The following is a 57,671-nucleotide window of genomic DNA, read 5'->3' as shown; positions in this document are numbered from 1 at the left end:
GGGGGGCGATATCCGATAATACCATCCAATGGACCTCGAAATACGGAAGCGTGGTGACCGCCGGGTATGATATCGGTACGTGCGACGGCATGAACGAGAAGGGACTTGTAGCCAACCTATTGTTCCTCACCGAGTCATCTTATTTCCGACCGGACGATAACCGCCCGGTTATGGGGCTTAGCATCTGGACGCAGTATGTACTCGATAATTTCGCCACGGTAGATGAGGCGGTTGCCGAGTTAAGCAAGGAGGTCTTCCGCATCGACGATCCGGATCTCCCGAACGGGGCGAAATCGACCTTGCATCTCTCGATCTCGGACGCTTCAGGAAATAGCGCTATCTTCGAATACCTGAACGGGAACTTGGTTATCCACGAGGGACGGGAATGCCAAGTCATGACGAATTCCCCTACATACGATAAGCAACTAACCTTAAACGATTACTGGCAACAGATAGGCGGCTTAGTCATGTTGCCGGGTACGAACCGAGCTTCCGATCGTTTCGTGCGTGCCTCTTTCTATATCCACGCCATCCCGCAGACAAGTAATTTCCGGGAAGCGGTAGCCGGGGTATTCAGCGTAATGCGTAACGTATCGGTACCTCTGGGAATCACGACCCCGGATCAACCGAATATCTCCTCTACCCGCTGGCGTACGGTAGCCGACCAGAAGAATAAGGTATATTACTTCGAGTCTACTTTAAGCCCGGATATCTTTTGGGTAGATTTCAAGAGCTTGGACTTCAAGGCAGGTACACCTATCAAGAAACTAACGCTCACAGACGGCGAGATTTACGCCGGAAACACCGCCAAAGATTTCAAGGACAGCAAACCGTTACCGTTCTTGTTCGGGATCTGAAGGGCCGATATCAACATCCCTGCCGGATGCTGTCCACGGGATTCGTGCTGGCAGCCCGGTAGTTCTGGATCGTAACCGTGAGCAACGTGATGATCGTAATGGCAAGGAAAGCCAAGAGGAAAATCCACCAATGGAGCGGAGCCTTCAAGGCGAAATTCTCTTGCCAGCGCTCAATGCCGTACCAAGCGATCGGCGAGGCGATCACGAAACAGATCATGACGATCCATAGATACGATAGGTTATGCTTCCGCAACAAGTCCATCACGGTAGCGCCAAATACCTTCCGGATACCGATCTCTTTCCGTTTATATTCGCTCTCAAACAAGACAACACCAAATACGCCTACCAAAGACACAAATACGGCAATCAAGCTGAAGAACAAGATTTGTTTGCCAAGTAGCAGCTCTTTCTGGTACAAGTTCTCTTGGATATTGTTGAACAAATGGATATCAAGGGGATAATCAGGATCTAGTTCCCGCAAGGAGCTCTCTATGTCTAGCGAGAGTTGACGGTAGTCCGTCCCCGGGCGAACAAGGATCATCAGGTTCGTCAAGGTCCCAGCCATAATATCTTTTCCGACAAAGATGGCGAACGGCTCCAGCTTATCCCGGAACGAGTTATATTTCAGGTCAGGCACGAAACCGGCGATCTTCTCCCTACGATGTAAATCTCCCCAGTCCAACCGGATTGGATCTCCCGCTTTCAGCCCATAGGTCCGTTTCGCTTCCTCATTGAACAAATAAGTGCCATCGCTCAACTGGTCTTCCGGCAGGAATCCCCGAGCCTCCAGAATAGGAAGGGCCAATACCCGCTCAATCTCCGAGTCTGCCTGCACCACCTTGAATTGGATATCCTCATCCACGTAGGTACGTCCCCAGCCGGAGTAATTATCCTCAGCGCCAAGCACTCTTGAGGTAAACGACAAGGCCTCGACAGAGGAGAGTTGCCCCAACCGCTGACGCACGCTCTCCGGTTGCCTGCTCAGATTACGGTTTAGCTTTACGGTGACAATCCGCTCGCTATCGAATCCAAGCGGCGTATGAAGCATATTGTAATTCTGCCACGTGATAAACAAAGCCGCTATAACCAAAATAAAAGAGGCCACGAACTGAAATCCTACTAACACATTGCGGAACGAGCGCCCCTTGGGAGATAAGCCAAAATTTCCTTTCAGCACCAGTGCCGGAGAGAAAGAGGTGATATACCAAGCCGGCCAGCAACCAGCGATAAGTCCGATCAGCAACACAAAGCCTCCACAGGCGATCAACAAGGGCATCTGCCCCTCCAAGGAAATGCCTCCACTGACCAAATCCACAAACCCGGTCTTCGACAACAGGCGAACCAGCAGCAAAGCGATCAGGTAAGACAACAGGCACATCCCCACCGCCTCCGAGGCCACGGCCATCCGGAGCGCCGATACCGGACTCCCCAATACCTTCCTCGTGTTGATGCCCCGCAAACGGACCGGCACCAAAGCATTGCTGAAGTTCATGAAATTAATGACCGCTATCAATACGATCAAGATAGCGATAGCAGATAGCGCTTGAAGCTGGGCATAGCTCCCCTTTTGCTTCTGTGAATCGTAGCTCGTGTCAGTCTTAAAATAGATATCCGGCAGAGAAGTCAAGCGCAATTGTCTCGTTTTCCAATTCCATTCGTCGTGGCGGAAATTTTTCTCGAAACCAGCCAAGACATCCGGAGCGGAGGCCGGATTATCCAGACGGAGATAACACTCAAAATTATTTTGCATCCAAGCGCCTGCGCCTTCCTTGTCCGATATGCGCCGATAGACCGCATTACTGACGATCGAGTTGGAGGGAAAGTCCCGGTAGACACCTCCCACCTCGGACGTCCACCCCTCTCCGATCAAGACTTGCCCGACCGCCGGATGATTGCCGAAGAAACGATGAGCCATACTTGCCGGTATCAATACCCGGCCCTTCTCCTCCAACGCCGCCGCTTCACCTTCCACCATATCAAAGTTGAAAACACGGGCATAGGAGGGATAGCAGGCATAGAGCTCCTCATGGAAAGTCATCCGCTCACCATCCCGATCCACCGTGATATACTTCTTATCGCCCCACCGATTGATTAGCGCCCCCTCCTCAATATGTGGAGAGGAGGCCAAGAACCGATCGATAAGCGGGCGGTTCAATACGACTTGCGCCCCTTTATTATTGTGAACGATCTCCAAGCGATACAACCGGTCGGCATGCTTATGGAAACGATCGTATCCCCACTCGTAACGAACTTGCATGAACAAGATCAAGAAAGCTGTGAAAGCCACAGATAATCCTGCTACATTCAAGAAACTAGCCATTTTAAAACGACTGATCACAAAAACGAAATTTCGTACGATTGAGTTCATGATATTTCCTTTTAAAAGTTACTAAAGCCTATGCCTAAAGCTATCCACCGGATTCGATGTGGCAGCCCGGTAGCTCTGGAAAAAGACAGAGACAAACGAGATCACGAGGCAGAATAAGCCGGCAGCGATAAATATCAGCGGGCTTAAACCGATACGATACGAATAGTCGGACAGCCAATCTTTCATAAAGTACATAATAATAGGTATGGCAATCACGAAAGCGATCAGCACATAGTTCAAGAACGTGAATACGAGCTTAACCAATATCTGCCGGTTGCTGGAACCAAATACCTTTCGTACGGATACTTCTTGCAAACGCTGTTGGATAAAATAAGTGGACATCGCCAATAAGCCTAGCAAAGAAATAAGGATGGCGATTATCGAGAATACGATTACGATCTTTGCCAAACGGATTTGCGAGTCGAATGAGTTTTGTAAACTCTCATCCATGAAGAAAGCCTCAAACTCAAGTCCGGTCACTTTCTCATATACTTTACCGATAGCCTCCTTTGCGGCGAAAGGATCACCTTGTGTCTCGATCAAAATCATCCAAGGAGCTTCATTATCTTTCAAGAAACGGAACATGACAGGGTTCATCCCTGTCGTCACATTTCCAAAGCAATAGAAATCCCGGACGATACCCGCTATCGCTATCGGCCTTTCGTGCCTATCCAACATAAAAGAGGTCGCATCCTCCGATAAGTTCATCTCACGCATCGCTTGCTCGTTTAGGAACCAGCCCTCTGTCGTTAAATGGTTATCACGCAAAATCTCCAATCCCAGCATATCGTAACAATCCTTATCCATAACGAATTGCTGAAAAGATATATTTTGCCCCTGATAAGTAGAAGTCCAATTATTACTACCGAATAAAGGCAATCCTTGAGTCTTCCCGACCCTATCTACGCATGACAAACCTTTCAACTCACCGACAAAAGCGGATAACTGCCTTTCATCCACCGATCGCATAGCCAATAAATTCTTCGTTTTATATCCGACAGGAGCGTTGATCATATGAACGATCTGGCAAACCATCGTGATAGAGGCGGCGATCATCGTGATCGTGATCACATTTTGGAATACGATAAAGAACTTACTGAATACCATTTTCGTCTTAGCCCGGAACGTACCCCTTACCACCTCGATCGGTTTAGAAGAAGAAATAATGATAGCAGGCAGTAAGCCGGATAAAACTCCCACGACAACCGTTAATGAAACCAAAGCCAATAGCCAGACAGGTCTACCCAATACATTCATATCGACACGTGTCTGCAATAAATCATTGACAAACGGCACGACCGCCAAAGCAAGGAGAACCCCAATAACCAAAGAAATAAACGTAAGCAAAGTAGACTCCAGCATCAAGCGCATGAATAACTCGCCCCGTGAAGAACCCAAAAGGCGCCGGGTAGCCATCTCCTTCGCCCTGAAACCCGCTTGGGCGACCGTCAAGTTAATATAATTAATGACCGCAAAAATCAAGATAAGGAAACCTACGGACATCAGCACGATCACGAAACGCCAATCTCCCTTTCGCAAAGAAGAGTAAGAAGCGGCTTTCGCAAAATACTGCTCACTAAGCGGCAATATGCGTACCTCCTTTGCCGTCCCATATTGATACGGCCAATAAAACTCCTTGAACCAATGGGCCATATCCTCCGCACGAGAAGGGAAATCACTACCCTCACGCACCAAGACAAAAGCCGATGTACTTCCGGCATTCCTCAACTGATCCGGGGCTAAGCTGGGGTTAAAACAGCTAACCTGCTCCCAACGCACGATCACATCCGCTTCGGGAATAGAGGAATGAAGTAAATCCTCCACCACCCCGTTTATAGTAGCCGATATGGTATCTCCCACCACTAACTGCCGTCCCATCGGATCATCCGTTCCGAACATCTTACGGGCGAACGAAGAAGAGACCACCGCATAGTTCCCGGCGGCCAACGCTTGCTCACGAGTGCCTTGTAACAGCCGGAAATCAAAGAAATCGAAGAACGTGGAGTCCGCAAACATCACGTTCGCCTTTAGTTTCCGATCACCGGAAACTACAACTATATTGCTTGAATTATCTGCCACTACCGGGCAAACTTTCTCTACCTCCGGATAGCGTTCCTTTATCTTATAAGGAATGGCGGCTCCGGTGGCCATCCAATTTTCATTCCCGACCAGATAGATACGATCCGCCTTGGTATGGAATTTATCTGTAGACATCTCCTGTACCGTATAGACCGCTATCAATAACACAAACATCAACGATACAGACAGACCAAACACGTCTATCAGCGTATAAGCCTTATTCCTTCCAAGGAACTTTAAAAAGGACTTAAAGTTCAATAAATTATTCATGAATTATGAATTATCAATTTTCTATTATCTATTTTCAATCACTCAGATTTTAAGCAATTCACCGGATTATCATTAGCCGTCTTACGGGCATCCAGACAAACCACGGAATATATAATCAATAATACACATACGCCGCAACCCAAGAATATGTACCATGACAAAGGAACCTTCTCCGTGAATTGCTCTTGCCACTTTTGCAAGACAAAGTATGCTATACCACCGCCTAATATGACCGCATAGATACAGATATATCCGATATCCTTTATGAACAACCTCAATATATCCCATAAGGTAGCCCCATTCACCCGGCGAACCGCTATCTCCTTACGACGACGGCTCACCTCATCATTCGTATAGCCTATAAGTCCTATCAACGTAACAAGAAGCGTGACCAAACCTCCGATCATCACGGAATCACGGAATTGACGGGAGTCCTTATATAGTTCCATGATCTCGGAACGGAAAGAGATAGCGTTCAGTTCACGATCCGGAAATGTCTCGGATATCTTCTGCTGTAAACGAGCCATACTATCGTTGTTCAGCTCATGGAACTTCACCTGCAAGGTATACATGGGCTTATGCGCATAGAATAATACGGAAGGCCGCATATCTTGGTTCGAGATTCCTCCCAGACGGATATTCTCATAAACACCGCAAATCGTGAATGGCTCCTCATTCCATTTGCTATGCTCGGTGACGCAGATATCCTTCCCGATCACATCATCCGTCCAGCCCGCTACCAATTTCATTTTCTCCACGAAACGGCGGTCTACCATCACCTCTCTTGAATTGGTCACATTTTCCGTGAACGAGCGGCCTTGGATCACGGGAATCTCCATCATGTCCAAATATCCGTTACCTACCCAATAGAGATCGGCGATATTAAAAAGCTCTTGAGTCTCACCCGGTAAAAGAATATTATTACCGGAAGCATGCTCGAAAGGCAATTGATAGACGGTGGTAGCCGCAATGACCCCCGGAAGCCGCATCACCTCATCCAGAATCTTGGCACGAGAGGTAGAGTCCACGCCAGCTAACCCGCAGTAGGCAAGGTTCTCATAGGCATATCCCGGACGATCGTTCACCATAAACGTATATTGACGGGCAACGAAAACAAGCATCGTCACCAAAAAGCCCGTGGCTACAAACTGGACAAGCAACAAGGCTTTCTTCCAGATACGCTTATTCTCCCGGTAATTACGGAAAGCGGAGGCCACCGGAATCCGGGCGTATAATGATCCCGGCATAAAACCAGATACGAAAAACACCAAGATACATATCCCTAGCAAGACCAAGCTACCATTAGACAAGAGCAAGGAATCTAACGAAGTCGCCAACAACTCCTCTACCGTACCTCTAAACGCAAGGATCAACAATAAGGCCAAGATCAGTGAAAGCACTATATGTACCAACGCCTCACCAAACATCATACCATGAATATTATTCTCGCTTGCCCCATAACATTTATGGACAGCCACCTCCTTCGAGCGATTTACGATAGAGGATATCACGATCAAGATATAGTTCATCACCGCCGTAAAGATCAAAGCGAAGGCCAGTAAGGAAAGTATCCACGTCATTCGCTTGACTTGCGGCAACTCCTTGTGTAGATTATCTAGCTTATGAAATGAGAAATCAATGCTTAACCCGACCTTTTGCTGTTCCTCCGGAGGGAAATAAGAATTCACAAACGTACGCACCTGTTCCTCCAAAGCTAAAGGATTCACCCCCTTGTGCAACTTCACATAGCTTATGTAACGATCGTTTCCCAACATATTAGTAGGCGAACCCTCCCACATGAACCGACCCGCCGAAGCCATGGAAACAATTACATCGTAACGGGAATGAGAATTTTCCGGAACTTCCTCAAAAACGCCACCAATAGTCATAGTACGTCCCGGCGAATTGTCTACCGTGAAGTTTTTCCCGATAACATCGCCTCCGATATTTTTCGCTATACGACTTGATATCAACACGTACATCGGGGTGGAAAGAACCTCTTTCGCATTTCCGATCAACATAGGACGAGGAAGAATATCAAAGAAACAACTATCCGCTATGATACAACGACCGGAGTATTTCATCTTGGTGTCGGTCATCGTAAAGGTCCAGTCTCCAAAACTCGTGTATCGGGTGACGGTCTCGATCTCGGGTATCTGTTGTTGCATAGTTGGAGCGATGCCACCGCTTGTTTGCGGATAATCCTTCAACTCCCCTCCATTTTGCTGGTATTTCGCCCAGACTTGATAGACCCGGTCTCTATCCGGATAAAAATCATCATACGATTGTTCGAAATAGACTTTAGCGATCAATACCAAGCCTACCGCTAAGCCGATTCCCAACGATACGATTTTCATCACGTTATGCCGCCCTTTCTTAAAAATGGAACGAATGGCGATTAGTATGTTTTTCATATTATATCGATTTTATTCCAGCACCAGCACTTCATTATCCTTATAACTCTCATAACTGGACACAATCACCTTCTCACCGGCTTCCAGACCTTCAAGAACCTCATAATATTGCGGGTTCTGACGGCCGATCTTGATAGAACGCCTGTAAGCTTTCTTTCCATCCGGATCAAGAACAAATATCCAGCTTCCGCCCGTGCTCTGGAAGAAAGTTCCCTTCGGGATAATGATACTCTCGGTAGGTTGCCCCAGCTCCAAGTTGATATAGTAGGTCTGTCCACTACGGATATTATCCGGACGCTCACCCGTGAAAACGAAATCCGTACGGAACTTACCATCACGAACCTCGGGATAAACTTTGCGCACCGTTAAGTCGAAAGACGAGCCTTGACGCTCGAAAGCGGCGCTTAAGCCCGGTTTCACGCGGTCTATATAATGCTCGTCGATCATGGCCTCTATCTTATAATCGGAAAGGTCGTTAATCTGGCCGATCTTTTGTCCGGGATTGATGCTTTGCCCCAATACGACATCCAACAGTCCCAACTCACCGTCAATCTGGGAACGGACATTCAAGTTTTCCTTACGTTCGCGGATCAACAGGATATTCTTCCGCATGTTCGCCAAGCTGGCCTCCATCTCATCCATCTGGATCGTGCGGGAGATAGAGTCTTGGCGCAAGCGCTCGGTAATCAAGGCGTGCTTTTGAGAGGCTAACTCGAAGTCCTCCTTCGCTTTCAGATAATCCTCCTTGGCGATCAAGTTCTCTTTATACAACTGCTCTTGTTGGTTGAACGAGCGGCGGGCCCGGTTCATGTCCATATCGTATTGAAGTTTCTCCATCTGATTGGTCAGCTTATCCTGCTCCATGGTAACCTGCGTATTACGAAGGAAGTTCTGCTTCTCCGCCAACTCGGCCTCAGCGTTCAAGATCTGCAAATCCAGATTTGAGTTGCTCAGACGAACAATGATATCGCCTTTCTTCACTTGGGCGCCCTCTTCCACGACTTTCTCCTGTACGATACCGCCCTCCTCGGGGCTAAGCTGCACGACCGTGATAGGTTGCACCTGACCATCCATACGAAAGAAGTCATTGAATTGCTCACGGGTCACATTACCGATGCTAATTCCTCTCGCATCCACTTTCAACGTAGAAGCATGATCACCAAAGATAATCCATCCCAACAAGATAACGAACAACACGCCACCCGCTACATAAGGAATATGCTTCTTCTGAAGACCTTTCTTTTTCTCTAATTGTATATCCATCGTATTCTATATTTTTTATTATCATCTAAATTCTATGTTCTCAATTCTTATTCATTGATAAGAGGCTTGCCCTTATAATAATCCACCAGCTTGCTTTTCAATAAGTACATCAATCGCTTTTGAAGCAGATTGGCCTTGGACTCCAACAGCGTATTCGCGCTTGTCTGTACATCCAGCGTGCTCATCAGGCCTTCCTCGTACTTCCGTAGGGTAACACGATAAGCCAACTCATCCGATCTCACCTTCTTATCCATCTGTATGGCCTCTTTAGCGTATCCCTCACGATCCAAGACGGATTGCTCTACCGCTGTCTGCAACTGGCGAAAGACCTCTGTTCTTGTCTCCCGTGCGATCCGCATATTGTTACGGTAACGACGAGCGTTCGTTAATCTGCTCAAACCATCGAATAAGGGGAAACTAAGGCTAAAAGAGACATATTCACCACGGTTATTCTTAAACTGATCCTTGAAAACTTCCGGGGCCTTATCAGACTTCAGGTTCTCGAAATAACTCGTAGAGATTCCGGCATTCAAATAAATACTCGGCAACAACTTTCCTTTATAAATACGATATTGGTATTTACTTTGCGTTAATTGATACTCGGCTTGCAAGGCGGTAGGGTTATTCCCGGACGCATAAGCGAAAATCTCCGCCACGTTCTCTACTTCCGGAACATAATTGATATCCGGTAATAAAGTATCCACCTCCAGTTCTAAATCAGATGGATAATTCATACATTCCCTCAAGGTAAGCAAGGCCGTATTGAAAAGATTCTGCTGGTGGGTCAATGTATAATCATCGGCCGCTACTTGAGCCTCGAATTGAGCTACATCCGCTTTCCCTTTCAAACCCAGCTCTTCTTGCCGGCGAGTCTTATATAAGGTACGGTTACTCTCCTCCAATTTCTCGGCCGCCATACGAATCGTTCCTTTATAATATACCACATCCATATAAGCCTGCATGGTTTTCATCGCTAAATCATCTTTCGCTTTCTGGATGTCATTAACTCCCATACGGCGATTGGATTTTGCCATCAACCATTGATTGATCAGCTGTCCGCCCGTAAAAATAGGAATAGAAGCGTCGAGGCCATAGTTATTATTAAACGTAGAAGTATTCTCATAGGTATTGGTCGCAGGGTCAATCGAACGGCCAAAACTATATTGCGCTCCGACCTTAGCCGATGCCGCCGGGAAAAAAGAAGCTACAGCGGCATTCCGTTCCGCCTTATACGTATCTGATGTATAAACTTGCTTTTTAACCGATGGGCTGTTTTCCACGGCATAGCGCATACATTCATCCAAAGTCCAAAGTTTCTCTTGGGCCACCGTCGCGGTAGCGAAACTGAGAGAAAGAACTGTTGTAAGTAATATTTGTTTCATTGCTCTATTATTTTCTACTTAAAATAATAGCAAAGAACGTGCCAAAACACATAAACAACTAAACAACAACCAGATAACAAAAAGCTATTCTTTTAGAACTGTCCAATATTTTGACAACGCTGTCTAATTGTTTGACACTATTCCCACTTTGACACGTAAGAGCGTCTCCTCTTCTCCATAAGCAAAAAACGCTCCGCTCCTATATGAATTCTTGCTCGATAGCCTATGAATTCTTATGCGCATACTGTATAATTCTACAAACCACGACGTGGTCTGTACAGATCAAGACGTGGAATATACAAATCACGACGTGGTCTATATATTCCACGGCGATAATCTGGAAATAGATGAGATAGTAATTATATTTGTATATAGTAAGAAGAATGTTTTTTACTTGAAGATACGAACAATTGTTTTGATTACAATCGTTGACTATCCTTTAGATTTAAGGGCAGGACACAAAAAAAGGGAAACAGTTGAATACCAACCATTTCCCTTTTTCTAAGTCGGGGTACCAAGACCCTTTTGTGTAAACGCTTAGCATCTATTTATCTGTTTATCAAAATATCACAAATATCACTATAATACTATTTTGTCCTAAAACAGTCCCGGTACAAATTACTTCTCATAATAAAAAGAAGCATCTTCCGGAATATGAAGAAGCTCATTAATTGCATGCCGTTTTTCTAGATCAAGCATGTAAGTCTGTACGACTTTATAGAGATCAAATCCCCCTACAGATCCAGCAGCCATGTGCAAGTTTTCCACGACCTGTTTCATTTCTTTTTGGATATCTGATTGCCTTAGCAAGTGATACTCATTACTGTGAATAAGCTTTTTGTTTTCCATAATACTATTTATTTAGTTGTTGTTTTAAAAGTGCAATCATTTCATCTTTATCTTTTATACGCTCTTCCTTCTCCTTAATGAGTAATCTGAGCTTCTCAAGTTCATTTTTACATTCACTTAGAGTAATATCTCCAGAAACCTTATTCCCATTTCCATTTACATGATGACCGATTGAGTTATCTACATTTATGTCTCTATCGAAAAAGTAATCAATGGGTAGTTTGAAAAAATCTGCTATTCGTTCAAGTTTACTTGAACCAAGATCTGCTCCTTTCAAAATATTGTCCAATCCTTGTACAGATATGGATACTTTTTCACAAAAAGACTTCTTTGTCAATTTGTTATCAATAATAAGCTGTTCTATTTTACTTGGTATAAACATTCAAGTATTATTTGTAAACATTGTTAAACATATATAATCATGTGACAAATATCACACAAAACTTTGTGCAATATCAAAGTTTAGTTTACGTTTGCATTATAAATATAACACTAAAATATGTTTTACGTATGGAAAATGCAGAAAAGATTGAAAAAATGACATTTAAAGACTATTACCAGTCTTTGGATGAAGAAATGAAAAAAGAGGTTAGAAACAATTTTTTGGAAGGAAGCGGTATTTCATACCCTACATTCTACTCAAAGTTGACTAGAGAAAACTACTCTCTTCTGGAAAGAAAACTTTTAGAAACGATATGTCAAACAACATTTATCTGGTAAAATCATGAACACAAAAGAAATTTCAAAAGTATCTGTGGAGAAAGCCTTGGCTTTCATTGAATCCGGAATATACACGAAAAAAACTCTACACGGACAATCGCTGATCTGGTAGACTACTGGCATACACATAACTTAAAATAAATCAATACTATGGCAACATTAGAAGAACAAAAGGAGTACATTCGTACCAATTACAAAAAACTGACCGGCCAATTTATGGCCAAGATGTTGGGCATACGCCCGGAAAAGGTGTATGCGCTAGTAAAGGAACTTGGATTGAAAAAACAACTTCCTCCTCCCGTGATTAAACCGAAGGCTGATATGGGAAAGAATCCAACCCCTATCGTACCAAACGGTAACGATGAAGGAAAGATTCCTCTTCGGATAGATTGTCGAACGGTTATTCTCATTCCCAGCACCGCTGATCCTGAGGAGTACAGGAAGTCCTTCCTCCGGAAGACCAATAGCAAACATTCAAGTCTAATAAACTCTCTATAATAATCTAAAATAAAAGTGCATGAAAATACATTATTTCTACAAAAGAGAATACTCCCAAGGTTTCTACGACCTTGTAATTGAAGCTTGGCTGGAAGAAAAAGAGACATCCATGCAAGGTGTGGAGAGATTAAGTTTTACCAGATTGGAAAAACTAAGAATCTTTCTGTCAAAGGATGATCATTTCCATTGCTATGATTTTAAGCATGAATTTGGGAAAAATAGCTGTATAGGCCATTTTGCCCATACTCGCAAAAAACTAAAGGAAGATATGAATAAATGGAAGCTTAAACCTATTGACCGGCGTAATTATGAAAGATTCCGGAAAGTAGCCCTTACCCTTTATCGTAAACAATCCTTGATTGATTTCTCTGATTTCAAAGGAAGGCAAACATATGCGATTAGACAGATCATAGGAGATTAACGTAAAACTAACAAGATATGAACATGAAAAAGAAAAAAGTTACAGTGCTGGCGATTGAACATTCAAAAAGGGTGTGTGATCCGCAACCTGAATCAATAGACCGGATGGATGTCAGAAGGTTGGTTATGGATGCTTATAGGAGCGGTTATAATAAGGCTCATTCCGAGCATGTAAAGTGTATGAGCGATATTGTAAATATGAATTTGTCTGATATAGATTCTCCTGTGTTTACTCATACCAAAGAATTTAGAGAGCACTTCGACTACATAATGTCGGAAGTCAAGAAACTAACTACTTAAATAAGAATAATTGAATCTTATGGTGTATAGGTCAACCGTATAAAGAAATGACTGAATATGATAACTATTTCCAAGCTGCTGCAATTTTAGTAGTTCAAAGACAAATGTCTAACACGTCATTAATACAGCGCAAGTTCAGAATCGGGTATAATCGTGCAGGAAGGATAGTAAACCAATTGGAAGAAGCTGGTATCGTAGGTAAGTTTAAAGGTGCAGCTCCACGTGATGTACTGATTAAGGACATTGTCTCCCTAGAGGAACGCTTATCCGATATGGAGTTAGGCGAACAAAGATTATCTGATCCCTGCTGGGATAATAGAGAATGGATCTAATATAATAAAATATGAAACGACTGAATAAAAAGACCTACAAGGCAATCAAGCAAGCAAAGGCAGTGATTACCATCACGCAACATGGGGATGTGGTTAAATTGAATGTGGATTTTTTACCTCCCGCAAAAAACAAATCTCCCAAGCTATTCCAATATCTGGCCATCAAGATGTGTAATCATGCCATGGAAATTTTAGGAGGAAAGAAAAAAGATGAATGACAAGAATTATTTAGCGATGGCTGTAGCCACCGCCAAAAGAAAAAAGTTGGCGCATACTACTCCGCAGGAGTACGCTTTACCGATTTGGATGATGTTCATAGCGGCAGATATCCTAGAGAACTCCGCTATGGAAATCCAAGAGCTATTAATGCAGGACGAGCAATTTATCCAGTCCGATAAGATGCACATAAAAGCCATAATCAATCATGCCGGCAAATTCGTTCGTGATGTTGATCGGACATGTGAATACCAGTTCGCTTGCAAATTTGCGGACTATACAGAAGAATGTTCCACTTTACTTCGCAGCTACATGCAAAATAAGTTAGCCAAGATGGACAACATATGGGCACAGAGGAAGGAGGAATGATCATGTATATCGAAACGGATTCAAACGGCAAGATCATCATTCAGGATATCTCACAGGAAGAAGCTGTCATCCTAGATGATTGCTTATGTACTTACTTGGCGACGAAGCCTATCGATCAAAGATCAAGTGTCGATAGGATCGTAATGGATATGAAAAGACAATTAGAAAAGAATATACAATGAAAGCTAGAATCATATACGAAGTAGAATGCCCTCCCGTTAATTGCGACCGGGAGGATTTTTTGAAATGGCTGGAACTAAACCTATATGTTCCGGGAGCGTGCGTCACCTCCGATAATCCTCTTTTTGGAGAACCATTGGATTTTGACACCGCAGATTTTGACAATATTGAGGTAATCGATGGATAGTTACGCCCGGTATCGAATGACAGATTGGAACTGGATCGCCATCTATAAAGAGAAAATGGGAGTAGATCAATTCCGGGAGTATGTGAACAGCGTATATAATGAACTTCTAAATATGAAAGTAGATTGTTCATTCTCTCTCGAGGCTACGGTTAAGGAGGAAAACAGAGAACTCTTTATAAAAATAGTCTGTATGTTCATTCAAGAAGGAAACTATGACTATGATTTTAGTCAAGATTATAAATTCATAAGACGACATGAAAAGACAACGCTGGTCAGAAAGCCAAGAAAAAATATTGAAGGAGAATCTGGGGAAGATAACTCTCAAGGAAATAGGGAAGATTCTAGGAAAGACCGAGTTAGCCGTTAAACTATATATCCATAGGAACCATATCGTTTACCGTCCTTCCGTAAAACGGAACCTTGTGCTAGAATTGTTCCGGATTAAATTAATCAATCCGGAATATTTCAATGTAACAACAACTTTCTTGCATGCGGTAAATATCAACCAAGTACGGTTTTGGAAATTATACCGGGGGGAGGAAAGCCCCACAGATCAAGAGTATTTACGTCTAGCCACAACTCTAGGCGTATCCTTACAAGAGGCCTTCGAAGCCCGACAACTATATTTATTTAACGACAATAAAGAAGATGAAATATGATACCTCAAGACGTGATCGATAATATCATCAACACGGCCAATATAGTAGACGTGATAGGTGATTATGTTAAGCTAAAAAAAGCTGGAGTAAATTACAAGGGAGTTTGCCCATTCCATGGGGACAAGGACGCAAGCCTAGTCGTATCCCCCGCTAAGAATATCTGGAAATGTTTTGGATGTGGTAAAGGCGGGAACGTGATAACCTTCGTAAAAGAGCACGAAGGGATATCTTTCTTCGAGGCGGTAAAGCTAGTCGCCTCGAAATACAACATAACAGTACCCGAACGGGAACTAACCGACGATGAACGGAAGAAAACGAAAGAGCGGGAGGCCCTACAAATCTGCCTCACATTCGCCCAAGAAACGTTTACGGCTTTCCTCAAGAAGAAAGAGGCCGCTGAATATCTGGAAACACGAGGAATCACCCCGAATATCCTGTCTAAATATGGAGCGGGGTACTCTTCATCCATGTTTACCGCATTGACCGAGTTAGGCTCTCAAAAAGGTTATGACATGGCGGCTATGGAGAAGGCCGGTTTGATTACAAGGAAAGAGAACGGAAAGATTTTCGATCGATTTGTAAATAGGATCACATTCCCGTTTTATTCCTTATCAGGACTAGTGATCGGTTTCACGGGCCGTTCCTTGGAAAAGGATACCCAATGTAAATATCTAAACTCTCCGGAGACTCCCCTTTTTCATAAGGGAAAGACGTTATTCGGTATATACCAAGCTCGCCAAGAGATATCGAAATCCGATAAATGCTATTTGGTGGAAGGTCAATTTGACGTACTCTCTTTCGTTCAATCCGGTTATCCCAATACGGTCTGCGGTAGCGGTACCGCCCTTACACTAGATCAAGTCCGGATCATCAAGAAATTTACCCGAAACGTCACCGCTGTTTATGATGGAGACGCAGCCGGCATGAAAGCCTCCGTCCGGAACATGGATATCATGCTGGCCGAGGGCATGAACGTCCGTGCCGTTCTTCTTCCGGAAGGAGAAGATCCGGACAGTTTCGCCCGCAAGATGGGGACTGAGAAACTAGCCAAATTCTTGAAAAAGCAGGAGACCGACTTCATCTCCTTTATTTATAAAGCATTCGAAAGCGAGATGGATGATCCGATCCGGAAAACAGAGGTTCTCCGGATTATCGCCCAAAGTATCTCCGTCGTACCGGATAAATTACAAAGGCAAGCATATATCGTATCCCTCGCCGAACGATTTAACGCAGATGGGGAATTGATAACAAATCTAGTTGCCGAGCTACAAGCCGTAGGTAAGAAAAGCGTGCCAGCCCAACCTACCCAACCGGGATTAACCGGCGTGGAAGAAGCGGAGGAACTTGTAAAAACCGGGAACAAACAAGTCACCCTTACTTGGTCTGTCAATCGTTTCTCCGAGGGATGGGGAGTTTGTCCGGTCATCCTTATAACAGGTATCCCGGGTGTGTCCGAGGTACAAGAGCTTCGCCGGCTATCTCCCATCATCCGTTGCAGGGATAAATTCGAGGTAAAAGAAAACATGATCGAACCGGAAGAGCTCTCATTTCTACGTTCCTTGACAAGAACCGGCTTCACGGTCTCCATGAGCAAATATAAAAGAGAGCGGGAAAGTTATGTAGACGAGAAAGGTGAAGAACGTTATAAACTCGTAGACACAGAGAAAGAGATTGGATTCAATGAATACTATATCGGATTATACAGTACATTCCGGGAATCTCCCGAGAATATAAAGAAAATAGCCTTAGAAAGATGCTCTGAAGTGATATCCTACGCGGATGCTACCACCCGGGCTTTCCAAACTACAGATTATGCCCGGATGTTAGGGGTCACCAAAACAGCTCTGGAACATGTCTTGAAACCATATCTCGATATCCGTAAATCAGAGGCCCGGTTTAATTCAGACGCACTCCAAGTAGATGGAGCCTCACTCATGTTCGATCCTAGCCGACTCCCGGATTATGTAGACTCTGATCCAGCGATTAACCGGTTATGGCGTGCCTATCAGTTTTTCCCATATCTCGATAAGAATGGAAGAAAATTAGCATATATATTCGCTAATGGTAAAAAATCGTTTATGAGAGTAGGAAACTTCTATATTGAGCCACTATTACATGTTTACGATAAAGAAAGCCAAGCCAACAAACGTATCGTAGAACTCACTCAAGCAAACTATCCCTATCCGATTTATATGGAGTGGATCAGCGCAGAGATGCTCACACTCCCATCCTTTAAAAAACGCTTATGGGAAGAAGGTGATATCAATTTCTCCAATGGGACACAAAACCATCTCGATTTGATCATGGATAGTTGGGCGGGCAAGTTCAAGAAGTGTTTTGAGCTTCGTATGTTTGGCTGGTATGATGAAGGATTCTTCGCTTTCAGTAACGCTATAGTCCATGATATCGATGGAAAACAACAACTCCAATACGTATCAGATTTGGGATTAGTGGAACACAATAAACAATACTATTATATCCCGGCTTTCTCTAAAATTTACGCATCTGAGCGCCGGGATAGCGATCGCTACTATCTGGATCGCTTCATCAAGTACCGGGAACCCAAAGCGGGATGTTCTATCAATTTCCAAAAGTGGGCCTCACTGATGAACGAGGTATACAAGCTAAACAATAACGGTATGTGGGCGATCATATATTCGATCATGAGTGCCTTCCGTAGCGATATATACAATGTCAGGAGAACCTTTACGGCTTTATTCTTTATCGGTCCGACGGGTTCCGGAAAATCACAAATTGGTTATTCCATCCGCTCTCTATCGATGTCTCCGGACGCACCAGCATTCAACCTAAACTCCGGAACCCCCGCCGCTTTGTTCTCTTGGCTGGAGAGATACCGGAATATCCCGATCATGCTCGAAGAGTATAACGACACGCAAATAAACCCTGTGATTTTCCAAGCCTTGAAATCCGCTGTATATGATGGAGAAGGCAAGCAGAAACGTAAGGATGCGGTAAGTAAGGAGATCGATAGTAGCCAAGTGAACGCAGCTCTTGTTATCATGGGCCAAGAAAGCCCCCAACAGGATGACAACTCTCTCGCAAATCGATGTATCATTTGCGAGGTACCGAAACGTGACGATCGGTCTGAATTGGAAGAAGAAATCTTCAATGAGTTGAAAGGATACGAGGAATCCGGACTACATAGCGTCCTCCTTGAGATATTGGCGTGCAGAAATAGCATCTTGCAACATTATAAGAAAGTATACGACGAGGTCTTTAAATCCTTGAAAGACGAGGTACGGGTATCCGTTAAAAACACGGATGGCCTCTCTCGTATACTCGAGACGGTATCAATGTTCGTTTCCGTTTGTCGTATAGTGGAAGAACATACCTCATTGCAACTACCTTTTACCGCAGAACAGTTCTTCGAAATCGCAATAGCGAAAGTGATCAAACAAGTAGAATCGATTAGTTCCTCAAATAAGATGTTCAACTTCTTCAGTATACTCAACTTCTTGATCGATACAGGAAGCCTAGTTCAAGGTAGAGACTATAAGATCGAGGTACCGGGAAAGGTAACAATTAAGAAACAAGGCCGGGATACGGAAATAAAAAACCTAGAGCCCATAGATACCCGTGTTTTATATCTAAACATGACAAATATCTATCCTATGTATACCCAACAGCTAAAAGGTGAGGCGTTCTCTCTTCAATCCTTAAATACCTATTTCGAAAGTAACGAGGCCTATATTGGCAAAGTACGTTCCACTCGTTATCGATGGCAAGAGGTGAAAGAAGTCCCAAAAGGAGACATTCTAGCAAACCCGGCGGGAGAACCCACCATAGATAACAGCATGAAACGTATTATGGTGAACAAAGAGAGTAATACCTCGGCAGTTTGTTTCAATTACGATATTCTCAGAGACTTGCTCGATGTCGATTTCGAAAGAGACGTACAAAACTACGATCAGACTCCGGAGACTGAGCCGGGATTCCGCTTTTAACGACTGATAGTATTTTAAAATCGCATAGAACCGACTTTCTAGGATATAGCTTGGCTATTGGAGGCCATGGACAACAAGCACATCCGGGAAGCCGGTTCTATCTTTATTCATCTATTTCCCCCGGACCCCCTGAAATTAAAAAAAGAAATAAGCAAGTTTTGCGTGTTTTGAAACCCTATAAAGGATAGAAAAAGTGGTCAACAGACCAACAGACCAACAAAAGATGAAACATTTCAAAACAGATATAAGATAAATATATAATAATCAATAATATATATATTAATTAAATAGAAGTAGGCTGTTGTTTCCTGTTGGTCATCGTTTTCTTTTTGTTGGTCACTGTTGGCAATAATTCTAAATTCGGGGAAAAATGAAGCACTGTTGACGGTTGGTAGGGGTGACCAACAACCACTATTTTTGGTTGGTCGCATGTTTCTTAGTATTTTACCGATTATATCATTGAAATATAGTAAATTAGCATCATATTTTATATTTCCTGTTGGTCTGTTGACGTGTTGGTCGCAAAATATAACACATACACATAGGGAAAATAGAGTAAAAAAGCCTATAAGAAGAGAGAAAATCGATATGGTGACAGTAAAGATAAGCATAAAAAAGCATTTGGAGGAGTACATGCGTGGAAAATTCAATGATTGCCGGGAAGGAGTGATAACCCTTCCGGACAAGACAGATTTGTATCATACCCTGTTTGATCTGACATCCAAGCGCCCGGCCTCCTGCCCTTTGGAGCAAGGAACGCTGGAAATAGCTTTGCCGGACAGACGATGTGGAAAAGATCCGGCTTACTACAACTATCTTAGCGAACGCTCGCAGCGAATCCTTGAGCGACGGATAGAGTTGATGTTCTGGGCCGAGCTGCACGAATGGATAGATTATAACAAGCATATGTATGGGATACAGTATATCGAAAGTATTTTTTCCTTTATGCGCAAATTCGATATCAACGGGATCAGCGAGGATGCTCTAAAAAAGAACTACTATCGCTGGAGGGACCGAACTAGGAAGCAAAAAGAGAAACGTTCGTACAATAAAAGTTAAATACGAGTGTTTTTCACTCCGACCAAGCGTATCGATTTGTCCCTTTTGGGAGGAATAAAATTCCAAGTGTATCCATTACGATCAGATATTATTGATAAACAAATAAAAACTAAGGTTATGGCAGACAATATGGGAGGCATCTCCGATGCGTGGTTCGCTTTCTCGAGGCAAATAGCGAGCGTGTCTCAAGAGGCAGACAAAGTAAAAGTTGGACTCAAGTCCGGAGACTGGATCAACCTTCACCCGGGAAGATATGGAACCTCTATCAAGGTTGAGCCACAAGAAAGTGAATCAGGCACTCTATATAATGTATCTGGTTCCTTGCAAATACCCCGTCAATATATGACCGGCGATCTATGGCAAAAATGCGAACGATTGAACCACCTCACGGCGATCTTTAAGTATAAACACTTTAGTGGGGATACATTCGTGGTCGGATCGGATCGTTTTCCCCTAAAATGCAAATTCGAGGTGTTGCACCCCAGCGATCCTAGCGGTTTCTCGGGATACAAAATCTCGTTATCCGGAAAGCAATTGGTTCCGCAACTTCAACTGATCGATTGACCGAAGTCCTTTACCATACATATATATAAGTATATCCTTGCCATCAAAAAGGAAGATATGCTTTATCTACACAACATTCTGGGGGGAGTATGGTTCGTCGAGGAAAACTTCGCGGCGAATTATTTCCCCCTTATCGCATCTTTTCTTACCAAGCCGGAAACGATGTTCGGGAAACCCCGGAACGCTTCTTCCGAACAAGAGCCGACCGAGGATAACGCCTTGCTTTTCGCCTCCCTAAAAAATGGCGCATACCAGATCAGCGAGTATGGAGGATGGTCTCCACCCGAGGACGCACCCAAAAACTCCGTAGCCATAATGAACATCAACGGGGCGATCACGAAATACGACCAAGAATGCGGTCCATCCGGAATGCTTACCAAGGCGAATCTCCTAAACCGATGCTACAACGAGAATAATATCAAGGCGATCGTCTTGAATATCGATTCCGGCGGAGGCGAGGGAATGGGATGCCGGATCATGCAGGAAGCGATTAACAGCCGAAACAAACCTGTCGTAGCTTTCTGCAATGATTTCGTAGCGTCCGCAGCCTATGGCATCGCCTCCTGTTGCGACAAGATCGTAGCGAACTCCAATGTCTGTCGGATCGGAAGCGTGGGTACCTATATGACGATCGTTGATACCAGCGAGTATTATGCCAAGATGGGAATCAAGTTGATCGATATCTATGCCTCCAAATCCACGGACAAGAACCAAGAATTTCACAAGGCTCTGCAGGGAGATACGGAACCGCTAAAAAAAGTATGCGATACGTATAACGAGAATTTCATCTCCAGTATCGCTAACGCCCGGGTAGGCGTGATCAATGAGGATCAAGGTAAATGGGCCACCGGTAAGATGTTTTTCGCGCCGGAGGCCATGGACATCGGTATGATCGATGAGATAGATACTTTCGAGAATGTTCTTAATTATTTTAATACATAGTGATTTATGAAGTGGTTGAAAGATGATTCGTACAATGCGATGAAACAAGCGGCCGACAACTGGGACAAGCTTCTGAATAAGGTACTGGGTGATAACCCGGACATGAAAGCGGAAGACGTAACAGTGGATCAGCTGCTCGATTCGATCGAGAGCACCGGTAATACCTCCGACTTACAGGAGCAATTATCGACCGCCCAAGAAAAGTTGAAAGAGAAAGACACACTGATTGAGCAACTTCAATCAGACGTGGCAGAGCTAAAGGGAACACCGGCAGGCAAAAAGCCGGAAGCAAAAGTAAAGCAAGAGCCGACCGCAGAGACCGGAGATATCAAGGATTTCGCCGATAAGCATGAGGATGATACCCTCGCTATCATGGCCGAGGCTGAGAAAACAGGATTTTTTAAACACTAAGAACAATGGCAAAACAAGGCATTTTAGATATTGAGAAACTGAATCGTTACGCGAAGGATTACGATAACGTGTTGCGTACCCTTCCCTATTTCACGTTTCAGGAGTTCGCCGCGGCCATGAAGCTCAACGTGATCGAGATCGAGAATGAGGACGTGATCGTGAACGCTCGCCGCAAAGCCGGACACACCGGCCCATATAAAGCCGGGGCCGAGATTAAGTATCCCGATGAGATCGGTAAATTGGTAGAGATGTCCATCAAACCGGAACTTACCGTTTCTCGTTTGAAGGATAACATCTTAAATTATACGGAAAAACGTATTCTCTCCAACGCCGGAGAGAAGGTGGACCATACGGTAAAGAAACACCCCATGGAGAAATTCGTGGTGGATAATCACATCATCAGCCATTCGGAGGATATCACTTTCTCCGCTTTCTTCGCCGAGAGAAACGACAATGTGTATAGCCCGATGAGTTCTTTCACCGGATTTTTCCCTTGGATCGATCATTTCAAGACAACGAAGGATATCACCATGGCGAATCGTAACCTAGTACGTACCGGTACGTTTGGCGGTGGTGACGGTGTAGATGATTACGATCGTCTGGTCAACTTCTTACGTGCGGCACATCCTTTCTTACGCCGTAAAGCGATCCTGTATTATGCCAACGAGATCGAGTTGATCTGTAAGGAGGCTTACCGGCAAAAGACAAAAGCGTTCGCCCGCCCATCCACCGAGGAGTTTTGGAAGGCGGTCAAGGACGACGCCAAGTTCCCGGGACTGGAACCTGTCACCCATGAGGCATACGGAACAGGACAGGCCTTGATCTTAATCCGTCCCGGAATGCTGGATTTTGGCGTGAATACGAAGAAGGCGACCCGGTTCGTCCAGATCCGCGATATCTTCGAGGACCCGAACGAGGTTCAGTTCTGGCTACAAGCCGGGTACGGTACCCGCTTTCAGGATATCCATCCGAAGGTATTCCAGATTAACGAGTTCACCAATGAGGGCGTTGATTTAGCGGGCGACTACGTAACCGGTGCCGCCCTGACCGTCACGATCGAGAGCGACGAGGCCATAGAAGCCGGTGCCGCTTGGAAGGTGGGCGAGAACGGCGAATGGATGAGAAGCGGAGCTACCCTTTTAGGCATACCCAAAGGTGAGCAAACCGTATCCTTCAAGGATATCGCCGGTTATACCAAGCCGGCAGACGTGAAAGTCACGGTAGCCGATGGAGAGGACTTCACCGCTTCCGGTACTTATACCAAATCGTAAAACCAGTAAATAAATAAAACGATGAAAGATTTCAGAAAAGTTTTGTCCGTATTGTTTCTGCTAGCGGTGCTATCCGTCCTCTTCATGGGGGCGGACGTTCCGGCGGATTATGTGATGTGCGCCTCGTTTGGCCCTGTTTTATGGCCAGCTGGAGCGGACAATATGGGGGGTTATAAAGGTCGTATCGCCTTTATTCCGGAAACCTCAGTCTCTGTCGTCCCCACGCTCCCCAAAGAGGCCAAGGCCACAGCCGATTTCGTGACGGCGACAGGAGCTTTTACCTTTTTAGAGTCGGGAGGTAAACCGACACCTATTTACGCGACACGGGCAACTGTAGGATACAAAGCGGAGTCTCAAGGCGAGACAGATTGTAAAAGTTACAAGATCAGCGGCGAGTTCTTCCACCCCGGCAAGAAAGTGGAAGCCGCCGCTTTCGCCCGGCAGATCTGCAATACGCCCGGCTATTTGATCATCGAGGACAACGAGAGCCAGCAGCTTATCGGACAGCCCGGCTATCCTTGTACGGTTACCGCCTCTTTCGACGGCGGCAAGGCGGCGGCCGACAAAAGAGGTTGGTCCTTCACTTTCGAGGCCGATAGCCCCGCCCCTATGATTATCATGGGAACGCCTATCGATATAGACGCATTATTCACCGGGGTAGCTCCTACTCCACCGGAAGGAGGTTCTTAAATGATAACATTACAATACTGGTTAGCGGACCGTAAGCGTAAATACGCGGACGGTCTAGCGCTTTTTCAAGCTCTAGCTCCGGAGGAGATGAGAAAGAAGTATATCGCTTTCTTTAGCGAGGTAAAGGAGGTTCCGCAGTTCGATTCCCATTTCACCGTATTGGTGAATAAGTTGACAACCGTAGCGCGCCTATCGTCGGCCCAACCCCAGATAACAATCTCCGAACGGGGTTCGATACTCTTGAAAACAGCGGTCGCGGCAACAAAGGCGATCGAGAAAACAGCGGATCAGCAAAAAGGCGATAAAGTCTTAAAAGAAATCCTCGTGAAAGAATCCGAGCTATTCAAGCTACAAGACAAGATCACCGAGCTGGAGGAAGACAATGACGATAAATCCGGAGAGATCGATCAATTGCAAGCCGAGCTGGAGGAAGCGCAGGAAGAGTTGCAAGAACTGCAAGATCAATTCGCCCTGTTACGGCCCGGAGCGAAGATCGCCACATACTCCTCCCTTCCGGATAACATCCGTACGATCTTCGACGAGGTCCGCCAGATCACCCCCTTGTACGCCGCCTTATTCACGGAGATGCAGAACGAGGCCCTTACTCCGGAGCAACGCAAGCCGATCGCCGATCAGGTGCATGAGCTTTGGAGCCGCCGTACCAAGCTATGGGACCAGATCGACGCTTGGGCCGAGGGTAAGCAGATCCAGTTAAAAACCGAGGTTCAAAAAACCGAGGAGCTCCCGGCCGATCAATTGCTGAAAGGTATGCAGATCGCCAACCGGATCGAACGACTGAGGGAGAATATCCGGCGCACGGAAACCTCTATCGCCCAACATGAGAAAAACGGAAAGCTTAACCTCCGGCAAAAATCAGAACAACGCTTGGCTTATTACAAACGTGAGCTGGCGGAACTGGATAACTTGAAATAAATCTTGCTTCCATAATGAAGGGGAATAGACAATCCATAAGGTATTGGCTGTTCCCCTTTATCATAACCTATTTAGAAAGAATGAACAAGGAACTAACATCATACGACAAGATAGCCACGGTACTTTTCAAAGGGCATGAAGAAGCGGCAAGCCTTCTCTCCTGCCGGGAGCTTATGCAAAAAGATCGCTGGATGTTATGTGTTTCCAAGTTATTGGAAGACCCCATGACAGCTGACAAAGACCTGATCGCTTTCCTGATGGCCGGTTGCGACGGCAGTTGTGAGCCCGTATCACAAGCCACCGCTTACCGTGATCTGGCCGCTATCCGGAGACTCGTAGGAAATGTACAGTTAGCCGGCAAGAACTGGTATCGTTACATGGTGATCGAGGCCGCCAAGGAAGGTATCCGCATCGCCCGGGAAGCCAAAGACCCCAAAGGTATCGCCGCCAACGCGGACAAGATCGGTAAATACACCCGCTCCGATAAAGAAGACGATGACATTGATCGAAGCGCTTGGGAACCACCCTGCTTTGAGCCATCCGATGATGTCACGTTAATGGGAGATGATTTCAAGCCTATCCCTAATCTTGAAGAAGAAAGGAAATCATTCCGGGCATTGTTCAAGCAAGATCATGATATCGTAGATATTGAACCCATTACAGACGACTATGGCACTGATGACTGAACCTTTCACCCGTAAAGCGAAAGAGGCGCAACGCAAGTTTTTCAATAAGATGCAACGCATGGGAATGGCGATCGCCGCCCACGACGAGTATTGGGTGTGTAGCCGTGGTACCGGTAAATCCGAGGGTTTGGACGCACGCTTCATCATCCGGAATGTTTGGTCCATGCCGGGTTCTACCGGGGCTTTAATCTCTCCATCCTATGCCAAGGCTTGGGGTAATACGCTACCGGCGATTATTCACGCTCTCGCCGAATGGGGCTATATCGAGGGCATTCATTTCTTTGTTGGCCGCAAGGCACCCCTGTCCGCCAACTTCGGAAAGCCCAAGCGCCCGCCGCTTCAGACCGCATGGGGCAATTGCATTCATTTCTGGAATGGCACCGTATTGGTCGTACTCTCCTTCAGTCAAGGGATGTCAGCGAACTCCATGTCCTTAGATTGGGTAATCGGTCCGGAGGCGAAATTCCTAGACTACGATAAGATAAAATCCGAGGTTGATCCCGCCAATCGGGGAAATTTGCAAGATTTCAACCAATGCCCTTGGCATCATTCCGTTCTCTATTCCACGGATATGCCAACCTTAAAAGCCGGACGTTGGATATTGGATAAGATCAACGACATGAATCCGGTTCATATCAACTTGATCCGGAACCTATACCGGGAAATGAAATTAACCGAGCGCCTTCCGGAACAAACATCATACACCCAACGCAAATACAAAGAATTACGCCATGACTTAATGTTGGCCCGTAAGTATCAAGCACCTGTCAAACCTATGCGTGGCAAGACCCGGGAGTACACGGTATATTACGGAGAGTATGATATTTTCGATAACATGGAAGTCGTAGGCAAGGATTACATTTGGCAAATGTACCGCAACGTCCCTTCCCTTATATGGCGTACCGCGTTCATGAACGAACGCCTGTTCCGTGTCGCTAATGGCTTCTATTCGGCCTTGAACGATTACCATTTCTATACCCCCGGCGATACTCGCTACATGGGTAGCATGGGAGCGGACTGGAACCGGCTGCGACTGGCCGGATGCCTAGCCGATGGGGATCTGGATATGGACGCTCCCTTGCTAATCGGTTTCGATAGTAACTCCGCAATCAATACCGCATGTATCGGACAGGTACAAGGCCATCAATTACGTACCCTAAAGAGCTTCTTTGTCAAGACCCCCGATAAGCTGGATGAATTGGCTCGTCAGGTTTGCGAATACTACAAATACAAGCTCAAACGTGATATCATCTTCTTTTATGACCAGACCTTCACGTGGACTACCGGCAATAACTCCGAGTCCTATCAAGATACCATCATCCGGATCTTCAAGGAATATGGTTGGGATATCACCGATATCTATATCGGACAGGTAAGCCGCCACGACTGGAGGCACGAGCAAATAGACCGGGCCTTAAAGCATGATCCGACGCTCCTTTATCCTGTTTTCAATAAATACAACAACGAGTTCCTCAAACTCGCCATGGAGCAAACAGCGGTGAAAGTAGGCAAGAACGGATTCGAGAAAGACAAATCGCCGGAAGCTACAGAAGACAGCCCCGATAACCCGGATGAGTACAAGACACACATTACCGACGCATGGGACACATTGTTTGTCGGCGCGAATTTCTTTATGCCTGAACTCGCGTACGCGGAATCCGGAATCATCTTCCTTCATTAAAAATCGGTAGACGCATTTCATGCGTGATCTGTCTGAGGGAGGCAGCAGATAAGGTGAAAAATTGAACTTGCGCCCGCATTTTTTTTGTAGGGCGCTGCGGGGCGCTTTCGCACGCTTTGAGAAAAAAACGCTACTTGAGAGGTGCGCAACTATTAAGTATCAACAAATTAACATTTCAACAATGAGAAACCGTTGCGAAATATGCGGGGACAAAAAAAGAGCCTCTGTTATGGAGGCCCTAAATGCGCTGTTATGATTTGTACTTGCCGTGGCGTGAGTAAGCGTTGCCCGGAATGATACCCGGCTTCGGTAATCTCATAAAGTAACGCCTTGTTTAGATTAATCCATCTCTTTAGCTGGATCGAGGCCGAAGCGGGTGCGCTATTCGGGAAATATTGAATGCCTAGCTCCTGCAACCCGTAAGCCCTTATCTTAAAATTCTCATTGTCCATCCTTCTCTATTTATAAATTATCAAATATACTGAATACTAACCTCATAAAAAAAGGACGCACCCTCTTTTCCAAAACGATGCGCCCTTCTCCCTCAAACGATGCGTGCTTTTAGCCTAGATCTCGTCCGGACTCTCGGAGTCGTTTCCTCCCTCGCCTTTTTCCACGCTTACCTTCTCGAATCGCAATACCTTCGCTTGCGAGCGAAGCGCCTTACCCGGAGAGAAGGTGTACTTAGGACGACGAATCTTAGTAGCGTTGAAATCCTTCTCCACCTTCGTCCCCTCACTACCGAACGTGATACGGAAATTACCGAACTCACCCAGCTGTACGATCTTGCCGTCCGACATCTCCAGCTTCATCACGTAGATAAGCGAGTCCAGCACCGCTTTCACGTCTGCGCTGGATACGCAAGAACGCTCGCCAATCATGGAGCAAAGACGCTCCATATCACTAGTACCCGTAGATTTCGCCTGTGCGTAATAAAGCTTATCGCCTTCAGTCGCTCCCTTGTGCATGTCCCGTCGCTGCACTAATTTGTAAGTTGTAGCCATTGTTTGTTGATTGTTTTGAAGTGAATAATAGATAGTTGTGTCGTGATCACGGGGGTAAAGGTGGGATATGGTGATTATAGGATGTTAGGGATTACCTAGCAGTGTAAAGTTATATAAGGATATTACGATTTTTTCTTTGCCATCCCAAAAACTTTCACCATATTTGCGACATGGCAACCAAGAATGAATTAGAAAAAAGTAAAGTAAGAAAGGAAACTACCGCTAAGTTCTTTTTTGATATGGCAAAGTTGACATTTGCGGCTTTGGTGCTAGGGGTAGCGGCCTCTTTACTAAACCGGGAGATAGAGGATGAGATACCAAGTATGGCTAATTATCTTTTTGCGATGGGATTCATCGGTACGGTTGCCTTTGCGATGATTGGATATAGAATCTTAAAATAATAATAATATGCAGATAGCAGTTGTTTTTTTCACCGTTGTAGCTATTGTTGCCGTAGGCATATTAGCGTATACTTATACACCATCCGGAAAACGATGGATAGAGAACATGTGATAAATCCTTTTTGGAATATTCCCCAGCCGGCCCAATAAAAGCCGGCTTTTTCTTTGCCATCCCAAAAACTTTCACCATATTTGCAATGTCCTATTTCACGAAAGGCGGGTGACCGCCGAACATATTTGTATCGGCATTTTTTGTGTCCATACTAGTACGTATATATAATACAACGGTTTCGTACCCCCTTGATATGGCTTAATGGCCATAACTGCCTTTCGTGGTGTAGGACAAAGGGACAGGCGAGACCGTTTTTTGTTTTTCCTGCCCCAAACAAACAATGTTAGTTATGTCCAAACACGAAAACATTTGTTTGCCGGGGAATAATAGTACCCTACAATCAACGTCCACTCACGAAACGAGTTTCTTTTCTTGGATCACCGTCCAGAAGTTCTACAACTTGTTACCTCTTGGTATCACGCCCTGTAAATCCATTCACGAGGCAAAGATGTACACGGTAGCTTTATTAACAATGCTGTCTCCGGCGTTCTTACCGCTGATTGGAGTGGCTTGGTTCGTGTACTGCTCAGCGAAGAAAGGAGGCCGGTCATGAAAGCAAGCCCTTACATAGAACAAATACGGGTGAAATCCCCCGGCAAGAAAGAAGAAGTTCTTTATTGCATTGACTGTAATGAGTACCGCATGAGCGATATAACAGAAGAGCAACTTACGGATATATATAACTTGATCGGGGAGTTCCTCGGGAAAGGAGGTGAGCAATGAGAACTATTAAAACATTAGAGGAAGCCCACCGGATAATCGCTGAATTGGAAATGGAAATCAAAGAAACAAAAAGAAAACATGATGCCGCCTGTGAAAAAATAGGTTGGTTAAAAGGTAAGCTATCTGAGTGCGGAATACCTATTCGCATAGGAGATATGACCATTTTCACTATTATAAAAGGGGGTAAAGCCATATGACACTCCAAGAAGCCCTTCGCCTACTCGACATCGTGACCGATGTAAACGAGCAATACAGCAAACAAGAACGAATACGTGCCGCCATGCGGCTAGAAGAACTACTCCGGCTACTATTGCCGGAAGAATAATATCAATCAAGCCCCGCCCGGAGAAATCCTCGCGGGGCTTTTTCATGTCCTTTTCCGAAGGTATGATTACGAGCATCTTTGTGAAAAATGTTTGGAGATGATATCACAGGTATTTAGCCCGATCGTAGAGAGGATCTTGATAAAGCTCCAGATGGTATTGAACCATTCTTGGGGCTGGATAATAAGCGGAATGATATTCTTATTGAATTTTATCTCGCCCGTGAAATACGCTTTCGCCGCTATGGGCGTAGCTATTACGGCCGACTTGCTATTCGGGATGTTCTCGGCAAAGAAGCAAGGTAAATTCTTCCTATCACAAAGCGGAAGAGATACCCCCGCCAAGGTGATCGTCTATTTCAGTTTCATGCTCGTGGTATTCGTTACGGAACGGATATTCACTCAAGATAACGCCATAATCACCAAGGCCGGATGTACCCTAGCCTGTGTGTGCGAGCTGTGGAGCATGCTGGGTAGCGCATTGATTATCTGGCCGAACATGATGTTTCCAAAGCTGCTTAAACTACAGCTCAAAGGAGAGATCGAGTCTAAGCTAGGAAAGAATATTAGTAACCAATTAGATAAGGAGGATTGTAAAAATGACAACGACACCAAGGGGAATCCGAAACAACAACCCCGGTAATATCCGGAACTCGGAGCGGAACGACTGGGCCGGAGAAGTATCGAAAGCCGATAAAAAGGACAACGCTTTCGAGGAATTCAAGGATATACCGCATGGGATACGGGCCATGATGAAGCTCTTGCTAAAATACCAGCGATCGTATAACCTACATTCCATAAAGGAACTGATAGAACGATGGGCACCCCGCGATGAGAATGACACGGCGGCTTACGTACGATGGGTATGCCGGGAGATGCAAATGCCGGACTGTTGCCGGCTAGACCTGTCGGACAAGGGAACGATGTGCGCCCTAGTGGATGCCATGTGCTACATGGAGAACGGCGAGCGTATCCCTATGGAAGATATCGAGGCCGGCTGGGAACTGATGTGAGAGTGGTATTGTTTATGCGAACTCCCTTTTGGATAGCGAATCATGGAATATGGACTTTATAAGAGATTGTGTGTCTTGGCCGGAATGGTGGCTCTTTGCGCTAGCTGCTCCGTGCGTCGTAGCGCTTCTGATCATAGCCATTACAGAGATCAAGAGCGACAGGTATTGGAGAGCTTGGATACCTCTATGGATGTACGGCTTGCCAGTTCCAACACCGTGCGAGATCGGTGGAGAAACATCCGGATCATACGAAGGGAATTCGACCTTGAGCGGCAGCCGGACGAAAACGGCCGATACCCGGTCAAGGCGGAAACGACACTCGAAGGCGAGGAACATGAGAACGAGCGAAAAGAAGAAGCGGAAAGCCAAAAGAAAGAGGAGAACGAGAGCGTTTTCGCCCGGTCGGAAGCCAGCCATGAGGAAGAGCGGTCCGGAGATACCGAACTCAACTCCGATGTCGGCAAGAACGCCCTCGGGTGGTGGGCGCTCGGCGTAACGATGGTTCTGGCCTTGGTAATCTTTTTAAGATGGAGATATGGAAAAAAGGATAAAACAAAGTGATGTCTGGGCTGTCATGCAGCAAAAGGATGACCGGGGACGATACAAGATGTTCTCGTTCTCGTACGTGCGGTTGAATGAAAGCCGGGAGGGAAATGGCTCTCCCGGCTCGATCGAGAATTATGAGGTAGCCTACTTCAGCTCGATCCACGCCAAGGGAAGCACGGTAAACATCCGGATTCGGGGCGAACGGTTCCCACGGAAGTTCATCCGTTGCATGATCATCCGGATTAACGGTAAAAAAATATACGCATAATGGGACGCAAGAACGTATTTCTAATGGGTGACACCGCTTTCCTCCCCGGAGCGAAAGCGGCGGTGGTCATGACCGAGGACGTAGGTTTTCTGGAGGATAAAAAATTCACGGCCACGGTCATTACCCCGGCCAAAGGATCTTCCGTCAAGAAAGAGGTCAGGTTTGTCCCGTTCGGTCACCAAGACAAGTTGCCCGTAAGGATCATGAAAAAGATCGCCGACAACACCATCGTAGGCAGCAATATCGAGTTCAAGGCGAACATGGCCTACGGCGATGGGTTGATGGTCTGCCGGAGGGTGAAGAATCCGGAGACCCAAAAGATCGAGCTGGAGGAACTTACCCCGGAAGAGGCTCCGGAGATATTCCAGTTCATATCGGACAGCAACTACTTACGGGTAATGTCCGAGCTGGCCAACGATCTGGTCGTATTCTCCGACTCTTTCGTCTATCTGGCTTTTGGCAAACGGAAGGCCGGAGAGAAACCGAAGGTAGTCCAGATCTGGCACCGGGAGATGTGCTTTTCCCGGATCAGCGAGCAAGACGAGAAGACGAAACGCATCGAGTATCATGGTTATTCCTCGCAATGGGGAGAGGAGTCATTTCCGGACGACGTGATCGTAACGAGATTGCTAGACCGCCGAAGCCCGCTTTACGATCTCAAGGTTCGTACCGGGCTCGTACCCGATCCGGAGACCGGAGAGAAAAAGGACGAGGAAGAGAATGGCTATACGTTAAGCCTCAATATGCCGGTACCGGGGCGTTTTTATTACAACCGCCCTTATTGGTGGTCCATCTTCCTCGATTGGTACGAGTTCAGTTGCGCCATCCCGAAATTCAAGAAGGCGTTGCTGAAAAACCAGATGGTCTTGAAATATCACGTCTCCATCAACATGAAATTTTGGGACAAGCTTTACGACTCGGAAGGTATCCCCAAGGATGACAAGAAGAAACGGAACGAGCGCAAGAACGCTTTCCTACAACAACTGAACGACTTCCTTTCCGGAGAGGAGAACGCCGGCAAGAGCTTCGTATCCCATTTCCGGTATGATCAGATCAATAAATACGAGGAGAGCGATATCATCATCAAGCCCTTGGAATCATTTATCAAGGGCGGTGAGTATATCGAGGACTCGGAGGAAGCGACAAACGTGATCTGTAACACGATGGGCGTACATCCGTCCTTGAAAGGAGCGTCGCCCGGGAAATCGAAGAACATCAACGGTACCGAGGCCCGGGAGTTATTCATTATCGCCCAAGTACTGTTCAAGCCGCTCCGGGACATGATGGTTCTCCCGCTATACCTAGCCCGGGAGATCAACGGATGGGGAAAAGACATCGAGTTCGTGATACCCAATATCATGCTAACGACACTCGATAAGAACACGGGATCGGAAAAGAGTATCGGTAACGAAAAAGTATAATCATGACACAGCCATTCCTACAAACGATAGATGATTTGAGGCATACCGTCAAGGTAAACGCCTCATTTAAGTTCGAGATATTGGAGCCTTATCTTCAAGACGCTTTCGATCGATATATCGTCCCCTACCTCGGGGAAGCCTTGGTCGATCGGCTGTATCGAGAGCCGTTAACGGAAGATATCCTTACGATCAAGACGCTCGCCAGCCGGACACTGGGACCATTGGCCGTGGCGATAGCCAGTCCGGAGCTAGGGGTCTTGATCGGTGACAGCGGGCATACGGTAGGCCGGAACGATAAGTTCACCGTAGCCAGCGACCAAAAGATCGCCCGATCGGAAGAGAGCATGCAGGAACGGGGATGGAATAACTTGGATAAGCTACTGGAGCATCTCGGAAGCCACGAGAACGACTATCCGGAATGGAAAGAAAGCCGCTATTACAAGAACCAAGCCAACGACCACTACCTTAATTCCGCCCGGGAGTTTCAGGATTACGGTAAGGTGAATATCGATTATTCCCGGTTGACCTTCGAAAAGTTCCGTCCCCTACTCGATACACTGGAGATGAAGCTATGCCGCTGGATCGGGACCACTCTTGACAAGAGCTTAAAAGACACCTTAAGAACCGGCGTGGATGATCCGCTCCGGATCAAGCTGATTGATTATATCCGGGTATGGCTCGCCATGTACGTAGCCAAGCTCCATACCAGCCAAACCACCCGGGTACAACGTACGGCGGCCGGCCAGCTGGAGTTTAAACCCGTGATCTATCCGCTGTATTCCGATCCCACGGACAACGGTAATTTCTACGCCGAGCAGGTAACGTCGTTAGAAGCGGTAATCGAGGATTACATGAAAGTTTACGCCCCGGAACTAGGCCTCCCCGCTCCTATCAAGAACGACTTTAATTCCAAGGACAAACATATTTTCGTATTATGAGAAAAATAACGATCAAAGATATCGATTACCTCGTGCCCGGCACATGGGATGAGATGACAGCGGAACAGCTTTGCTTTCTCGCCAATATTTTGAACTCGAAAAGTACGGCCCAAGAAGCCAAGGTCAAGATGCTATTGTTTTGCCTGTCCGCGAGAATCCGGCGATACCAGAAAGCCAATGGAACCGGTTACGCCGTTTCCCTTCCCAAAGATCGTATATGGATCACGGCCGAGCAACTGGCGGCGTTGAGCACCATCTTTGATTTCTTATTCCAAGAGACAGAAAAAGGGATCGAGCTGGATATCCGCTTAACCCGTAACCCATTCCCCGTCTACAAAGACAAAGATATCGAGTTATACGGCCCGGAAGACGGCCTGACCAATATCAGCTACGGACAGTTCATCATGCTACAGACTTGGCAACAGCGGATGAGACAGGATTTATTCGAGGCATTGGATAACTTCCTATCCATAATCTGGAAAGACGGCTCATTCTCCATACGTGAGGACGGTGATCCGGCTTGGTTCCGGAATGTAGAGCCGATCGTAAAGACAGTCATGTTCTGGTACTACCTAGGTAGCATGAATTTCATACAAGCAAAGTTCTCCCGGGTATTCTCCTCCGGAGGGAATGAAGCCCCTTTGGATATATTCGACACGCAACAACGCATCGTGGATGAGATGGCCAGCGGAGACGTGACCAAGAAAGAACAGGTAAAACAATCCCTTTTATACGACGCTCTCTATACCCTAGAAGTAGCGATCGAAAAAGAGGAGAAAAAGAAACAAGATATGTAGTAATAGGTGTTTTTCATGGTATTAGATTTTTAGATTAGTAATGGACAGCCGCTTTGCCTGTGAAGGTGGAGCGGTTTTGTTATTATCTCCAATCCAGATACTATGATAATAAAAATATTACCAAACGTTTGCCATTGATAATATTTTTATTATCTTTGTGATGTCATTAAGACAAGAGCTCTATGCATAGTGACGATGGGCTAAAAGCCCGGATAGAAGAGGCAGAAAAAGATCTCCTTTTTTATCTCCGCAAGTATCATGAACTGACTTCGAGAAGCAAATTCATGAAAGCGGTGGTTGATAAAGAGATCAAGAGACTTGAGAAAGAACTTAAGGAACTTGGAAAGTATTATTGACCAGAAAGGTTCTCCCCCTCCAGGCCAGAGGGAGAGTTTCCCTTTCATGTGTAACTCAAAAAACAGAATAATATGGATAAAGTAAAGCGTTTTTTTGAACTAAAGGAACTTTGGAAAAAGTCCCCGGAGAATGACCGCCCTACCATAGACCGACAGATTACCGATTTGTTGGATAGTATGGATGAAAAGGAAACCGAACTGCTTACCGCAGGTGTGCAAAATGACTTTGAAAACATCCATAAAGAGATCGCGGACATCAAGGAGCAGCTAACTATTCGTGAACGACTGGGTCCCGTTTTACCATACCTGTCCGTCTCTAATCTAGCCAAAGATTATTTCGGGAAATCATCCTCTTGGTTCTACCAACGATTAAACGGGAATAGCGTGCACGGTAAAATTTGCAAATTCACACAGGAGGAACTGGCTATTTTGGATATGGCGCTGAAAGACATCAGCCGCCGGATTACTAAATTGAACTTGGTATGATACTTACGAAAACAATATAATACGATCGGGTTTCTTTGCCATCTCAAAAACTTTCACCATCTTTACAAAAAGATTAGATATCAAATATATCGAGGCCATGCGAGATATTTGAAAAAGATAAACTTCATTGAAGAAAGAGCCCGCAAAGTAGGATCATGGCCGGTCTGAAATGCGGGCTTTGTTGTTTATGGAACTAAAAGAATTTATTAAATCCGCTATAACCCAGCTTTCGGAAGCTGTTTATGAATTAGATGATGAATTGAAAGATAAAGGAGTAGTGGTAAATCCATGCTATGCAGAGAATACAAACTTTGAGACGATAGACAATAGTGAAGGTGTTATTGTTTCATCAGTAGAGTTTGATCTACAAGTCAGCACCTCTGAAATAAAGGAAAATAGCGGAAAGATCGGTGTATTAGCCAGTGTAGTAGGTATAGGCGCTTCAACCAAAGAAGGAAGCAATGGAAATGAGGCGAACCGAATAAGGTTCAAGTTACCTGTTGTTTTGCCTTATAAGAAACCTTATTGATGCCTTTTTCCTTGGGATGTCATACCGTCTTTTATATACAATTCAATGTCTTGGGCTGAATCGCTGACAGTAAAACCTTTATCCCGTCCTTCGTGGGCTTTAATGGCATACTTAACACAACGTTCACGAAGACGTTCCTCTTTACGTTTGCGAAAATAATTGATTATTGATTTCATAGGAATAACATTTTCCACAAAAATACGTGGAAAGCATTGTGTTACCAAAAACTTTCCCCATCTTTACGAAAAGATTAGAAACCGAGTAGAACCGAGTGCATGCGGTGACCTTCGGAAAAGATATGCCAATTGGTTTTTTAATGGCCTGTAGAGTATGAGGATGCACCCTCAGAAATACAGGCTATTCTCTTTTGATAATGTTTACAGAAAAACAATACGAGATAGCGGATAAGATACTTGCCACGGTGAAACAAAATGCTGGTCGCTGTAATATAGACCAATTTTATAATGGCCTTCCGGACTATGATAATCACACGATGGATTATGAGTATATGAAGGAGACGCTGATGAAGCGGTATCATGCGATCGAATATATGGGAAAGGATGAATATTGGCTGATACTAACCAATGAAGGAGAAAGTATTGCTACTATTGGATTGAAAAAACATCTGCAAAAGTCAGCAGATAAAGAAGAACTGGAAGATAAAAAATTAAAACTTGACGTGGCTAACGGCTGGGTCTCCTTGTTTAAATTCGCTTGGTGGGTCTTGGCCGCTATAACAGGTGCCGTAGTAGATAGTTTAGCAGGAAACCCGATAGGAAACCTAATACGTAGATTAATCGAGTAGGTCTGATTGCGTGTATCATATTTTCTATGCGAGTGATACGACGGCTTAACGACAGCTGCTCTTGTCTGATTTTATAGATATCGTAATCTGTTGTATTCATATCGCAATTCTTTTCCACAAAGATACTTGGTTTCTTTGCCATATCAAAAACTTTTCCCTACTTGCGATCCATAATAATCAATACAAAATTAAACATGAAACACCTAATCTGTATCTTATTTGTTACACTACTTAGCACAAACGCTTTTGCACAAGATTTCGAAATTGTAAGAAATCCTATGTCGCAAGAAGAATTTAAAGAATTTATCTACCAAAAATATTCAAACTTTGAAAAAAGGAAGATAGAAGATAAGAAGTTACCCAAATTAAAAAAGGAAGATATGATTGAAATATTGTCTTCAGTACCTTTTAATGATGATGGAAGTTTTACTATTTCTTACGTCAGACAAGTTGAAGGGCTTGGTAAAGGAACACTATACGACAATATCTATCAATCATTGGTTGATGTTTTCGTTAGTGCTAAAAATATTTTGCAAATGCAAGATAAAGAAACAGGTATCCTTGTTTGCAAAGGTATGACTGAAGGTTATTTAATTTTCAGTATGGGGTTAATGGGTAAATATGTAGGAAGTGTACCGATACATTTTACATTGAAAATCCAAGTACGAGATAATAGGTACAAAATAGATTTATATGATATTTATGTAGAGAAAGGAGATTTAAATGAAGCCGAAGCCCCTATAGAAACTTACTTGACTAGGGATTTTTATTTAACATCGTTTGTTTCCGATGGACTAGGACTTACTAAAAGTAAACGAACAGATGCCCATTACATAAATGTAAGAACACAAGTCCTACTAGAACAGCTATATAGGCTATATCAGATTGAAAATAACATATTCAATGGAGTGTCTCAGCTAAAAACAGAGGAGGAAGATTGGTAGATTTCTTTTAATTAGCATTGCCATCTCAAAAACTTTTACCATATTTGCATCAGCTAAAGTCACGAACGTTTGTCGTTCTCGTTGAGCATCGGTTATTGCTCGGACATATTTTTGATAGTCAGGGCTTTTTTATGCCTTACTTTGTTGTATAAAAATATTGGCGGTTGCCTTTCCTACAATTTTCGTACCTTCGGGAACGTAACGTTGTGACTTTAGCGAGTGGAAATGGCAGCCGCTTTTTTTCTGCCCATACGCTAAAGTCACAACGTTATGAAAACAAATTCATTAACCGTATCATCTTCCCGGAGCCGGGAACATGATCTCTTTTCTTGGACAACCGTCCAGAAGTTCTACAACCTGTTGCCTCTTGGTATCGCCTCCTGTAAATCCATTTACGAGGCTAAAATGTACACGGTAGCTTTATTGGCTATGCTGTCTCCAGTGTTCTTACCACTGGTCATCGTAGCTTGGTTCGTTTATAACTCAGCGAAGAAAGGAGGCCCAAATGATTAGACTGGAAGATATATGTATATCAAACCTAATGCTGGATGCGATCAGATATTGGCAGGAAAATGATAAAGGTGGGTTAGAAGAAGATGTTAAGGCCATTGACAGCGCTATCACTTTCATTGCATGCGAGCATGATGCCCCGGGTGTACTTTCTGAAAAAGAATCATTGTCGCTTATTGCGGCTCTAAGTTTTCTGAAAAAAAGATTATGTTTGTTTGAAGGAAAGGAGGAACCGAAATGAAACTCCAAGAAGCCCTGCGCCTACTCGACATCGTTACCGATGTAAACGGACAATATAGTAAAGAAGAACGAATGCATGCCGCCATGAGATTGGAGGAGCTGTTACGCTTGCTTCTTCCAAAAGAATGATTATATTTGCAGTATGCTGACATTTGTAGCTATATTAGGTTTTGTTATGCTGATCGGTGCGGCTCTGAATGAAGTGCGTCACAGCAAAAACCATATAAGCAAGGTTATAGCTGGTGTGTTGATTGTTTTGCTATTATTTATTTTGCTTTTTTAAATAGAAACTGATAATATTCAGCAGATAAAAATTGTTGTATATATGAATAATGTTCTTCAAAACATGGATAATACGAACATATATTTTAACTCTTTGAAAAGAGCGGATTGGCTGAGACAAATCGCTACTATCAGGAATGAATATAAAAAAGAAAATTATCAAAAACAAATAACTTTTGTTTTTAAGGATACATTGTCTCCTGAATTATTTCAGCCTATTCATGTTGTTACAATTGCATGTTTGATTGAATTTTTAGTTAATGTAGAAGAACATACTATACGGATATCAAATGAATCTATAGAGAAGCTGTTTTTTGAAGATCTTAAATTTAGAGAGTATTGGAATTACAGTAAAGATCATGTGGATTCTGAAAGTGATAATATATTTAATTTATGGCGTATAGTTGAGAATCAAAAAGACGCATATGCAATAGAGGTAGAACAATATTTTAAAAAGAATTTCTTTAGAGGTAAAGACTTAAGTATAATTTCGCTTAGCATAGTAGAAGCATTTTATAATGTTTTTGATCATGCTGATGCAAATGGTAATGCTTTTTCATTTATTAAATATGAAGGACAGGATGAAGTCTTGCGTGTAGCTATTTGTGATTTCGGGAAAGGTATATCAAAATCTGTCAGAAATTTTGATTCCACTATAATATCAGATAGCGATGCTTTGAAAAAGTCTATAGAGGTTGATTTTACAGTTGGATCTAAGGTTCATAATAAAGGAAAAGGCCTAGATAATATATTATCGTGCGCTGATGCAGTAAGAATAATTTGCAATACAGCTCGTTTATTAAAGAAGCATGAAGTTAAAATTGACAATATTGATTTTGATTTTAATGGGACGTTGATATATTTCGAATTATATTTAGGAAATTTGGAAGAAGAAGAAATTTTAGACGAGTTTGATTTTTAACTAAATAAAAAGAGGATACTATGTGTACAATTAAACTTTATGACGTGATGGAAGGAAAGGATTTTCCTATGGCAGGAAGTAGTCTCTATGATATAATCAGAGAGAATATGAATTCTTCGGACAAGATTACCATCGATATGGAAGGTGTGTCTTCTTTGCCTTCTATGTTTTTAAATGTTTCAATTGGTAAGTTTATAGATGAATTTGGTTTTGAGACACTTAAGAAGAAGATTTCATTTACAAAGATAACAAAATTGCAAGCTGAACGCTTGACTGATTATATCAGTAGGTATAAAAGGTGATTAGTAGTTTTCATATGTCCTTTAAAAGCTCCCTTCGGGGGGCTTTTTTTGTGTCTATAAATTGGATGTTATGGACATATACAATCACTTTGAGTATTCGGAATGGATCGCTAGGCATCTAGCCGCTATCGGTCATACGGACGGGGAATGTCATTTCCTCCGTAGCGACGAGGTAGAGGAAATCTCTGATCTGGAAGAACGTATCTCCTCTATCCGGGATCATGTATTAGTCGCCATCGACGGGCTTAACTCGGATTTCTCTTGGCTTAACAATGACAACCTCGTAAATATCCCACAATATTTTATCGCCCTATTAAAGCAATGCGAGGCCGGGAATATCGACGGGATTCACTTTGCGAAAGCGGAATGCAAGGATCTTCTCATGCAGATCGTCTGCCGGATGATGCTCGACTGGAACGAGGAACGTAACGGGCTTCAGTTCCTAGAGCTAAACAGCATGACCTTTCGGGGCATAGGTCCCATGGGAGATAATTTCTATGGGGTGATGTTAGGCTTCAACCTAAGAAAGCCTATCCCCTTCTCTATCGACCAATCAATGTGGGTATGATATGGGAGTCATGAAAAGATTGAGCGAGCAGATGCGCACGCCTAAACGCAAGAACTCCCTAATCGGAGCGAGGGAAGGATTACCCTTCGAGATCTCGCTAGAGTCAACCAGCCGGATCGCCCGGTATGAACGTAGGCAGGATAAGGAGAAATTGAGACAATTTAATTCTGAGGTAAAGGAATGGATGGGCTACATAATCCAAGACTTGAAAGGGAATATCGCCTTGCTTGTCCAGAAAGATGAGTTCCTATCGGACTCCCTAGAACCCAGAATTTACAAAAGTAAAGGAGAGACCGAACGAGTGGGATTCAGTTTCGCCCGTGAAGGTATCTATATCCATAGGGGAGCCGGACGGGGCCAAGGTGGTTTCCGGGGCGGCTCTAAATGGACGGACAAATACGGGAAGCTGAAAAAGACCAACCCGGATTCTTTCTACCTGATGGGAACCGGCAACCGCCACCCGATCCGTTGGTTCGATCCCATCATCGAAAAGAATCTTCCCAAACTGGCAGACATCGTAGCGGACTACGCCGCCGATATGCAAATCGACGCATCACGAATTTTCATAGATAAAGATTAGGATATGGCAGGAGATTTAAACAGGAGCATCAAGATATATCTGGATAACTCCGACGCAATGACTAGCGCATCGGAGTTAGAGACGAAAATCGGGGAACTGGAGAAAAAGCTACTCGATCTCCGAGCAGCGGGAGAAGGCAATAGTAAGGCGGCTAAGAAAATAGAACGTGAGTTGACTGCCCAAACCCAGAAGATGCAAAAGTATAAGCAAGAGGTCGCTGATACGGAAAGAGTATTGAAGAACCTAAGTGGAGCTACTTATAATGACTTAATAAAGACAAAGAATAAAATTTCAACGGAGCTGAAAAAAGTAACTCGTGGTACCGCTGAATATAACACTAAACTAGAAATGCTGAAACGCATCTCCAAAGAAACCGCACTAGCCCAACAAGAGATGCGTGTAGAGATCGGTTGCCAAGCCTCGGTCTGGGGACGTGCCACAGATTTCGTAAATAAATATATGGGAATCATTGGTACCGCAGTGGCAGCCATTACGGGTATTACTCTTACTTTCAACAAATTCCGTGAAGCCCGCAATAAACTGGAAGAAAGCAAGGCCGATGTAAAAGCTCTTACAGGCCTAGATGATGAAAGTATAGAGTGGCTTACAGATCAAGCAAAACGTCTTTCCACTACAGTTACCGAAGAAGGTATCCGCATACGCCAATCCGCTGATGAGATACTGGAAGCTTATAAATTAGTAGGTTCCGCTAAACCCGAATTGCTAGCAAATAAAGAGGCTTTAGCAGAAGTGACGGAGCAAACGCTCATCCTCGCCTCTGCCAGTGGCATGAAACTTACGGATGCGGTAGATGCCGTCACCTTGGCATTAAACCAGTATGGGGATGGAGCTGATCAAGCCGCTCGATATGTAAATGTACTTGCCGCCGGAAGTAAATTCGGTGCAGCAGCCGTAGAGAGCCAGACCAAAGCTATAAAGACAAGTGGTGTCGCAGCCGCTTCTGCAAAGATTCCGATCGAACAACTGGTTGGAACCATTGAAACTTTAGGTAAGAAAGGTATCAAGGATGAGATCGCCGGTACCGGACTCAAAAAGTTTTTCCTTACCCTGCAAACAGGAGCTGACGAGACTAACCCCAAAATAGTCGGGCTAAATACGGCTCTGGAAAATCTCCGCAAAAAACAAATGGACGCTACCGCTATCAAAAAGATGTTCGGGGAAGAAGGTTACAATGTTGCCTCTGTCCTTATCAATGAAGCGGATAAGGTAGAATATTATACGAAAGCCGTAACCGGCACATCCGTCGCTTTAGAGCAGGCCACGATAAAAAGCCAATCTGCCACGGCTAAAATGCAACAAGCAAAAAACAAACTTAACGATCTTGGCATTGAGTTAATGGAAAAGATCAATCCATCCATTATCAGCGTAATGAATCAAACCGTGAACTGGACTAAAAAACTAGTTCTGATGGCCGATTGGATCAGTAAAAATACAGGGCTGGTTATTACCTTAATATCGACATTAACTTTGTATACAGCCGCTATCAAGCTAAACACTTACTGGAAGATTGCGTCAAATGGAGCTACTCTAAAAGCTACAATTATAGAAAAGGCTCATTTAGTTGCGACCCGTTCTTCCATAGCCGCAGAATATGCATTAGCGGCAGCATCAGCTCTCAAGGCTAGAAATATCAAAGCTGCGACTATGGCTATGCGCAGTTTCTTAGTGACTCTGGGTCTCAATCCCATTATTGCGGCAGGTGTGGCAATTACGGCTTTAGCTGTAGGTATTTACAAGATATGGGATAATTCAACAAAAAGTGCCCGGGCCTTAAAAGAGATGAACAAGGAAATCGCCAACGAACGGGCAGAAGCTTATACCCTATTTGACGCTCTCCAACGAAGCAACGCCGGAACAAAGCAACGAAAAGAATTAATCGATGAGATCAATTCTCGATATGGAAAATATCTTGAAAACCAACTAACAGAACAAAGTACAACAGAGGATATCGCAAAAGCTTTAGAAATAGTTAATGAAAAGTTGCATGAAAACATAGTTTTAAAAACCATGCAGAAAGAGAAGGAGGATGTAACGACCACCGCCTTAAATAAACAAATTGATTTGATGGATCAAATGAGGGAAAAATCAAATCTGGGACAATTCGTTACCGACGCTATGCTTCGAGACGTAAAACGTATAACAGATGAAGGGATAAAGAACGGACGCTCATGGACAAAAACATATGATGATGTCATCTCTTACATTGACTACTACTATGGGGCCAGAGGTAAAGTCGATAAGGATTTCTGGGGAAGTTTACAGAGCTATATGACACAAACTTACCAATTAGCATCCAACCTCGATAAGATATCTCAGAAATACTCTCCTCTTCTGCCTAAAAAAACTGCAAACGAGTTGCCAGAAGTAGAAGTTATTGCCCCTAAAATAAAAAAAACGGATATAACCCCGGGACTGTCAGCGGAGCAAGAGAAAAAAATCACAGACGCAAAGCTGAAAGAGGTTGATCGTTATATCGCAACCAAGAAACTAAAATTGACACAAGATTATACCGAGGGCCTAAGATTATATGATGATTATCAAACAAAACTTCAAGCTTTAGAACTCGAAAAATTAAATAAACAATTAGCTATCTATAAAATAGGCAGTGACGAAAGAAAGAAAATAGAGCAATTAATACTAGATTATAAGATCAAATTATTAGACAAAGGGTATCAAGCCTATCTGGAAAATCTCCAAAAAGAAAAAGACATCAACAAAAAGAAGGAAAAACAGACAAAAGAACACTATGACAAATTGAATGAGTTGTTACAAGGATTCGTTAAAAAGGAAATGGACGAAAAAGAGAAGGCTAGAGAAGAAGAGGAAGAAAAGAAAAAAAAGCAATTCAACATAATGAAAGATTTTGGTAGTGAAGCAGGAATGATATTAGGTCAAGCTTTAACAGATACCGAAACGACATTTGCTGATGCTATGCATAATATTCTTCTTCTTACCTTAGATACATTAAGACAGATTGCAGTAATGGCTATCGCTGAAAGAACCATTAAAGATATAGGTAGCTTAGGTTTTCTAGGATTGGCAAAAGCAGCAGGTGAAATCGCACTTATTAACGTCGCTTTCGGTGCCTTGAAAGGTCTTATCAAGAAACCTAGTACATCTACCGCAAATGCAGGTCTTAATGACAGCACTACGCCGCAAACCGGACAACGGGTTGTATCAGACTCCACCGGTTGGTACAACGGAGGATTCACCGGCAACGGTGGTATACTTGAAGTGGCTGGTCCCGTACATCGAGAAGAATACGTTACACCGGCATGGCAATTACAAGATCCGGTTTCCATGAACCATATCCTAGCCTTGGATGCCATCCGAAGACAAAGAACAAGCACAAATCCTCTTCCCGTCAACGGATTCGCCAACGGTGGATACAATGGACGCTCGGATGAAGAAAATGTAATGGTTTCAAGTAATAATCCGGAATTACTCAAAGTACTCACACAGCTACTTATGCTATTTTCCGAACTAAGAGCAAAAGGCATGAGGGCCTATATCGTTTATAGCGATATCGAGGCCGCCCAGAAGACATTGGACAAATCCAAAAAGATAGGAGGCAAATAAGATGGACATCATTCACGAATCCGGCAAGGCTTACGACCTAGGAGACATCCAATTGACCTTATCCCGGATGAACCCGTTCTTTAACGATTACGGAGAGCAGAGCTTACCGGTAACACTCCCTCCCACGGACAGGAATAGGGAACTACTCATCTATCCGGATAACATGGCCGGGATCAGCAAGGCCTCGCAGCGGATCAACGCCATGATCCAACACGGGGTATTCTCCATTCCCTGCCGTCAAGCCATCCTGTCGGCGAACCGGAAGAGCGGGATCGAGACCAGTTTTTACTTGAATACCGGAGCGTTCTACGAGAAGATCAAGGATGTACCGTTATCCACGGTCTTTGAGGACAAGGTTCTCAAGTTCGCGTCTGTCAGCGAGGCGATATCCTTCTGCCGGAACCTGTTCATTACACATGACGACCGATTCGCCTTGTTCCCGGCCATCCTAGAGTCCGGTTCTTTAAACGCCACCGGTGATCCGGGACCGGACGGATATCCCCGTCTTTACAACGACGTGGAGCGGACGGAGGTAGTCGATGAGAAAACGATCCGGTTGGCTCCGGGATTCTACATATCCCCCTTCATCCGTGGATTGCATCTATTGGAGGAGATATTCGCCTATCTTGGCTACACCTTGGAGGACTCCTTCTTTTCCCGCACCACCCCATTCAAGGACATGGTTTTTTTGAACAACACGATCGATACGATCGTAAGGGGTGAGATCCGATACTCCCAGATCGTCCCGGACTGCATGATCAAGACGATACTGGACGTATACCGATATAAATTCTGCTGCGAGTTCATCCCGGACGAGACCCGCAAGACCATCCGTATCGTGCTATTCGATGAGAACCTGAACGAGACACCCTCCTGCGACCTCACGGATTGCGTAGCTGGTAAATACACAGTCAACCATCCCTCGAGCTTCAAGCAGTTAAAGCTTACCTATGACCGGCTCACGCCGCCGGAAGAGAAACAGGAGAGCGAGCGCCCGATGCCAACGACGGGAAGAGCCACGGGGAACGAGAACGAGGAGTTCAGTACCTTGGTAGACCTATTAAAGAAATACCCGGACGTGGAGTATAACCAGATATCGGGTGAGTTTGTCCGGAGAGGTTACAAGGGGATCACGCCGGTCACGCAACGGATCGGTCTGGTCACGATGGATTATTACGCCGGCGGGACACTGGAGACGGAGAGCAAGGAATCCCCGGACGTGCTACCGGCGATGGTCTATACACCTGCTTTTGGCAGCGGAGGAGCCGGGGCCATCCCGCATCTCGGGATTTATATAGGGACCGGAAGATCGTTGAACTCCTCCATCATCATGGATTCCGTGAATGACTCCACGTCTGAGGTGGTAGGCGAGGCGGAAGATAACGAGGAGTTGAAACCCATGCCGGCGTTCGTATTCCATGCCGGGAAACTGGACTACGGGACGATCCTCAATCATGACGCCGAGGGAAACAAGCTCTGGAACTATACGCTCGCCTACCACGGCCCGGACGGGCTTTTCGAACGGTTCTGGAGGAATTACGATTCCCTGCTCCGGAACTCTCTGCTCGAGATAAAAGCGAGCATGCTTCTCAGTGACATCCAAAAGGTATCGCTCTCCGAGTACAGGAAGGTGACGATCGAGGGACAGGAGTTGCTTCCCTCCGCCATACAATATAGCCCGGGTTCCCGGGAACCCTTGGAATCCACGTTCCTTACCACGAGGCTTTACGAGCCGGTATCCACGGCCATGGCCGAGGCAGAGCGGTTCGCCTCCCATGTATCCAAATATAAATGGAAGGTCAACTACTCCCGGTCCAACGCCAGTGACAGCGTGAAAAGGAGATGGGTGTTCAAGGAGGAGCCCGTGACCATATACTACGCCCCGCCCAGCGCATACCAATACGTGCAGGGCGGGAAATACCATCAAGCCACTTATCCCGTGCAATTCTATAGCCGTGGCTCCGCATCCGGGCCGACCGATCCGGAGGACGGTACCCTGACCGTGTGGCTCGAGCCCGTGACCCGGTAACTGTCCTTTATCGGACCATCCGACAGCCATACTTTTGGGGGTAAAATAATCGCAAATGGCAACGATCATAGATAAACCAGACGCTCTGAGCCTGTCCGGGAACATGAGGAAATTTGTATTGGGGGCACAAGAGGCCGTCTCTTTCATCTTGAAGAAAGGAACGGCCACCTTGCTCGAGCAAAGCTACGAGCCCGGGCCGGACAAGATGGTCACGATCGACGTGAGAGAGGTGGTGGAAAGCCAATTGAGCTATACTTTGGACACGGCCCAAGAGATCTATTCCCAAAATACCATATTCGCAGATTTCACGGCCACGATAGACGGGACCTCCCACTCGTTCCGGGCGATCCGGTGCGGGATAGCGGATCTGGCGGACACGCCGGGAAACTGGTTGAAGTCCCACTTCCTCACGTGGCAGCCAAAGGTCAAGGAGGTGACCTATTACTCACCGGAGTGGTTGACCTACTACGCCATATCGGACTGCACGGTGAAGGCCAAGGCCACGTTCCCGGACAAATCTTCGAGCATGACCTCCTTGAAGGGAATGACCGCCGGCGAGTGCGTGACACTCAATCTCCAATACGCAATCGTAGCCAAGCTATTCGGGAACAAGTACCCCAGCTATCTCGAGGTTTACGCCGAGGCCGGCGGAGCGAGACTGAGCGTATCGCAATTCTATAAATTCACGGATATCCATTCCGAGGACGAGCAATGGTTCCTTTTCGAGAACAGTCTGGGAGGTATGGACACCTTCCGTGCCCATGGGGTGAACCGTCTGCAGGCAGAGCATGGCCACCTGATAGCGGAACTGGACGAGAACCTGTCCGAGTATGACGTGGAGACCGATCGTAAGTTCGTTAAGAACACGGGATTCCTCGATGATTACTCCCGCCGTTGGTTGCTGGATTTTTTCCCCAGCCGGGCCAAGTATATATACGAGGCGTCCATGATCCGGAGAATAATCGTCACCGAGAGCGACGCCACCTACACCTCCAACGATCTCCCGAGCTCCTATACGTTCACGTACCGACTCTCGGAGATCTCGAGGTACCTGAACCTTATCCGTAACGAGAAAGAGCTTCCGGATAATCTAACGGTTCCAAACCTCTCCTCGCCGGATTTTATTTTTCCCCCTCGCTTAGCTGAGCTCCCACGGCAAGAGCTTGGCGAGGGGGTATTATTCCCGGCCTTTGATCCGCATAACCCGAAAGCATCCGTTACGTCTTTTGGTGTAATACATGACACGATAAGGAACGGCATCATAAGCGAACTTGGAGAGACATGGAGGGCTATCGTCAACGGAGCAGGAGGATCGGGTGGACCGGGAGACGATTTCTATCATATAAAATTAGATGATCTGACAGAGCCGTCCGATGAGAACGCTTTCACGGCTCTTAGAGTCTTGAAGGAGATACTAAAGCCTATATCCGCACTTGATGATCGCTTTTTAAGAAAAGATATAGATGATACGGCGCATGGTAACATCTCTTTCGAAAAAGACATAATCTTAAGCGGGCTGGAATCCTCCATCTACTCAGACCGTGACGCTGATAGTTTCAAGCACGAGAACGGTTTCCGTATCTTCGCCGACGGCACGGCATGGGTAAAGGACTTGAAGGTGAAGCATGACTCCATGTTCGCCGGTTCCCTTTCCTCTCCTACATTCGCCTCCGGTTTCCCGAACGGGACGGGATTCATGATAGCGCCTTACAAGGTGACGAACGCCGCCGGTGTGGAGGAGACTAAATACAAGCTGGAGATCGATTCGATCTCGGTACGTAACGAGCTTAAAGTATATACGTTCGTGGTCTCGCAACTGCTTGGCGAGAACGACAACCGCATCTTCGCCGGAATGATGGAGGTGGATCATTATGATCCGGAGACCGGTCGGATCTACTTGGATACCGACGGAGGCAGGTTGTACAACCCGTTCCGGGAAGGCGATATCCTCATGGTACAGCAGTTTCAAGGCGATCCTACCTTGCAGAACGACTACAAGATGACCAAGTCGTACGAGCTGAAGGTGGTGGAAGTGGCCGTAGGGGACCTCTCCGACGGCGAGAACCGTCTGGACTGGCTCCGTTTCACGAATTTCGTGGGAAATCTATCGGACATAGCCAAGAGGGATACCCTTTGTCGTGTGGACAATCCGGATAACTCCACCCGCAGCGGCATCATGAAGATCACCACGGTGGATGAGTTCGGCACGCCCTACATGGACGTGATCCGTGGGATGAAGACCGATCCGGAAAACTGCGTGAAGGTACGGGTGGGAAACATGAACGGTCTGGTAACGCCTTATTTCGGGAGGCTGGAGGGCGATGGTATATACGTGGAGAATCTTTACGCCCGTGGGCAGTTCATGCTCGATACGGGGGAGAACGTGAAGACCAAGTTCGAAATCGTGGAAGGAAGGCTATCCAGCGAGATGTCTTCCGTGCGCTACGAGCTATCGGAGAAGGATAATTGCCTCACGAACGCCTCTTTCTCCGCTGATACGGTAGGATGGGTACTCGGTAACGACGTGTCGCTATTCACGGTGAAGGAGCGTTTCATGGCCGTGAACGATTCCTTCTACGCTGAGAAGGATAAGGTTACAGGAATCGTGGAGGTATCCAGCCGCAAGGCCCTTTATATCAAGAACTCGGGAGTAAAGCAATTAAACTCCTACCTGAAGAACAAACCGGACGGCCAACTGGAGATGCCCGACGGGACGAAGGTATGGCCTAGCTATTACGTATCGTTCATGTACATGGTAAAGACCGCCGGTACGTTAACATCCGGATTCTCCGGACAGGGGCTTTACGTAAGCAAACCGTTGGCGATTACGGATACCTTCGTTCAAGAGGAATTTTCCGGCAAATGGAACGGAACAGGTGATTTCATCTTGAATTATACGGGGGAAATATATATCTACAACGTCCAGATGTCCACGCATCCCGTGGAGGACTTGCGGTTGGAAATGTCCACCAAGTTCTTGCAGACGGACGAGAAGATAGGCATGTACGCCCTGAAGATCGACACGTTGAGCGGGACGGTGACGGACATGGGGGTAGAATTGGATAATACGACCAGCACGTTATCCTTGTACGTGACGAAGACTGACAGCATAAACCAGACAGTGACAAGCCTAGGCTTAAAGCTGGACGGTGTGGATGAGAGCTTGACGCTGTACGCCAAGAAGACCGACGTATCCGGGCTAAAAACCGAGATGGAGGCGGCTATCAAGGTGAACGCTGACAATATTAATCTGAAGGTATCTAAGGATAGTATTATATCGAGCATCAACCAGACGGCGGAGACGATCAAGATAAACGCTAGCCGACTCAATTTGAACGGTTTCGTGACATTTTCCATGTTTGACCTAAGCACCCAGAATACGATCAAGAACAAGGTTAGCTCAGGTGATCTAGGATCGATGGCGTGGAAAGATGGTGTCTCTTCCGATGATCTGTCTTGGGCATTAAGTCAAGAAATATCGAACAAGGTCAATCTGACTACCTTAAACAACACTCTTTTAGGTTATACGAAAAGTGGGTCTATCACAAAAGAAGACCTGGCCAAAGCCCTTCAAGCGGAATTAACAGGGAAACTTACAGGTAGCGCCAGTGTGGGAGCGAACAAATTGGCGAGCGTGATAATAAACGGACAGACGCTTATAGCGGGAGGGTATATTCAAGCGGACTTGATAAATGCTGACGAGATAATTGCGAATGCAGCGAGTATTGGAGGGTTTCGTCTGGAAGCGAATGGATTGTTCAGCGAGTCGTATGCGACGGGTCTTAAAAATAACAAATTCTTTCTTTATTCAACGGGTACTGATGGATTCTTGGGATTCTCCGCAACTAATGTTTGGGCCGGGATCGGATTGAATGTGTTACCCGCCGTATCCGGAGAGAATAGATCCTTGTTACGTCTGGAGGATAGCGAGTCAAAGACCGGATCGAAGATTGCGGCAAGAATTAAGGCTCATGGGGCAAGTAAAAATTACGCTATTTTTTGCCAAGGAGGATTGAAGATAAACGGGACTGTATCGATGGCAAGGTATATAAGGCACGTCTATGATGTCAGTGATTGCATTGTGGATAATATAGGTTATATGGACACTTTCTTGTTCAGTCCATCTGGGTATAGAAATGTATACCTTCCTTGCGAGGGTACTATAGCTGAAAAAGTAGGTACTGTTTATTACGATAATGGGGAATCTTGGAGCAATGTCAATTTTAACAGTGCTATATTCATTAACGTAATCGTAGTCGCTCATGCCAGTAATGCCATATCGATCAAGGTGGAAAGCCACTCTGGGGATCAGACCATCATAGTTGACAATAACGGCAATAATGTGGATTCATTAGAAATGGGGAAAGGAGATTGCGCCACATTTATGTATAATAACAAACGATGGTATTTATTTAACTTTCGGCAATAACAATATTAACAATTTAAATATAAGCGAATATGAAAGTAGATTTCAGTAAAGTAAGTATTAACGCTACGGTAGAAGGCGATCCCGTAGTTATTGACTTGACGAAAGAGGTAGGAAACTTGGTCTATGGACGTACGGCGGATATCGCTGTCTCTGATTTCGGAAAGAAGATATACTACAGCAAGGAAGCTATCGATGTTCCGAGACCTATGGCTGAGTCCGTCAAGGATATCATCATGGGATCATCCTTTATCGCCCCCTTGAAAAATGCCATGAACGAGTTACTAACCCCTAAAACGAAAAAAGATGGAAACAACGACAATCAATAAGTCCTTGACGGAAGCCCTTTCTTCCACGGGTTTCGTAAAGATAGAGGCATCCCGTAAGGAAAGCGAGCCATTCCAACATATAGATGCCTACATATACGATGCCGGTACCCGTATCGGCTATGCTTCCGTAGACCGGGGGAAAAGGCTCTCTTTCTTTCAAGAATCCCCGGACAGCCTTACCGGAGAGGAATGGATAAGCGCGTATACGAAGGTGCAAAACGCTTTCGACAGGATATTTAACGAGACGGTAACCCTATAAGCAATCTTGATCCCATGGCATATACTCTCGAAGAAATTAAAGAACTGGTCGAGACTTTAACCCCGATCGTAAAGAACGCTATAGAGGCGGGTTCCCTTAGCGTAGAGGATCTCCGTGTAGCGGAGAGCATGGATTTCGTAAACTCTTTGCCGGCCTTGGAGGAGAAAGGTCTTAACGTCTCTTACGTGAAGGTCCGGCTGAAAGACTTGCTCGGTAAATTGGACGGGGATTATGCCAAGGAGCTGGAGGCGATCAAGAAATTGCTGGAAAAGAAGGTGGATAACGGCTACTCGAAAGACGGTAATCTGTATCTTACCTCCGGGGGCGTTGTCGTATCGGACGCTATCCCGGTAGGCTCCGGAAGCGGGGGCGGCGGCGGGGCTAGCTCGCTGGGCGAGCTTACCAACGTGGATGATATCGTAGACCAAGATCCGGACGAGTCCCGTGTGCTGGTGCAAGAGGCCGGTAGCTCGCTCTGGACGGTGAAGAACCTCTCCGAGATCGGAGGTGGAGGTGGTGGTGGCGGTGTGACCATGAAACTCGTGAGCGTCACCGATACGCTCATCACCACGGTAGAGGGGGCCGCCGTCACCGTGGGATACAATTTCACGAGCGTCTATCAGGATGACGGTTCCGAGACCGGGCCGGGAACGGCCACTTACACCGTGAACAGCCAGAAGGTAGGCATGGTATCCATCTCGCAGGGCAATAATTATTTCGATCCGACGGAACACTTGATCACCGGCTCCAACACGGTAAGGGTAACCGTGAAGGATAGCACGGGATCGTCACGTTCCCTATCCTATACGATTGAGGTGATATCCATGTCCATATCCTCCTCCATAGACCCGGCGCTCGTCTATTCTGGGGAGATCGTGTATCGCTATACGCCCGTGGGGGCCATCAACAAGACGGTGCATTTTGTACTGGACGGGAAGGAGTTGGGAACGGTGGAGACCAGCGCCTCGAACCGGCAATTGACCTACGTGATCCCTAGGCAGACGCACGGGGCGCACTTGCTTCAAGTCTACATGACGGCCCTTATCAACGAGGAGCTGATCCGGAGCAACACGCTTACCAACGACCTTATCTGTATCGTGGAGGGGGATAACACGCCTATCGTGGCCTCTTCTTTCGCCCAGACCGTCGCGCGGCAATACGACCGGCTCACGATCCCCTTCGTGGTCTATACGCCGGACTCCTCGCTATCGGAGGTTATGTTATCGGCCAACAACGCCACGGTATCCACGCAGAGCGTAGACCGCACCTTGCACGAGTGGAATTACCGTATTCCCCAGTCGGGAGATCTCTCCCTAAAGATATCCAGCGGGTCGGCCTCCCGGACCTTTACGCTCACCGTATCCCCCGCCGAGGTTATCGTGGAGCCGGAGAAGGCGAACCTGCAACTCTGGCTGACCTCTCAGAACCGGAGCAACAACGACAATAACCGTAACGAGTGGAAATACGGGGATATATCCGCGGATCTGACCGGCTTCAACTTCAAGACGAACGGCTGGATCTCGGAACGGGATAGCACCTCCCTCCGTGTCTCGGGTGACGCTCGTGTGCGTATCCCGCTGAAGATATTCAAGGATGACTTCCGGGCCACGGGTAAGACCATCGAGTTCGAGTTCTACACCCGTGACGTGACCGATTACGAGGCTATCGCTATCGAGTGTGTGAACGGGGGGATCGGCCTTCAGATATCTTCCCAGAAAGCGGTGTTCTCATCTGAGCAGACCACGATCGACACCCGGTTCAAGGAGGAGGAGAGGGTTCGCATCTCCCTCGTGGTTGAGAAACGCACGCTAAACCGTTTGATATACATCTATATCAACGGCATCATGTCCGGGGCGGCGCAATATCCGTCGGAGGATAATTTCCAGCAGAAGGTTCCGCAGGATATCATGATCGGTAGCGAGGGCTGTACGATCGACCTGTATAACATCCGTGTCTACGATAACGACTTGAACCAATACCAGATGCTCGATAACTTCATAGGCGATCTGGACGATTACGACAAGGCGCTGGCTATCTACAACCGGAACCAAGTATATAATGATTATGGGGATATCACCTATCAAAAGGTGTTGGAGCGATTGCCTTGCTTGATCTTCGAGGGGCCGTTGCCTACTTATAAAGGCGATAAGAAAACAAACAAGGTCTATTTTACGGACTTGCAAGAACCCGGGCGCTCTTTCTCTTGCGAGAACGTCCAGAATGACGTGCAAGGTACCTCCTCCCAATATTATCCGAGGAAGAACTGGAAGTTCAAGTTCAAGGCAGACATTACCTACACGGAGAGCGGAAGGACATCGCCGACATACGCGCTACGGGCGAATAGCATTCCCGTAAACGCCTTCTGTGTCAAGGCTGATTTCGCCGAGTCTTCCGGTACGCACAACACGGGTATGGCCAAGGTCATCAATTCCCTATTGATAGAAATGGGGCTTACCACCCCGCCCCAAAAGACGAACAAGGAGGTCCGCACCACGGTAGACGGCTATCCGATAGCCATCTTCCACCGTGAGACGGCAAGTGATACGCTGGAGTTCGTGGGTAAATATAATTTCAATAACGATAAGTCCACCGCCGACACCTTCGGTTTCTCCGAGGGTGACGAGAGCTGGGAGTTCTCGAACAATACCTCCGATCGTTGCCTCTTCAAGTCCGCCGATTTCTCCGGGACGGACTGGATGAACGACTTCGAGTCCCGCTATCCGGACGATGACGCTATCAACGCCGAGTACGAGGCGGGCACCCGCAAGCCGGAGAAGCTCATGGCCGTTACCTCATGGGTCGTATCTACCAAGGATAACTTGGAGAAATTCAAGAACGAGGTTCGAAATCATTTCAACCTCGATAACCTGATCGCCTACTACCTTATCACCGAGTTGTTCGGTATGGTGGACCAGCGGGCGAAGAACATGTTCCTTACCTATTTCCATGAGGAGGGGAAATGGATCTTCATCTTTTACGACAACGATACCTGTTTCGGCCTGAACAACGAGGGATTGATCGCTTTCGGATACAATATAGAGTATCACGACAAGATAGGCACGCTAAACGTCTGGAACGGTGAGAGTAGCGTGTTGTGGAACAACCTAGAGAAATGTTTCCCATCCGAGATCGAGGCGATGTACAAGGATATCCGTACCCGCGGATTGCTCTCGTACGACTTGATCATGTCCGTGCTGAACGGCGAGCAATCGGACAAATGGTGCGAGGCGATCTACAACGCCGACGGTCGTTTCAAGTATATCGACCCGCTGATAGAGGAGGGCAACGGCTCTTACCTGTACGCCGCCCAAGGCTCCCGTATCGAGAACCGTAAGTGGTGGACGTATAACCGCTTCCTTTATATAGACAGTAAGTATACGGCTGGCAGTTTCCTCTCGGATTTCGCGACCTTGCGTCTCTATACGCCCCGGGAATGGACGGGCGTGTCCCCGTCGGCCAACATGACGATCATCCCGTACGCCGATCAGTATACCCGTGTAAAGTACGGTTCCTACATGGTGGGGCAACGTACCTACAAGGACGTGCCGGTATTGATCGAGGCCCCCGACATCGTGTTCAATGACACCGAGACGATCATCTATGGGGCGAGCCGGGTAAAGTCACTGGGGGATATGTCGGGGTTGTACGCCGGTACGATCGACGTATCCAAGGCTACTCGCCTCTCAGAGTTGTTGATCGGTAGCGGCATGTCGGGCTATCAGAACACGAACCTTACCGTGCTCTCGATCGGCACGAACAACATGCTCCGCAAGCTGGACATCCGTAACTGCCCAAATTTGAGGCAGGCGGTGGATATCTCCGGATGCGAGAACATGGAGGAGGTCTATGCCCAAGGCACTTCCATCACCTCCGTGGTATTGCCGGCAGCCGGTATCCTGTCCAAGTTGTATCTCCCGGCTACCCTCACGGGCTTAACCCTCCGTAATCAATCCAAGCTTACGGACGCTTATTTCGATATAGCCGGGGTTACGAAACTGACTACGATCGTTTGCGAGGATACGGGGATAAACGTTCTTTACCTTGTGGAGCGCTGCTTAGGTATGAAGAATCCCGTGCTGAACCGTGTGCGCCTAATCAACATCAATGCCAATGCGAACAACTTGAATGATGTGTATAAATTGATCAAGGTGGGTGGTATCGATGAGAACGGGAACAATCTGACTAAGGCCGTAGTTACCGGCAAACTGCATGTCATTACCGCAACGGAGGATAAGCTAGCGAAATGCCGGGATGCCTTCCCGGAGTTGGTTATCACTTACACTAATCTTTTACCTCCCACGATTACGACCTTCGTGTTCCGTTCCTCCCAAGCAAAATCGATCACTAATGCTACGTTTGAATGTGACTTTGACTTCGAGAAAGTAAATGAGTACACCTACAAGGTCACGGCGGACGATGATAACGTGATCGACTTCAACTTCAAATGTGATAACCACCAAGACCTGTCGGATTCCTATCTGGTTGCCGGTACCCGTACGCAAACCTATACCATTACCTATATCCCGCTGCGCACGATCCGGGTAAAGGTATACGGGCAAAGCGTCTATCCTTCCGGCGCTTCCGTCATCATCGGCGATAAGCGATATGTAACGGACACTAACGGATATGTCTACATCCGGGGTGGGGAGGCTGTTTCCGGGACTGTGGAAGCTACGGGATATTCTCCGAATACATTCTCTTTTTCGGCGATAACCAATGATACCACCAATACGGTGGAGGTCTATGCGGCTGTTAGCGTAAAATTCGTAGTGGTGGATAAATTGGATACCTCTCTGTATATAGAGGGGGCTACGGTTGTTTGCGGAGGGAAGAGTGGCACCACGAACCGTTACGGAGAGTGTACGTTGCTTTTGTCCAAAGGTACCTTGGATTATTCGGTTACAGATCCAGATTATTACGAGTATAAAGGACAGGTGACAGTAGGCACATCCGCTATGACTGTCAATGTTCAAATGAACTTAAACCCTGAGAGAATAAAGCCGGAAGAGAATGGAAACATCCAGATGATGTTTACAGGAACGTCTTGCTCCATTAGTGTCTCTTCTCCTACCGCTAATTACGTTATTGATTGGGGTGACGATACGACAGAAAATGCTTCCGGTACGGGATACAAGTCCTATAGCCACACCTATGGGAATAGCGGGTTTCACCAGATGGAGGTAAGGGATTGCAGGGACATCACGTCTTGTAGGGGCTCTAGTTCTAACTTGATAGCCTATTGGAGCATTGGGGACAGTAAGATTTCTAATATTACTTTCAGTGGATGCTCTAAGTTAATTTACTTCGGAAAGGATGTGTTTAAGAATGATACGGATAGAACTGATGCTTCAAGCTTGCTGTATGGCTGCTCCAGCCTAACCTCCGTGGACTTGA

62 protein-coding genes (1 of these 62 running past the window's edge) are annotated in these 57,671 nt (G+C 45.8%); 52 read left to right on the top strand and 10 right to left on the bottom strand.

Annotation, left to right across the window (positions count from 1 at the left end; all coding sequences use genetic code 11):
- A protein-coding gene (locus tag DWX84_RS17735) for a linear amide C-N hydrolase (RefSeq protein ID WP_369799703.1) crosses the window boundary here: on the top strand, positions 1–857 show its 3' portion. 145 nt of this gene lie to the left of the window's left edge; only the last 857 of its 1,002 coding nucleotides appear in the window; its start codon lies beyond the left edge, outside the window; the stop codon is at positions 855–857.
- Between the two features lie 10 nt (positions 858–867).
- Here DWX84_RS17735 and DWX84_RS17730 read toward each other — a convergent pair whose 3' ends face one another.
- From DWX84_RS17730 to DWX84_RS21955, 7 genes are all read right to left on the bottom strand, one after another.
- On the bottom strand, positions 868–3,225 hold the full coding sequence (locus DWX84_RS17730; RefSeq protein ID WP_048928108.1) for an ABC transporter permease: 2,358 nt from the start codon (positions 3,223–3,225) through the stop codon (positions 868–870).
- Between the two features lie 21 nt (positions 3,226–3,246).
- Entirely contained in the window at positions 3,247–5,574 is a 2,328-nt protein-coding gene (locus tag DWX84_RS17725) for an ABC transporter permease (RefSeq protein WP_048928107.1), read from the bottom strand.
- A gap of 38 nt (positions 5,575–5,612) precedes the next feature.
- The gene (locus DWX84_RS17720) at positions 5,613–7,988 is read right to left on the bottom strand and encodes an ABC transporter permease (RefSeq protein WP_048928106.1); all 2,376 of its coding nucleotides are present in this window, start codon (positions 7,986–7,988) and stop codon (positions 5,613–5,615) included.
- Positions 7,989–8,000: 12 nt separating this feature from the next.
- The gene (locus DWX84_RS17715; protein WP_005861993.1) at positions 8,001–9,251 is read right to left on the bottom strand and encodes an efflux RND transporter periplasmic adaptor subunit; all 1,251 of its coding nucleotides are present in this window, start codon (positions 9,249–9,251) and stop codon (positions 8,001–8,003) included.
- A 47-nt stretch (positions 9,252–9,298) separates the two neighbouring features.
- Entirely contained in the window at positions 9,299–10,633 is a 1,335-nt protein-coding gene (locus tag DWX84_RS17710) for a TolC family protein (protein ID WP_005866082.1), read from the bottom strand.
- A 618-nt stretch (positions 10,634–11,251) separates the two neighbouring features.
- On the bottom strand, positions 11,252–11,482 hold the full coding sequence (locus tag DWX84_RS17700; protein ID WP_048928104.1) for a hypothetical protein: 231 nt from the start codon (positions 11,480–11,482) through the stop codon (positions 11,252–11,254).
- Between the two features lie 4 nt (positions 11,483–11,486).
- Positions 11,487–11,864 carry a helix-turn-helix transcriptional regulator gene (locus DWX84_RS21955; RefSeq protein WP_009018448.1) on the bottom strand — a complete coding sequence of 126 codons (378 nt, stop codon included), beginning with the start codon at positions 11,862–11,864 and terminating at the stop codon, positions 11,487–11,489.
- Between the two features lie 128 nt (positions 11,865–11,992).
- Here DWX84_RS21955 and DWX84_RS17690 point away from each other — a divergent pair, with 128 nt between their 5' ends.
- From DWX84_RS17690 to DWX84_RS17595, 20 genes are all read left to right on the top strand, one after another.
- Positions 11,993–12,202 (top strand): hypothetical protein, encoded by a 210-nt coding sequence (locus tag DWX84_RS17690; protein WP_048928103.1) that lies wholly within the window; start codon positions 11,993–11,995, stop codon positions 12,200–12,202.
- A gap of 150 nt (positions 12,203–12,352) precedes the next feature.
- Entirely contained in the window at positions 12,353–12,700 is a 348-nt protein-coding gene (locus DWX84_RS17685; RefSeq protein WP_048928102.1) for a hypothetical protein, read from the top strand.
- Between the two features lie 19 nt (positions 12,701–12,719).
- Positions 12,720–13,121, top strand: a complete 402-nt coding sequence (locus DWX84_RS17680) for a hypothetical protein (protein ID WP_048928101.1) — start codon at positions 12,720–12,722, stop codon at positions 13,119–13,121.
- A 23-nt stretch (positions 13,122–13,144) separates the two neighbouring features.
- Positions 13,145–13,420: a hypothetical protein gene (locus tag DWX84_RS17675; protein WP_048928100.1), complete on the top strand. Its 276-nt coding sequence runs from the start codon at positions 13,145–13,147 to the stop codon at positions 13,418–13,420.
- A 47-nt stretch (positions 13,421–13,467) separates the two neighbouring features.
- Positions 13,468–13,752 (top strand): DNA translocase FtsK, encoded by a 285-nt coding sequence (locus DWX84_RS17670; protein ID WP_048928099.1) that lies wholly within the window; start codon positions 13,468–13,470, stop codon positions 13,750–13,752.
- 11 nt (positions 13,753–13,763) lie between these two features.
- Positions 13,764–13,970 carry a hypothetical protein gene (locus DWX84_RS17665; RefSeq protein WP_022192468.1) on the top strand — a complete coding sequence of 69 codons (207 nt, stop codon included), beginning with the start codon at positions 13,764–13,766 and terminating at the stop codon, positions 13,968–13,970.
- Entirely contained in the window at positions 13,963–14,337 is a 375-nt protein-coding gene (locus DWX84_RS17660; protein ID WP_048928097.1) for a hypothetical protein, read from the top strand. Before DWX84_RS17665 ends, DWX84_RS17660 begins: the two co-directional genes overlap by 8 nt.
- Positions 14,313–14,519 carry a hypothetical protein gene (locus DWX84_RS17655; RefSeq protein ID WP_227713731.1) on the top strand — a complete coding sequence of 69 codons (207 nt, stop codon included), beginning with the start codon at positions 14,313–14,315 and terminating at the stop codon, positions 14,517–14,519. Before DWX84_RS17660 ends, DWX84_RS17655 begins: the two co-directional genes overlap by 25 nt.
- Positions 14,516–14,704 (top strand): hypothetical protein, encoded by a 189-nt coding sequence (locus tag DWX84_RS17650; protein ID WP_009018458.1) that lies wholly within the window; start codon positions 14,516–14,518, stop codon positions 14,702–14,704. The genes DWX84_RS17655 and DWX84_RS17650 overlap by 4 nt, the downstream gene beginning before the upstream one ends.
- 254 nt (positions 14,705–14,958) lie before the next feature.
- Complete coding sequence (locus DWX84_RS17645) at positions 14,959–15,363, top strand: hypothetical protein (RefSeq protein ID WP_009018459.1); 405 nt, start codon at positions 14,959–14,961, stop codon at positions 15,361–15,363.
- Positions 15,360–19,328 (top strand): DNA primase, encoded by a 3,969-nt coding sequence (dnaG, locus tag DWX84_RS17640; RefSeq protein ID WP_009018460.1) that lies wholly within the window; start codon positions 15,360–15,362, stop codon positions 19,326–19,328. Before DWX84_RS17645 ends, dnaG begins: the two co-directional genes overlap by 4 nt.
- A 588-nt stretch (positions 19,329–19,916) precedes the next feature.
- The gene (locus DWX84_RS17635; RefSeq protein WP_009018461.1) at positions 19,917–20,387 is read left to right on the top strand and encodes a hypothetical protein; all 471 of its coding nucleotides are present in this window, start codon (positions 19,917–19,919) and stop codon (positions 20,385–20,387) included.
- Between the two features lie 117 nt (positions 20,388–20,504).
- Positions 20,505–20,951, top strand: a complete 447-nt coding sequence (locus DWX84_RS17630) for a hypothetical protein (RefSeq protein ID WP_022192461.1) — start codon at positions 20,505–20,507, stop codon at positions 20,949–20,951.
- A 57-nt stretch (positions 20,952–21,008) separates the two neighbouring features.
- Positions 21,009–21,893 carry a S49 family peptidase gene (locus DWX84_RS17625; protein WP_009018463.1) on the top strand — a complete coding sequence of 295 codons (885 nt, stop codon included), beginning with the start codon at positions 21,009–21,011 and terminating at the stop codon, positions 21,891–21,893.
- A gap of 6 nt (positions 21,894–21,899) precedes the next feature.
- Positions 21,900–22,304 carry a peptidase S49 gene (locus tag DWX84_RS17620; protein ID WP_048928096.1) on the top strand — a complete coding sequence of 135 codons (405 nt, stop codon included), beginning with the start codon at positions 21,900–21,902 and terminating at the stop codon, positions 22,302–22,304.
- 5 nt (positions 22,305–22,309) lie between these two features.
- Positions 22,310–23,575: a hypothetical protein gene (locus DWX84_RS17615; RefSeq protein WP_009018465.1), complete on the top strand. Its 1,266-nt coding sequence runs from the start codon at positions 22,310–22,312 to the stop codon at positions 23,573–23,575.
- A gap of 21 nt (positions 23,576–23,596) precedes the next feature.
- Positions 23,597–24,265 (top strand): hypothetical protein, encoded by a 669-nt coding sequence (locus tag DWX84_RS17610; RefSeq protein WP_009018466.1) that lies wholly within the window; start codon positions 23,597–23,599, stop codon positions 24,263–24,265.
- A complete protein-coding gene (locus tag DWX84_RS17605) occupies positions 24,266–25,198 on the top strand; it encodes a hypothetical protein (RefSeq protein ID WP_048928095.1) in 933 nt (310 codons plus the stop codon). It abuts the gene before it with no gap.
- 80 nt (positions 25,199–25,278) lie between these two features.
- The gene (locus DWX84_RS17600; protein ID WP_048928121.1) at positions 25,279–25,884 is read left to right on the top strand and encodes a hypothetical protein; all 606 of its coding nucleotides are present in this window, start codon (positions 25,279–25,281) and stop codon (positions 25,882–25,884) included.
- A complete protein-coding gene (locus tag DWX84_RS17595; RefSeq protein WP_229103434.1) occupies positions 25,868–27,565 on the top strand; it encodes a hypothetical protein in 1,698 nt (565 codons plus the stop codon). Before DWX84_RS17600 ends, DWX84_RS17595 begins: the two co-directional genes overlap by 17 nt.
- A 227-nt stretch (positions 27,566–27,792) precedes the next feature.
- On the opposite strand, the gene DWX84_RS17590 is transcribed toward DWX84_RS17595, so the two are convergent.
- Positions 27,793–28,017, bottom strand: coding sequence for a DUF4248 domain-containing protein (locus DWX84_RS17590; RefSeq protein ID WP_009018470.1), 225 nt, complete (start codon positions 28,015–28,017; stop codon positions 27,793–27,795).
- A gap of 114 nt (positions 28,018–28,131) precedes the next feature.
- Positions 28,132–28,569: an HU family DNA-binding protein gene (locus DWX84_RS17585; RefSeq protein ID WP_022192455.1), complete on the bottom strand. Its 438-nt coding sequence runs from the start codon at positions 28,567–28,569 to the stop codon at positions 28,132–28,134.
- Between the two features lie 239 nt (positions 28,570–28,808).
- Here DWX84_RS17585 and DWX84_RS17580 point away from each other — a divergent pair, with 239 nt between their 5' ends.
- The 15 genes from DWX84_RS17580 to DWX84_RS17525 all read left to right on the top strand — a co-directional run bounded on the left by DWX84_RS17580 (position 28,809) and on the right by DWX84_RS17525 (position 36,481).
- Positions 28,809–28,970 (top strand): hypothetical protein, encoded by a 162-nt coding sequence (locus tag DWX84_RS17580; RefSeq protein WP_227713729.1) that lies wholly within the window; start codon positions 28,809–28,811, stop codon positions 28,968–28,970.
- Between the two features lie 401 nt (positions 28,971–29,371).
- Positions 29,372–29,635, top strand: a complete 264-nt coding sequence (locus tag DWX84_RS17575; protein WP_048928092.1) for a hypothetical protein — start codon at positions 29,372–29,374, stop codon at positions 29,633–29,635.
- Positions 29,632–29,805 (top strand): hypothetical protein, encoded by a 174-nt coding sequence (locus tag DWX84_RS21535; protein ID WP_154396219.1) that lies wholly within the window; start codon positions 29,632–29,634, stop codon positions 29,803–29,805. The genes DWX84_RS17575 and DWX84_RS21535 overlap by 4 nt, the downstream gene beginning before the upstream one ends.
- Positions 29,802–30,002, top strand: coding sequence for a hypothetical protein (locus tag DWX84_RS17570; RefSeq protein ID WP_048928091.1), 201 nt, complete (start codon positions 29,802–29,804; stop codon positions 30,000–30,002). Before DWX84_RS21535 ends, DWX84_RS17570 begins: the two co-directional genes overlap by 4 nt.
- Positions 29,999–30,130: a hypothetical protein gene (locus DWX84_RS22110; protein ID WP_255352140.1), complete on the top strand. Its 132-nt coding sequence runs from the start codon at positions 29,999–30,001 to the stop codon at positions 30,128–30,130. Before DWX84_RS17570 ends, DWX84_RS22110 begins: the two co-directional genes overlap by 4 nt.
- A 97-nt stretch (positions 30,131–30,227) precedes the next feature.
- Complete coding sequence (locus tag DWX84_RS17565; protein WP_048928090.1) at positions 30,228–30,770, top strand: phage holin family protein; 543 nt, start codon at positions 30,228–30,230, stop codon at positions 30,768–30,770.
- Positions 30,727–31,140: a hypothetical protein gene (locus DWX84_RS17560; protein ID WP_048928089.1), complete on the top strand. Its 414-nt coding sequence runs from the start codon at positions 30,727–30,729 to the stop codon at positions 31,138–31,140. The genes DWX84_RS17565 and DWX84_RS17560 overlap by 44 nt, the downstream gene beginning before the upstream one ends.
- A gap of 42 nt (positions 31,141–31,182) precedes the next feature.
- The gene (locus tag DWX84_RS17555) at positions 31,183–31,701 is read left to right on the top strand and encodes a hypothetical protein (protein ID WP_048928088.1); all 519 of its coding nucleotides are present in this window, start codon (positions 31,183–31,185) and stop codon (positions 31,699–31,701) included.
- Positions 31,676–31,954 carry a hypothetical protein gene (locus tag DWX84_RS17550; protein WP_048928087.1) on the top strand — a complete coding sequence of 93 codons (279 nt, stop codon included), beginning with the start codon at positions 31,676–31,678 and terminating at the stop codon, positions 31,952–31,954. The genes DWX84_RS17555 and DWX84_RS17550 overlap by 26 nt, the downstream gene beginning before the upstream one ends.
- Positions 31,954–33,375 (top strand): hypothetical protein, encoded by a 1,422-nt coding sequence (locus tag DWX84_RS17545; protein ID WP_048928086.1) that lies wholly within the window; start codon positions 31,954–31,956, stop codon positions 33,373–33,375. Before DWX84_RS17550 ends, DWX84_RS17545 begins: the two co-directional genes overlap by 1 nt.
- Before the next feature lie 2 nt (positions 33,376–33,377).
- The gene (locus DWX84_RS17540) at positions 33,378–34,313 is read left to right on the top strand and encodes a DUF6712 family protein (protein WP_009018483.1); all 936 of its coding nucleotides are present in this window, start codon (positions 33,378–33,380) and stop codon (positions 34,311–34,313) included.
- Positions 34,310–35,110, top strand: a complete 801-nt coding sequence (locus DWX84_RS17535; protein ID WP_048928085.1) for a hypothetical protein — start codon at positions 34,310–34,312, stop codon at positions 35,108–35,110. The genes DWX84_RS17540 and DWX84_RS17535 overlap by 4 nt, the downstream gene beginning before the upstream one ends.
- A 182-nt stretch (positions 35,111–35,292) precedes the next feature.
- Entirely contained in the window at positions 35,293–35,466 is a 174-nt protein-coding gene (locus DWX84_RS21700) for a hypothetical protein (protein ID WP_009018485.1), read from the top strand.
- A 72-nt stretch (positions 35,467–35,538) separates the two neighbouring features.
- Positions 35,539–35,952, top strand: coding sequence for a DUF5053 domain-containing protein (locus DWX84_RS17530; protein ID WP_048928084.1), 414 nt, complete (start codon positions 35,539–35,541; stop codon positions 35,950–35,952).
- A 187-nt stretch (positions 35,953–36,139) separates the two neighbouring features.
- On the top strand, positions 36,140–36,481 hold the full coding sequence (locus tag DWX84_RS17525; protein ID WP_229100320.1) for a hypothetical protein: 342 nt from the start codon (positions 36,140–36,142) through the stop codon (positions 36,479–36,481).
- Here DWX84_RS17525 and DWX84_RS17520 read toward each other — a convergent pair.
- Positions 36,475–36,657 (bottom strand): hypothetical protein, encoded by a 183-nt coding sequence (locus tag DWX84_RS17520; RefSeq protein WP_039848997.1) that lies wholly within the window; start codon positions 36,655–36,657, stop codon positions 36,475–36,477. The genes DWX84_RS17525 and DWX84_RS17520 overlap by 7 nt on opposite strands.
- A gap of 197 nt (positions 36,658–36,854) precedes the next feature.
- On the opposite strand from DWX84_RS17520, the gene DWX84_RS17515 reads away from it, so the two are divergent.
- The 16 genes from DWX84_RS17515 to DWX84_RS17450 form a co-directional block, all read left to right on the top strand.
- Positions 36,855–37,286 carry a hypothetical protein gene (locus DWX84_RS17515; protein WP_009018491.1) on the top strand — a complete coding sequence of 144 codons (432 nt, stop codon included), beginning with the start codon at positions 36,855–36,857 and terminating at the stop codon, positions 37,284–37,286.
- A 194-nt stretch (positions 37,287–37,480) separates the two neighbouring features.
- Positions 37,481–38,230: a DUF4468 domain-containing protein gene (locus DWX84_RS17510; protein ID WP_009018493.1), complete on the top strand. Its 750-nt coding sequence runs from the start codon at positions 37,481–37,483 to the stop codon at positions 38,228–38,230.
- Positions 38,231–38,500: 270 nt separating this feature from the next.
- Positions 38,501–38,743: a hypothetical protein gene (locus tag DWX84_RS17505; protein ID WP_009018494.1), complete on the top strand. Its 243-nt coding sequence runs from the start codon at positions 38,501–38,503 to the stop codon at positions 38,741–38,743.
- Positions 38,736–38,981, top strand: a complete 246-nt coding sequence (locus DWX84_RS17500; RefSeq protein WP_009018495.1) for a hypothetical protein — start codon at positions 38,736–38,738, stop codon at positions 38,979–38,981. The genes DWX84_RS17505 and DWX84_RS17500 overlap by 8 nt, the downstream gene beginning before the upstream one ends.
- Positions 38,978–39,109, top strand: coding sequence for a hypothetical protein (locus DWX84_RS22105; protein WP_009018496.1), 132 nt, complete (start codon positions 38,978–38,980; stop codon positions 39,107–39,109). Before DWX84_RS17500 ends, DWX84_RS22105 begins: the two co-directional genes overlap by 4 nt.
- Before the next feature lie 13 nt (positions 39,110–39,122).
- Positions 39,123–39,263 (top strand): hypothetical protein, encoded by a 141-nt coding sequence (locus DWX84_RS21530; RefSeq protein WP_009018497.1) that lies wholly within the window; start codon positions 39,123–39,125, stop codon positions 39,261–39,263.
- Between the two features lie 42 nt (positions 39,264–39,305).
- The gene (locus DWX84_RS17495) at positions 39,306–40,184 is read left to right on the top strand and encodes a hypothetical protein (protein ID WP_009018498.1); all 879 of its coding nucleotides are present in this window, start codon (positions 39,306–39,308) and stop codon (positions 40,182–40,184) included.
- Positions 40,185–40,204: 20 nt separating this feature from the next.
- Positions 40,205–40,486 carry an STAS-like domain-containing protein gene (locus DWX84_RS17490; RefSeq protein WP_009018499.1) on the top strand — a complete coding sequence of 94 codons (282 nt, stop codon included), beginning with the start codon at positions 40,205–40,207 and terminating at the stop codon, positions 40,484–40,486.
- A gap of 70 nt (positions 40,487–40,556) precedes the next feature.
- The gene (locus DWX84_RS17485) at positions 40,557–41,054 is read left to right on the top strand and encodes a hypothetical protein (protein WP_009018500.1); all 498 of its coding nucleotides are present in this window, start codon (positions 40,557–40,559) and stop codon (positions 41,052–41,054) included.
- A gap of 10 nt (positions 41,055–41,064) precedes the next feature.
- Positions 41,065–41,634, top strand: coding sequence for a hypothetical protein (locus DWX84_RS17480; protein WP_229045725.1), 570 nt, complete (start codon positions 41,065–41,067; stop codon positions 41,632–41,634).
- A 3-nt stretch (positions 41,635–41,637) separates the two neighbouring features.
- Entirely contained in the window at positions 41,638–45,234 is a 3,597-nt protein-coding gene (locus tag DWX84_RS17475; protein WP_122377583.1) for a phage tail tape measure protein, read from the top strand.
- Position 45,235: 1 nt separating this feature from the next.
- Positions 45,236–47,263: a hypothetical protein gene (locus DWX84_RS17470; protein WP_122377582.1), complete on the top strand. Its 2,028-nt coding sequence runs from the start codon at positions 45,236–45,238 to the stop codon at positions 47,261–47,263.
- A gap of 55 nt (positions 47,264–47,318) precedes the next feature.
- Positions 47,319–51,692, top strand: coding sequence for a hypothetical protein (locus DWX84_RS21950; protein WP_229103435.1), 4,374 nt, complete (start codon positions 47,319–47,321; stop codon positions 51,690–51,692).
- Between the two features lie 29 nt (positions 51,693–51,721).
- The gene (locus DWX84_RS17460; protein ID WP_048928079.1) at positions 51,722–52,018 is read left to right on the top strand and encodes a hypothetical protein; all 297 of its coding nucleotides are present in this window, start codon (positions 51,722–51,724) and stop codon (positions 52,016–52,018) included.
- Entirely contained in the window at positions 51,996–52,277 is a 282-nt protein-coding gene (locus DWX84_RS17455) for a hypothetical protein (protein ID WP_048928078.1), read from the top strand. Before DWX84_RS17460 ends, DWX84_RS17455 begins: the two co-directional genes overlap by 23 nt.
- A 14-nt stretch (positions 52,278–52,291) precedes the next feature.
- A partial coding sequence (locus tag DWX84_RS17450; RefSeq protein ID WP_147431260.1) for a CotH kinase family protein occupies positions 52,292–57,671 on the top strand: 5,380 nt, incomplete at its 3' end.

The sequence above is a fragment of the Parabacteroides sp. AF21-43 genome (assembly GCF_003635435.1).
Classification (GTDB): domain Bacteria; phylum Bacteroidota; class Bacteroidia; order Bacteroidales; family Tannerellaceae; genus Parabacteroides; species Parabacteroides distasonis.
This window is presented reverse-complemented; position numbering and strand designations above follow the sequence as displayed.

What these genes read in the sequence shown, in the direction of transcription:
- DWX84_RS17615 (WP_009018465.1), top strand. Translation starts at nt 22,310, where the DNA reads ATGGCAAAACAAGGCATTTTAGATATTGAGAAACTGAATCGTTACGCG.
- DWX84_RS17570 (WP_048928091.1), top strand. Translation starts at nt 29,802, where the DNA reads ATGAGAACTATTAAAACATTAGAGGAAGCCCACCGGATAATCGCTGAA.
- DWX84_RS17480 (WP_229045725.1), top strand. Translation starts at nt 41,065, where the DNA reads ATGAAAAGATTGAGCGAGCAGATGCGCACGCCTAAACGCAAGAACTCC.
- DWX84_RS17580 (WP_227713729.1), top strand. Translation starts at nt 28,809, where the DNA reads ATGGCAAAGTTGACATTTGCGGCTTTGGTGCTAGGGGTAGCGGCCTCT.
- DWX84_RS17520 (WP_039848997.1), bottom strand. Translation starts at nt 36,657, where the DNA reads ATGAAATCAATAATCAATTATTTTCGCAAACGTAAAGAGGAACGTCTT.
- DWX84_RS17485 (WP_009018500.1), top strand. Translation starts at nt 40,557, where the DNA reads ATGGACATATACAATCACTTTGAGTATTCGGAATGGATCGCTAGGCAT.
- DWX84_RS21535 (WP_154396219.1), top strand. Translation starts at nt 29,632, where the DNA reads ATGAAAGCAAGCCCTTACATAGAACAAATACGGGTGAAATCCCCCGGC.
- DWX84_RS17455 (WP_048928078.1), top strand. Translation starts at nt 51,996, where the DNA reads ATGGAAACAACGACAATCAATAAGTCCTTGACGGAAGCCCTTTCTTCC.
- DWX84_RS17535 (WP_048928085.1), top strand. Translation starts at nt 34,310, where the DNA reads ATGAGAAAAATAACGATCAAAGATATCGATTACCTCGTGCCCGGCACA.
- DWX84_RS17715 (WP_005861993.1), bottom strand. Translation starts at nt 9,251, where the DNA reads ATGGATATACAATTAGAGAAAAAGAAAGGTCTTCAGAAGAAGCATATT.
- DWX84_RS17685 (WP_048928102.1), top strand. Translation starts at nt 12,353, where the DNA reads ATGGCAACATTAGAAGAACAAAAGGAGTACATTCGTACCAATTACAAA.
- DWX84_RS17560 (WP_048928089.1), top strand. Translation starts at nt 30,727, where the DNA reads ATGACAACGACACCAAGGGGAATCCGAAACAACAACCCCGGTAATATC.
- DWX84_RS17460 (WP_048928079.1), top strand. Translation starts at nt 51,722, where the DNA reads ATGAAAGTAGATTTCAGTAAAGTAAGTATTAACGCTACGGTAGAAGGC.
- DWX84_RS17610 (WP_009018466.1), top strand. Translation starts at nt 23,597, where the DNA reads ATGAAAGATTTCAGAAAAGTTTTGTCCGTATTGTTTCTGCTAGCGGTG.
- DWX84_RS17545 (WP_048928086.1), top strand. Translation starts at nt 31,954, where the DNA reads ATGGGACGCAAGAACGTATTTCTAATGGGTGACACCGCTTTCCTCCCC.
- DWX84_RS17555 (WP_048928088.1), top strand. Translation starts at nt 31,183, where the DNA reads ATGGAATATGGACTTTATAAGAGATTGTGTGTCTTGGCCGGAATGGTG.
- DWX84_RS17670 (WP_048928099.1), top strand. Translation starts at nt 13,468, where the DNA reads ATGACTGAATATGATAACTATTTCCAAGCTGCTGCAATTTTAGTAGTT.
- DWX84_RS17620 (WP_048928096.1), top strand. Translation starts at nt 21,900, where the DNA reads ATGAAGTGGTTGAAAGATGATTCGTACAATGCGATGAAACAAGCGGCC.
- DWX84_RS22110 (WP_255352140.1), top strand. Translation starts at nt 29,999, where the DNA reads ATGACACTCCAAGAAGCCCTTCGCCTACTCGACATCGTGACCGATGTA.
- DWX84_RS17565 (WP_048928090.1), top strand. Translation starts at nt 30,228, where the DNA reads ATGATATCACAGGTATTTAGCCCGATCGTAGAGAGGATCTTGATAAAG.
- DWX84_RS17600 (WP_048928121.1), top strand. Translation starts at nt 25,279, where the DNA reads ATGAACAAGGAACTAACATCATACGACAAGATAGCCACGGTACTTTTC.
- DWX84_RS17645 (WP_009018459.1), top strand. Translation starts at nt 14,959, where the DNA reads ATGAAAAGACAACGCTGGTCAGAAAGCCAAGAAAAAATATTGAAGGAG.
- dnaG (WP_009018460.1), top strand. Translation starts at nt 15,360, where the DNA reads ATGATACCTCAAGACGTGATCGATAATATCATCAACACGGCCAATATA.
- DWX84_RS17470 (WP_122377582.1), top strand. Translation starts at nt 45,236, where the DNA reads ATGGACATCATTCACGAATCCGGCAAGGCTTACGACCTAGGAGACATC.
- DWX84_RS17575 (WP_048928092.1), top strand. Translation starts at nt 29,372, where the DNA reads ATGTCCAAACACGAAAACATTTGTTTGCCGGGGAATAATAGTACCCTA.
- DWX84_RS17590 (WP_009018470.1), bottom strand. Translation starts at nt 28,017, where the DNA reads ATGGACAATGAGAATTTTAAGATAAGGGCTTACGGGTTGCAGGAGCTA.
- DWX84_RS17650 (WP_009018458.1), top strand. Translation starts at nt 14,516, where the DNA reads ATGAAAGCTAGAATCATATACGAAGTAGAATGCCCTCCCGTTAATTGC.
- DWX84_RS17635 (WP_009018461.1), top strand. Translation starts at nt 19,917, where the DNA reads ATGGTGACAGTAAAGATAAGCATAAAAAAGCATTTGGAGGAGTACATG.
- DWX84_RS17680 (WP_048928101.1), top strand. Translation starts at nt 12,720, where the DNA reads ATGAAAATACATTATTTCTACAAAAGAGAATACTCCCAAGGTTTCTAC.
- DWX84_RS17495 (WP_009018498.1), top strand. Translation starts at nt 39,306, where the DNA reads ATGAATAATGTTCTTCAAAACATGGATAATACGAACATATATTTTAAC.
- DWX84_RS17505 (WP_009018494.1), top strand. Translation starts at nt 38,501, where the DNA reads ATGAAAACAAATTCATTAACCGTATCATCTTCCCGGAGCCGGGAACAT.
- DWX84_RS17700 (WP_048928104.1), bottom strand. Translation starts at nt 11,482, where the DNA reads ATGGAAAACAAAAAGCTTATTCACAGTAATGAGTATCACTTGCTAAGG.
- DWX84_RS17540 (WP_009018483.1), top strand. Translation starts at nt 33,378, where the DNA reads ATGACACAGCCATTCCTACAAACGATAGATGATTTGAGGCATACCGTC.
- DWX84_RS17675 (WP_048928100.1), top strand. Translation starts at nt 13,145, where the DNA reads ATGAAAAAGAAAAAAGTTACAGTGCTGGCGATTGAACATTCAAAAAGG.
- DWX84_RS17665 (WP_022192468.1), top strand. Translation starts at nt 13,764, where the DNA reads ATGAAACGACTGAATAAAAAGACCTACAAGGCAATCAAGCAAGCAAAG.
- DWX84_RS17725 (WP_048928107.1), bottom strand. Translation starts at nt 5,574, where the DNA reads ATGAATAATTTATTGAACTTTAAGTCCTTTTTAAAGTTCCTTGGAAGG.
- DWX84_RS17605 (WP_048928095.1), top strand. Translation starts at nt 24,266, where the DNA reads ATGATAACATTACAATACTGGTTAGCGGACCGTAAGCGTAAATACGCG.
- DWX84_RS17630 (WP_022192461.1), top strand. Translation starts at nt 20,505, where the DNA reads ATGGCAGACAATATGGGAGGCATCTCCGATGCGTGGTTCGCTTTCTCG.
- DWX84_RS17550 (WP_048928087.1), top strand. Translation starts at nt 31,676, where the DNA reads ATGGAAAAAAGGATAAAACAAAGTGATGTCTGGGCTGTCATGCAGCAA.
- DWX84_RS17690 (WP_048928103.1), top strand. Translation starts at nt 11,993, where the DNA reads ATGGAAAATGCAGAAAAGATTGAAAAAATGACATTTAAAGACTATTAC.
- DWX84_RS17500 (WP_009018495.1), top strand. Translation starts at nt 38,736, where the DNA reads ATGATTAGACTGGAAGATATATGTATATCAAACCTAATGCTGGATGCG.
- DWX84_RS17730 (WP_048928108.1), bottom strand. Translation starts at nt 3,225, where the DNA reads ATGAACTCAATCGTACGAAATTTCGTTTTTGTGATCAGTCGTTTTAAA.
- DWX84_RS17655 (WP_227713731.1), top strand. Translation starts at nt 14,313, where the DNA reads ATGGGCACAGAGGAAGGAGGAATGATCATGTATATCGAAACGGATTCA.
- DWX84_RS21700 (WP_009018485.1), top strand. Translation starts at nt 35,293, where the DNA reads ATGCATAGTGACGATGGGCTAAAAGCCCGGATAGAAGAGGCAGAAAAA.
- DWX84_RS21950 (WP_229103435.1), top strand. Translation starts at nt 47,319, where the DNA reads ATGGCAACGATCATAGATAAACCAGACGCTCTGAGCCTGTCCGGGAAC.
- DWX84_RS22105 (WP_009018496.1), top strand. Translation starts at nt 38,978, where the DNA reads ATGAAACTCCAAGAAGCCCTGCGCCTACTCGACATCGTTACCGATGTA.
- DWX84_RS17515 (WP_009018491.1), top strand. Translation starts at nt 36,855, where the DNA reads ATGTTTACAGAAAAACAATACGAGATAGCGGATAAGATACTTGCCACG.
- DWX84_RS21955 (WP_009018448.1), bottom strand. Translation starts at nt 11,864, where the DNA reads ATGTTTATACCAAGTAAAATAGAACAGCTTATTATTGATAACAAATTG.
- DWX84_RS17660 (WP_048928097.1), top strand. Translation starts at nt 13,963, where the DNA reads ATGAATGACAAGAATTATTTAGCGATGGCTGTAGCCACCGCCAAAAGA.
- DWX84_RS21530 (WP_009018497.1), top strand. Translation starts at nt 39,123, where the DNA reads ATGCTGACATTTGTAGCTATATTAGGTTTTGTTATGCTGATCGGTGCG.
- DWX84_RS17625 (WP_009018463.1), top strand. Translation starts at nt 21,009, where the DNA reads ATGCTTTATCTACACAACATTCTGGGGGGAGTATGGTTCGTCGAGGAA.
- DWX84_RS17490 (WP_009018499.1), top strand. Translation starts at nt 40,205, where the DNA reads ATGTGTACAATTAAACTTTATGACGTGATGGAAGGAAAGGATTTTCCT.
- DWX84_RS17475 (WP_122377583.1), top strand. Translation starts at nt 41,638, where the DNA reads ATGGCAGGAGATTTAAACAGGAGCATCAAGATATATCTGGATAACTCC.
- DWX84_RS17720 (WP_048928106.1), bottom strand. Translation starts at nt 7,988, where the DNA reads ATGAAAAACATACTAATCGCCATTCGTTCCATTTTTAAGAAAGGGCGG.
- DWX84_RS17585 (WP_022192455.1), bottom strand. Translation starts at nt 28,569, where the DNA reads ATGGCTACAACTTACAAATTAGTGCAGCGACGGGACATGCACAAGGGA.
- DWX84_RS17510 (WP_009018493.1), top strand. Translation starts at nt 37,481, where the DNA reads ATGAAACACCTAATCTGTATCTTATTTGTTACACTACTTAGCACAAAC.
- DWX84_RS17525 (WP_229100320.1), top strand. Translation starts at nt 36,140, where the DNA reads ATGGAACTAAAAGAATTTATTAAATCCGCTATAACCCAGCTTTCGGAA.
- DWX84_RS17710 (WP_005866082.1), bottom strand. Translation starts at nt 10,633, where the DNA reads ATGAAACAAATATTACTTACAACAGTTCTTTCTCTCAGTTTCGCTACC.
- DWX84_RS17595 (WP_229103434.1), top strand. Translation starts at nt 25,868, where the DNA reads ATGGCACTGATGACTGAACCTTTCACCCGTAAAGCGAAAGAGGCGCAA.
- DWX84_RS17530 (WP_048928084.1), top strand. Translation starts at nt 35,539, where the DNA reads ATGGATAAAGTAAAGCGTTTTTTTGAACTAAAGGAACTTTGGAAAAAG.